This window comes from Basfia succiniciproducens, assembly GCF_011455875.1.
GTDB classification, from domain to species: domain Bacteria; phylum Pseudomonadota; class Gammaproteobacteria; order Enterobacterales; family Pasteurellaceae; genus Basfia; species Basfia succiniciproducens.
Window position 1 is genome coordinate 2,188,763 of record NZ_CP015031.1, and the last position, 57,671, is coordinate 2,246,433.

The window sequence follows — 57,671 nt, forward strand, 5'->3', positions numbered from 1 at the left end:
GACCGTGAAAGTCATTTAGAAAGTCATGCTTATTCGTTTATTCATCAATCAATTCAAGACATTATTCCAAATTGCCCTATGAAATTTGACGTTATTATCGGAAATCCACCTTATCAGTTAAGTGATGGTGGAGCACAGGCAAGTGCCAAACCTATTTATGATTTATTTGTGGAACAGGCAAAAAAACTTAGCCCAAAATATCTCGTAATGATTATTCCTTCACGTTGGTTTACGGGCGGAAAAGGCTTAGATAATTTCCGTGATTCAATGCTTTCGGACAATCGCATTTCAACTATTCACGATTTTCCAAATTCACAAGATTGCTTTACTGGCGTGGAAATTAAGGGTGGTGTCTGTTATTTCCTTTGGGAGGAACATTACAAGGGAAATTGTAAGGTTGTTACACATGAAAAAAACGAAATTTCATCTGAAATGGTGCGTCCATTAAAAGAAGAAGGGTTAGACATTTTCGTTCGTTATAACAGTGCGGTCAAAATTCTCCGTAAAGTCCAAAAGAAAAAAGAAGGTAGTTTTGCTGATTTAGTCAGTACACGAAAACCATTTGGTTTAACAACAACGGATAAAGGCAATCCAACTCCTTATAAATCAAGCGATCACAATGTAAAACTTTTCCAAAATCGTGGCGTTGGTTATATGAAACAAGAAGAAATTCCTGTTAATAAACAATGGATCCATACGCATAAAGTGATTGCCCCTTATGCGGTTGGCTCGGGCGATAGTAAAACTGACAGGGTAAAACCGATTTACGCAGGTTTAGGTACGGCTTGTACCGAAACTTATTTGGTAATAGGACCTTTTGACAGCCAAGACATTTGTGAAAATGTGATGAGCTATATTAATACACGCTTTTTCCATTTTATGCTGACTTTAAAGAAAAATACCCAACACACCACGAAAAAAGTATATGAATTAGTGCCATTACAAGATTTCTCAAAGCCGTGGACAGATAAAGAACTTTACGAAAAATATCAATTAACTCAGGCGGAAATTGATTATATTGAAACAATGGTTAGACCGATGGGAACTAAAGAATGAGTGAATTTATTACCGAATTGCGCACACCAAAAATTTACGCCTACAATGATAGTCGTTTTCCAAATTGCTTAAAAATTGGTTATACAACACGTAATGTCGAAGAGCGCGTGGCAGAACAATATCCTGTGAAATTACCGAATCAAAGCTATCAAATCCTGTTAAGTGAGGTGGCAATTCGTGACGATGGCTCTAGTTTTCGGGATAGCGATATTCACACCATTTTGCAAAAACGTGGCGTAGAACGCTTAGATGGTGAATGGTTTAAATGCGATTTAAACGAAGTAAAATCTGCTTATTTAGAAGTTAAGACCGGGCAAGCGGTCGAAAAAGAGCGAATTTTTGCATTTGGTATGCGACCTGAACAGCTGGCAGCCGTCGCCAAAACCGCCCAATACTTCCGCTCATTTGCGGAAGATGAAAATAATCAAGGTAAAACACCACATTTCTTGTGGAATGCCAAAATGCGTTTTGGTAAAACCTTTGCGGCGTATCAGCTTGCCAAAGAAGTGGGCTGGAAAAAAATTTTGGTGCTGACATTCAAGCCTGCGGTGCAAAATGCATGGCAGGAAGATTTGCAAAACCACGTGGATTTTCAAGGCTGGCGATTTGTGCTGGAAGAAAGCGAATGGCAGAACGCGGTCGAATTGCCACAAATTTGTTTTGGTTCATTTCAAGATTATTTAGGCAAAAACAAAGCCGGTGGCACTAAGCTCAAAAATGAGTGGGTTCATACCATTAACTGGGACTGCATTATTTTTGATGAATATCACTATGGTGCGTGGCGTGAAAAATCCAAAGGATTATTTGGAGCGGACGAACAGCTTTATCAAACGATGCAATCGGAAGCGGCTGAAATGGAAATGGATATGCCGGATTATTTTGATGAAGATAGCTTGCCGATTACCAGCCATCATTTTTTATATTTATCGGGTACGCCGTTCCGGGCTTTAAATTCGGGTGAATTTATTGAAGAACAAGTATATAACTGGACCTATTCTGATGAGCAAAAAGCTAAAAAAGAGTGGCAGGGTGAAGATAACCCATATTTGAGCTTGCCGAGAATGGTGATGCTGACGTATCAGTTGCCCGATGATATTCGTGAAGTGGCGTTAAAGGGTGAATTTAACGAATTTGATCTAGGGCAGTTTTTTGAAGCTAAAGGTACAGGCGATAAGGCTAAATTTACATACGAAAACGAAGTACAAAAATGGTTGGATCTTATTCGGGGCTCGTTACGTTCGACTACGATTGATAACTTAAAATTAGGTTCAGAAAAGCCACCAATGCCTTTTGGTGACAGTCGTTTATTAGGTAGCCTTCTGCATACACTTTGGTTTTTACCAACAGTTGCCTCTTGTTACGCAATGCGAAATTTATTGGCACAAAAGCAGAATCAGTTTTACCACGAATATAACGTGATTGTTGCCGCTGGCAATGAAGCTGGAATGGGAGCAGAAGCGATTTTGCCTGTGAAGAAAGTGATGACGAGCGAACCTCTTAAAACTAAATCCATTACACTTTCTTGCGGTAAATTAACCACTGGTGTTTCGGTTGCCCCATGGACGGGAATTTTTATGCTACGTAATCTCAATAGCCCTGAAACCTATTTTCAAGCGGCTTTTCGTGTGCAAACTCCGTGGGTATTACGCGGACATAATCCGAATGATCCGAATAATGAATGTATCGTTAAAGAAGATTGCTATGTGTTCGATTTTGCCCCTGACCGTGCGTTAAAACAGCTTGCCGATTATTGCGTTCGTTTAAATACGGATAATAAAAACCCCGAACAAAAAGTGGCGGAATTTATTCAATTCTTACCTGTTCTTGCTTATGATGGTAGTTCTATGCACTCTATTGATGCCGCTGGTATTTTGGATATGGCGATGAGCGGTACAACTGCAACACTGTTGGCACGCAGATGGGAAAGTGCGGTGTTGGTGAATGTGGATAACGAAACATTGAGCAAATTACGCCGTAATGAAGCAGCAATGGCTGCATTGATGAGAATTGAAGGTTTTCGGGCGTTAAATCAAGATATTGAAACTATCATCAATAAATCTGGAAGTGTGAAGAAAACCAAGCAAAAAGCCAATGAACGAGATTTGTCAAAAGAGGAAAAAAAGCAACTTTCTGATGATGAGAAAAAGGAAAAAAGCCTTCGTAGGCAGATTCAGGAAAAATTGATTAAATTTGCCACACGGATTCCAATTTTTATGTATCTGACTGATAACCGTGAATATAGTTTGCAAGATGTCATTACTCAACTTGAACCTGAGCTTTTTTTTAAAGTAACGGGTTTAACTCAAAAGGATTTTAGCTTGTTAGTCAGCCTTAATTTATTCAATAGTGGAATGATGAACGATGCCGTGTATAAATTTAAACGTTATGAAGATTCAAGTTTAAGCTATTCTGGGATAAGTAAACATGAAGAACACCAGATAGGGTTGTATGATACAACTATTAGCTTTCTAGAATATCAATTAGGTTCAGATGTTACATAATTTTAAAAAATAGGATGAGTTCACTTTTAATCACTGTGTAACTATTCTGTCTATTACGCTACCTTTTATTTCAGCCCGAATAAAAACCGCGTTAATTTGTTGCTGTTAATAATCAGATAGCTCAGGAAAGATAACAGATATCCGCAAGTGACCAATATCATAAAATAAACAAAAGGCGTCATGCCGGGAACATCGAAATAATATCCCAGTACAATCAATACCGGATGATGGAACAAGTACACGATGATAGCGGAACGAACTAAAAACGCCACGGAACGGGAAGGCGGGAAAGAGGCGCTGAAGAAGAAATTAAATAATAACAAACTGACAGAAATCGCAGACGCGTGCTGAATAAAAACATTTATCGCGCGCATGGTGAAAGGTAAACTTTCTTTCGCCTCGCCAATCGTAAGGGTTTGATAGGTTAAGCCCGTCACTGTTATTCCCCACAGCAAAGTTTTGATGGTTTTTTTATTAAAAAATATACGTACCGCTTCACTTCGATAAATAATATAGCCGATAAAAAAGTAAATGCTGTAATACAAGGTTTTTTCTATCAGATAGCCATAAAATGAATAGAACAACGGATGATCCGCCATAGGAACGAACATATTCAGAACGAACTTAATGCCGAAAGGCAGATACATATAAAAAATAAATAATCCCAGTTTTATAAATCGATTAAACCCGCTTAAATAATCTAAAAATTTATCTACCGGTAATAAACAAACCAATGAAATTATCATTAGGGTTAATAAGAACCAGGCGTGTACGATAAAATTTCCGATACCGATATTTTCCCAGGGGGTGATATCATGGCGAACCACAAACCAGACTTCAAACGTATTGATTAGCAGAATAGAAGAAATTAACGGCATAAAAACGCGTAAGTATCGCCCTTTTAAGAAATAATGTTTTCCTTTTTTAAGCAACACCATAGCGGAAAAGAAACCGGCAATCAGAAAGAAGGCTTCCACTCGGAAAAAATGCGCAACATGGACGATATTATGAATTAGCGCATCCTGATATCTATCGCTATGGTAATCCCATCGGTAAAAAGGGCTGATGACCGACGCCGCATGCGTCAATACACCGATTAACATCAACAAAGCTCTGAGCTGGTCTAATCCATAGTAATATTCTTTTTTTGCAATCATTAACACCGGTTTCCTAACTTAACAGCTTATTATCCGAACGGATAAAAACTGGGTGACTGAACAGTCTGTTTATCTTTTATAATGGCTTTTACCATCATAGACAGACAATAAACCAGTCCCAGTGTAATGATTTGCAGTAGTTTTTCGAGTAAATTTACCTAGTATTACTTAATCTTTAACTTATATTTGTTAAATTTACAGATAATAATTAAATTTTACAAAAATGCGGCTGGCTATTTTTTCACCACCGCATGATAATGCAGTTTATCAATGGCGTTGATCATCATTTCGTCGGTCACTTTTTCATCAGCGACCACTTTCACCAAGCGGGTGTTGAAGTTGGCTTTGGTGGAGATCACACCGTCAATATTGCGCAGTTCTTTGTTTACCAAATAAACACAAAGCTGGCAGTTCATTTCTTCAATATGTAATGTTACATTGCGTTCGGCGGCAAAACCGCTACCTGAGAATAAAAGTGCGGTCAAAAAAAGCAAAGTTTTTTTCATTCTAAAAGTTCCAGAATATAAGGTAAAACATAGGGATAACTTAAGAAAAAGAGAATAACCGGCGCCATAATCCAATATAAAATTTGCAATGTCCGACGGGATAAATATTTGGTGCAGATGATTTTATCGGAAAAATTCAGCAACCAGAATCCGTAACTAAAGGCGCCCAGGGAAATAATCAGCATGGGAATTTGCAGATAACTGTATTCGCTTAAATCCATCAGCCAGGCGGAAGACAGGCCGAAAGCCAAATAAATCAGCGGCCCGATACAGCACAGGGTTGAAGCCACGGCGGCAGTCAGCGCCGTGGTACAAATCGCCCAGAATTTGGCGTTAGAGCTCTTTTGAGGTGAATTCATAACCGAACTCTTTGGCATCGTAAGAATTTAACGGATCGCCGCCTACTTCCGCATAAGGATAACCAAAGTTATTAAGCGGCGCTAATTCCGGCATTGGGTAGAGATTAAAATCCCGTGCATAATTAAAGCCCATCCAGTTAGCTTCCCAGTTACCGAACAAATATTGCGAAACCGCTTGAGTATCTTTATCTTCCACGGATTTATTCTCGGTTAAGCGATATTTCGCCACGTCCGCAGAGTCCACCGGCACCCAGCCGAAACCAGCCAAATAGAATTCCGCCCGACAATGTTGACCTCCGTTTTCGTTGGCAACTTTATCTTTTGCGCTGCCAAAAGCGCCTTTGGAATACTCGCCCATTTTAACCGCCTGACCTAAACGAATACCGAAAATCTCACGGGCCGGAATACCGGAAGCGCGGGCTAAGGCCACAAAAACGGAGTTAATATCCGTACATTTGCCTTTTAACACGCCGGTCGTTAGGATTTTTTCCACATCGCCGTCACCGCAGCCTAAGACGGAATTATCCCGTTCCATATTATTGACAATCCATTGGTGAATCATCTCCGCTTTTTTCAACGGATTGCTTTCTTTACCCACTATTTTATCGGCGAACTGTTTCACAATACCGTCGGTTTTGATGTGTTGGGTCGGTTTTAAATATTGCTGTACGTCTACGGAATATTCGATATTTTCCGGCGCCTGATAATTTTCCAGTAAACCTTGTTTCATCGGCTCGCGATCTTTAGTGGTGACTACTAATTTCACCTTTAAATCGCGTTTTTGCGCATCTTTATCCCAAAGGGCGAATAGGGTTTTCGCGCCGTATTGGTTGTTTTCCGTGATATAGGCTTGTTGATAGTTACCGTCAAATTCAATGGATTTGACATCCTGATAATCATTGCTGAAAGGCAACGGTACCCATAATTTGGTTTCGCCGCTCGAACCTTTCGGTACTTGCAAATCATAGCTTTGGGTGAATTCATAAGTGTGCGTCGCACTGTTTGAGTTTGGCACGATCTGCGCTTGTGTAAACGCCGCAACAGAGGAAAGCACGGCGGCTAAAATCAGTTTTTTCATGGAAAGTCCTTAGAGAGGTAAACAAACAACACTTGTTATATTTAAGTTCAGTGCTGCAGGCAGAATGAACTTATAAAGAATAGCGTAAAATTTAAGAAAAGAAAATGCTCAGAAAGGGCTAAGTGCGGTCATTTTTCGTGAAGTTTTATTGATGGCATTTTTCATATAACGGCAATAATTCCCGAATGGTCCGGCTGATAAAATCCACGGCGTCAATATCCGCCAAATCGGCTTTTTCCACATTCTTACCGATACACCAAAAATCCTCATCGCTGCGCAAACTCAAATCCTGAGAGGTAAGTTGTTTTACCCGACGAAAATCCGCGTATTCGCTTTCATCGCCGCGCCAGATATCAAAATCGGCAAATTGCCGGAAATCAAAATCTTCCGTCCATTGATTATATTGCGAAAGATTGATTTGCGAACGATCCGCGCGATAACAATGCCAATCCAGGCTCACCTGCAAACGACGGCGATTCAGCAAAACGGACAAAATCGCGGCGGAATTTTTGTTAAATTCATATTTGAAATAAGCAAAGAAATGGGCGCGTACCTGCCAACCGTTACACCATTTCTCAATATGAGGCTCGGCAAAAGGCGAACCGAGCCCCTCTGAGACCTGCAGTATACAGGTTTTCCATTCATTCCACTCTCGTTTATAATCAGCTTTGATTTGCGGAATTAATTCCGGGCAGTATTTTTTCAGTTGAGCGAACTGGAAATAAGGAATTGCGAAAAGATCGCAGGAAGCCGGGTTCAGCATAATTTTACCGATAAGAAAGAAACTAAGCCTTAGCGGTAAAGCTTAGTTTCTTTTGATGTTAAGAATTACAGGGTTTTAGCGAACGCTTTTAAGTAGTTTTTAAATTCGTTGCCTAATTTTTCGTGCTGAATACCGTATTCGACAAAAGCTTTCATGTAGCCGATTTTATCGCCGCAGTCAAAGGATTCGCCGGTCATATGAAAGGCTTCAACGGTTTCCTTGGCTATTAACATATCAATAGCATCGGTTAATTGAATTTCATCGCCCACGCCAACCGGTGTTCTTTCCAATAAATCCCAAATGGTGGCGGAGAACACGTAACGACCGACAACAGCTAAGTTTGACGGTGCTTTTTCCGGACTCGGTTTTTCGACCATGCGGGAAATCACCGCACTTTCACCACCACTGAATTCGGCGCCGTTGCAGTCGGCGATACCGTAGCTGCTCACATCTTTAGGATCTACAGGTGCAACCATGATTTGGCTTGAACCGGTTTCATTAAAGCGTTTGATCATCGCCGATAGATTTTCCGTTTTTTGGTTTGCAGTGAATTCGGCTAATAATACGTCCGGTAATACTACGGCAAAAGGCTCGTTACCCACGGCAGGGCGGCCGCATAAAACGGCATGGCCTAAACCTTTTGCATTACCTTGACGTACGTGCATAATGGTGACGTCTTTCGGGCAAATAGAACGCACTTCTTCAAGCAACTGACGTTTAACGCGTTTTTCCAGCATGGTTTCCAGTTCAAATGAAGTGTCAAAATGGTTTTCGATAGCATTTTTCGACGAATGGGTAACTAACACGATTTCTTTAACGCCCGCCGCAATGCATTCGTTAACCACATATTGGATTAAAGGTTTATCGACTAAAGTCAACATTTCTTTAGGAATGGCTTTTGTCGCAGGTAACATACGCGTACCCAGACCGGCTACCGGGATAATAACTTTCATGGTTTTTCCTTTCAAATCAAAGATAAAAAGAACCGCACTTTAATACTTTATTTCAAAGTGCGGTATATTTTTTACAAATTTTTACCAATTATTGACGAAGCAAAGCCAGAATTTCTTCGGTTTTTTCCGTCATTAATTTTTTATCGCCACGGGTTTCAAGATTTAAACGTACAACAGGTTCGGTATTCGAACTGCGTAAATTAAAACGCCATGTCGGGTATTCAATGCTGATACCGTCAGTTTCGTCTATGCTTACCGCGTCTTTTTCATAAGCGGCGCGAACTCGGGCAATTGCAGTTTTGGCATCCGCTAATTTACTGTTGATTTCGCCCGGTGACGGATAGGTATCAATGCTGTCGTTTACTAACTGACCGAGTGTTTTGCCCGTTGTACAAACCAATTCCATTACCAATAACCATGGGATCATACCGCTGTCGCAGTAGTTAAAGTCACGGAAATAATGGTGCGCGCTCATTTCACCGCCGTAGATTGCGTCTATGGCACGCATTTTTTCTTTAATGAACGAGTGACCGGATTTGGACATTACCGCTTCGCCGCCGTTTTCTTCCACTAATTTAATAGTGTTCCAGATTAAACGCGGGTCATAAATGATCTTGGCACCTTTATGTTTTTGTAAGAATGCCTGACCTAACAGACCGACGATATAGTAACCTTCAATAAATTGAGCGGTTTCATCAAATAAGAAGCAACGGTCAAAGTCGCCGTCAAATGCAATACCCATATCGGCTTTATTCGCTAACACGGCATCAATTGTGTCTTGACGGTTTTCATGAAGTAACGGATTAGGAATACCGTGCGGGAAGGTACCGTCCGGATTATTATGCACTTTGATAAATTCAACAGGTACGCGACGGGCTTTAAATTGCGCTTCGATGGCGTCAATAACATGACCGGCCGCGCCATTACCCGAGTTGATTACCAATTTCATCGGTTTTAAGTTATCCAAGTTAATGTAAGACAATAAATGTTCTACATATTCGCCAAGTACCGATTGTTGTTTGTAAACACCGCGTTGGGTCACGGCAGGGAAGTTGTTTTCTTCCGCCAAACGTTGAATATCGGCAAGACCGGTATCCGCACTGATTGGGCGGGAACCTTCGCGAACAAGTTTTAATCCGTTGTAGTCCATCGGATTATGACTTGCGGTTACTTCAATACCACCGTCCGCTTTTAAGAAAGAAGTGGCAAAGTAAATTTCTTCCGTACCCACTTCACCTAAGTCGATGACGTTTACGCCGGAGTCTAACAGGCCGTTTGTCACCGCACTTTTTAATTCTTTACTGGTTAATCGAACATCACCGCCTACAACAATGGTTGTTGGTTTCAAAAACTGGCCGAAAGCGCGACCAATACGATAAACGATATCTGCGTTAAGTTCATCGCCTAAGCGACCTCGAATATCATAGGCTTTAAAACAAGTTAATTTAGTCATAACATCTCCTGTATATTAGCGTTAAGAGGTTGACTCTTTCTCTTCCGCTTGTTTGATACGTTGATAAATTTCCTCACGATGAACAGATACATCTTTAGGTGCGTTTACACCAATTTTCACCTGATTACCACGTACGTTTAAAATTGTGATAGATATGTCATCACCGATGAGCAGGCTCTCGCCAACTTTACGGGTTAATATCAGCATACAGACCTCCTCACCTATTGATAATCCGTTTTTGTCTGCAATATCCTTATTGTTTTACTAAACCCAAATATCGCTACTCAGATAATAAGCAGTGAATTTTCTTATTGAGTATTAGGGTTCATGATTTATTGTAAAAATTCATAAACCCTACTCAAAAATCAGTTAAAGATTACTTTCCAACCAATCGGAACAAGCGGATAATGCGGCACCGACGTTTTCCGGTTGAGAACCGCCGGCCATTGCCATGTCGGGACGACCGCCGCCTTTACCGCCTACTTGTTGAGCCATTAGATTAACAAGTTCGCCGGCTTTAACTTTGCCGGTTAAATCTGCTGTAACTCCGACGATCAGATTTACTTTATCTTCAACTACCGATGCAAATACAATAACGCCGGATCCAAGCTGATTTTTAAGGTCATCAACCATAACGCGTAACGATTTTGTTTCAATACCGTCAAGTTGTTGAACAATGACAGAAATATCGTTAATTTTGACCGCACTTTTAGCTAAATCGGAGCCCGCCTGCATTGCCGCTTTTTCTTTTAATTGCTGCAATTCTTTTTCAGCTTTTTTAGCTTTATCTTGTAATTGCTGGATTTTTTCGACCAAAGACGCCGTATCGGATTTTAATAAATCGGCACTTTGATTAAGAATATTTTGTTGGTTATTCAACCAATTGATCGCATTTTCTGCCGTCACCGCTTCAATACGGCGAATACCGGCGGCAATTGCGCTTTCAGATACGACTTTGAATAAACCTATATCGCCGGTACGTTTAACATGGGTACCGCCGCAAAGCTCGATAGAAAAGCCGGTCATACCGACAACTCGAACCAAATCGCCGTATTTTTCACCGAATAATGCCATCGCACCTTTTTGTTTGGCCGCCTCAATATCCATCACTTCCGTAGTGACGCTGATATTTTCGCGGATTTGACGGTTGACAATGGCTTCAATTTCGATAATTTGTTCTTTACTGATGGCCTCCGGTTGGATGAAGTCGAAACGCAAGGCGGATTCTGAAACTAATGACCCTTTTTGCGCTACATGATCACCCAATACTTCGCGTAATGCTGCGTGCAATAAGTGGGTCGCACTGTGGTTTGCTGCAACCGCGAGACGTCGTTCGGTATCCACTTGCGCACTAACGGTGTCGCCCACAGATAATGAACCTGATTCCAGTTGTCCGATATGACCGGTTACCTGACCGTATTTCTGTGTGTCATTAATACGGAAAGCCGCTAAGTCCGTCGCAATATAACCGGTATCACCGATTTGACCGCCTGATTCTCCGTAAAATGGTGTTCGGTCTAAAATAACTACGGCATTTTCACCGGATTGAACGCGTTCAACGGATTTTCCGTCGGTAAATAGAGCGACAACTTTGGCACTACTTAAAGAAGTGGTTTCATAGCCTTTGAATTCTGTTTGTCCGTCAACTTTAATGACATTGTTGTAGTCAACGCCGAAATTACTGCTTGCCTGAGCTCGGGCTCGTTGAGCCTGCATTTCACGCTCAAAACCTTTTTCATCAATAGTAATATTGCGTTCGCGACAAACATCGGCGGTTAAATCCAACGGGAAACCGTAGGTATCGTATAATTTAAAGGCTACGTCACCGGAAAGTACGTTATCCTTTACTTGTGATAAAGCGTCGTCTAATAGCAATAAACCGCGTTCAAGAGTGCGAGCGAACTGTTCTTCTTCCGCTTTTAAGGTTTTTTCGATTAACGCGCGTTTTTGGTTAACGATTTCGCCGGCATGTTCCATCACGTCCGCTAAGGTCGGCACTAATTTGTAGAAGAATGTTTCTTTAGCACCCAGTAAATGACCATGGCGAACTGCGCGACGGATAATGCGCCGCAATACATAACCTCTGCCTTCATTGGAAGGCATTACGCCGTCGGCAATTAAGTAGGCGCAAGAGCGAATATGGTCGGCGATTACGCGTAATGATTTGTTGGTTAAATCTTTTTTACCGGTTAATTGTGCCACTTTTTTGATTAGTGTTTGGAAAATATCAATATCATAGTTTGAATTAACGTGTTGGAGTACCGCCGCAATACGTTCTAACCCCATACCCGTATCTACGGACGGTTTTGGTAATTTTTCCATTGTGCCGTCGGCATGGCGGTTAAATTGCATAAATACGATGTTCCAGATTTCGATATAACGGTCGCCGTCTTCTTCGGGCGTGCCCGGTAAACCGCCCCAAATGTGTTCACCGTGATCATAGAAAATTTCGGTACAAGGACCGCAAGGACCCGTGTCACCCATTGCCCAGAAATTATCCGACGCATAAGGCGCGCCTTTGTTGTCACCAATACGAATAATGTGATCGGCAGGCACGCCTACTTCTTTGTTCCAGATATCATAAGCTTCGTCATCGGTTTCATAGACGGTAACATATAATTTTTCTTTCGGCAGACCAAGCCATTGCGGAGAAGTCAAAAACTCCCAACCGTAGGCAATCGCATCATGTTTAAAATAATCACCGAAACTAAAGTTACCTAACATTTCAAAGAATGTGTGATGACGGGCCGTATAACCGACATTCTCCAGGTCGTTATGTTTACCGCCTGCGCGTACGCAACGTTGCGCTGTGGTGGCTCGGGTATAAGGGCGTTTATCCATTCCTAGGAAAACGTCTTTGAATTGGTTCATTCCGGCATTGGTAAATAATAGGGTAGGGTCATTATGAGGAACAAGAGAACTACTCTCAACGACTTGGTGACCTTTACTATGGAAAAAATCTAAATAGGATTGTCTAATTTGAGCTGTTGTTTTCATTTATATAAACCTTGCTGGTTCTATTTTGTTTAATAATATGCTTTATTGTTACACATTTTTGCGATTTATAGAACGCCTTTTTGTGTTATTTCAGGCAACGGTTACATCTATAAAATGAAAAAATAAACCGCACTTCCATTTGGGAGTGAAAGTGCGGTCGGAATTTAAAAAGTTTTATTTTGATTAATCTTCATCACGTAACGGCACGACCAACATATCAATTTTAATATTGTTCATTAATTGACGGGTTGAGGACATTAATTTACTCCAGAAGTCTTGGTGGTGGCCGGTAACCAACAAGTCAACATCATATTGATCGATAGCATCGGATAATACCTGTCCTAAGTCGCCGCTGCCGCTTAATTTTTCGGTAATCGGGTAACCTGCCTGTTCGGATAATTCCAATAAAGCCTGTTGAGTTTCGGTTGATATACGATCCTGCATCGAAGACATATTGACATCAATTAACCCTGTATAAAGATCAGAGAAATTTACATCAACATGAATAATTGAAAGTTTAGCTTCATGTCGTTTTGCAATATCAGCCGCTTTTTTCAAAATTACGGAGCTTTCATCGGAAAGATCAACAGCTACTAATATATGTTTATACATAATTTACTCCTTTTTTGATCTAGGGTTAAACCTCTTTGGTTGGTAATAATACTATCATTAGTCATGCAGAAAAAATTTGCACTAGATCACGTTTTACAACATTTTTTATGGGTGGGGGAATTATACGGATTATGTTATGATCGGCAAAAATTGATGAAGAAATTGCTAAAAAAGAAGGATGATATGTCACGTAATATTCAGGAGTTAAAAAATATCGTTGCTAAATTGCGGGATCCGGACGGCGGTTGCCCTTGGGATCTGAAACAAAACTATGAATCTATGATTCCCTGCCTAATTGAAGAAAGTTATGAAGTTGTGGAGGCAATCCAACAGAAGAATACGGCGGATTTAAGGGAAGAACTGGGTGATTTACTGATGCAAGTGGTCTTTTTAAGCCAACTGGCGGCGGAAGAAAATAAATTCACCTTTGACGATGTGGTTAATGATATTGCGGAAAAATTAATTTACCGTCATCCTCATGTGTTTGGTGATAAAGAAGCTGCTGATGAACATGCCGCTTTAAGAAACTGGAATGAAATGAAAGCGCGGGAAGCGAAAAATCAAGCCCATACGTCTATTTTAGATAATGTGCCGTTTTCTTTCCCCGCATTATTGAGAGCGGAAAAATTACAGAAAAAATGTGCCAAAGCGGGATTTGATTGGCAGCAGGTTGCGCCGGTTATTGCTAAAGTTGAGGAAGAACTTGAGGAAGTAACACAGGAAATTAATTGTCCGGCACCTCAACAAGCAAAATTAGAAGAAGAAATAGGTGATTTACTTTTTGCAGTGGTTAATTTAAGCCGCCATTTAAAATGTCAGGCTGAAGAAAGTTTGCGCAAGGCAAATCATAAATTTGAGCGGCGTTTCCGCGCAGTTGAAGATAAATTACGGCAACAGAATAAGACCGCTACCGAAAGTTCGTTAATGGAAATGGATATGCTTTGGGACGAAGTAAAACACGAAGAAAAACTATCGTCTGATTAAAATTACCATAAAAATGAAGGCGGTATGCTACCGCCTTCTTCAAATTAAATTTTAACAATTACAATTATTATTCAAAAGAATCTTTTAAACGTTCGCTTGCTCTGCGAGATTCATCTTTATGCTGCAATTTATTCAATTGTTTTTCTAATTTTTCTTCAACTTCATTAATTGCTTTATACATATCATCCGATTGAGCGGTAGCCTGCAGATTGCCTATTGGAGTGCCGATTGAGGCGTCGACTTGGAAACCGTTTGGAATCTTGCTCAAAATGAAATGGGGATTAATTAACTGAGTGTGCCATTTTTCTAATTTTGCAAGTCTCTCTTCTACGTGGGTACGAATTGCGGGAGTAATGTCCATTTGTTTACTTGTGATATTTAGTGTCATAGCATTTACCTCGTTCTATGAGTAATGAGTTTTACAACTCTGGTTTGAATCCTTGATTACAAAATAGCTACCTCCGTGAGACTTTTCAAGTACTTTATTCGTAATCATTTAAGAAAGTTTTCAAAATATGATCTATGTAGAAGTTTTACAAAAAAGTTATTTTTTTATTTAAAAAAGTTGCTATGATTTGGAAGTTATTGGGCTCGATATAAGCGAATTATCGAGCCCTTTTTTATTTTATTTCCGGATTAGCTGTTCACTATTTGTTCTTCATTATCGTCTAAACTGTAATTATTTGTTTTTAAACGCATAAAGTAATCTTTTGTTTCGCTGACGATAACCTTACGTAAGCCAATTAAGGCGATTAAGTTAGGGAATGCCATTAAACCGTTTACGATATCCGCCAGAATCCAGATTAAATCAAGTTTAATAAATGCACCGCAAGCAACTAAGATAATGAAAGCCGTGCGGTAAAGCTTGATACCTTTGATTCCGACCAAATAAACGAAACAACGTTCGCCGTAATAACACCAGCCTAAAATAGTGGTAAATGCGAAAAATAATAACCCGACGGTGACAATAGTAGCACCGATATTCGTACCCAAACCTTGGCTGAAAGCGTAGTTGGTTACCGCCGCGCCCGCCATATCCGAAGATTGCCACGCACCGGTAATGACTAAAACCAAGCCTGTCATTGAACATACGATAATGGTATCAAGGAAGGTTCCCGTCATTGAAATCAAACCTTGGCGCACCGGTTCTTTGGTATGTGCAGCCGCAGCTGCGATAGGCGCGCTACCTAAACCTGATTCGTTAGAGAAAATACCGCGGGCCACACCGGACTGAATAGCTTTCATAACTGTGAAACCCAAAGCACCGCCTAGCGCAGCTTCCGGGTTAAAGGCGCTTTCAATGATCAAGGCAAGTGCTGAAGGCACTTTATCCGCATTAATTAATAAAATAATCAATGAGGTAGTAACATATAACACCGCCATAAACGGTACAATGTAAGAGGAAACCGCGGCAATGCGTTTTACACCGCCTAAAATAATCGCCGCTACAAGAATGGTGATAATTGCCGCACTGATAGTTACGGGAACGCTGAATGTATCGTTCATAGCATGAGTAATGGCATTTATTTGCGGAAAGGTACCGATGCCAAAGAATGCTACCAGCACGCCAAAAACGGCAAATAATTTAGCTAACCATTTAATACCAAGCCCACGTTCAATATAATACATCGGGCCGCCCGCCATGAAACCGTTTTTATCGCGAACACGGTATTTTACCGCCAGTAAACATTCCGCATATTTGGTGGACATACCAAGTAACGCCACTAACCACATCCAGAACATAGCGCCCGGGCCGCCCGCCTGAATCGCTGTGGCTACACCGACAATATTTCCCGTTCCGATTGTTGCGGAAAGTGCGGTACATAAAGCCTGAAATGCGGAAACGTCACCTCTTTGGTGATTGCCTTCCTCTTTTTTGAACATATAAGCGAATGCTCTCGGCAAATGGCGAATTTGCAAAAAGCCGAGACGTAAAGTCAAATATAAACCTGTACCGGAAAGTAAAATTAAAAGCGGCGGACCCCAAATAAAGGAGTCGATTGATGATAAAATCGTTTCTAACGACATTATGTTGATTCCTCGTAAACTTCAAAATATACAAGGAGGCGAAAAGAAATGGTGATAAAAAAGCAATACGCTCAAGTGTGAGTGATCAGATTCAACCGAATTATCTCTTGCCCCTGTCCTTTTGCCTGAGCGTTTCAAGAAAATCGGTCAAAATTGACCGCACTTTTGCGCCTTCGGCGTCCATTTTGTGCTAAGCACATTGGATCTCTCCAAGGGTTCGTCCAGTAACAGTCCTTGCAAATTACTTTGCGCCTGAAAGATTTTTCATCGTCGGCGTAGGGTTAATTCCCCACTCTCCAGCTACCTTCATCCGAACTTGACTTTTATGGTGAAAATAAAAGTGCGGTAGATTTTAGCATAATTTTTTAAAATCTCAACCGCACTTTTGCTATGCAAAATATAGGTAAATTCAGGATTTTTGGTGGTCCCGCCGCCATTTTCTAGCAATGTAACTACAACTCGGTATTAATTCAAGCCGTTTTTCTTTAATCAGCTGAATTAACGCCTGATAAAGTTTATCCGCTATACCTTGCCCGCGTAAGCTGTCGGATACGTAAGTATGGTTGGCGTTAATTACCCGAGGCGATTGATAGAAATAGGTGAGTTTAGCAACTTTTTCACCGGTTTCCGAAAGAATAAAAAATTCGCCTTGTTGTTGATCTTCCGTATGCTGAATTTTCATTGAGTTTATTCCTAATTTAATGTTTTGCCCAATCTTCGTTATTTTCCGGATCCATTGCAAAGTCTGCGTTTTCACAAGGAATGGCTTTTTCTTCCGCCGCCCATTCGCCTAAATCGATTAATTGGCAGCGTTTGCTACAAAAAGGACGATAAGGGCTTTGCGGGGACCAAATTACCGCCTTTTTGCAAATAGGGCAGTCAACGGTAAAGGTTTCATCTGTCGTTTTTGTTGTCATATGTTGAACTCTTTTGTTGAGCAAGTTGTAAGTATCGCTGATGTAATTCTAACACTTTTTGTTTGATGCGGTCGCCGTTTTGCGCAAAATCCTCGTCATTATTGATAATATCATCGGCGAAGGTTAAACGTTTTTCACGGCTCACTTGAGAATTCATAATTTGTTGAATGAGTTCCCGCTGATTTTTATCCCGCTTGGTCGCGCGTTCAAGCTGGGTTTGCGGCGACACATCAATAATAAGAATGCGATCGCAAAGCGACATGAGGTTATTTTCAATGAGCAAAGGTACAACGAATAAAACATAAGGCGCTTGTTGCGCCTGTAATTGGCGTTGCATTTCCTCATTAATCGCCGGATGTAAAAGGGCATTCAGCCAATTTTTTTGTTCGGGTCGGTTGAAGATAATTTCCCGTAATTTGCTGCGGTTGAGTTCGCCGCAGTTTGTGAGAATATCCGCACCGAAATGCGTCGCTATTTTGCTCAGTAAAGGCGAACCTTTTTCGACAAGCCGGCGGGATACCTCGTCGGCATCAACAACGGGTACGCCTAATTCCATAAAAAGATCGGCGATGGTACTTTTGCCACTGCCAATGCCACCGGTTAAACCTACGATATAAGCCATATTTTGTCCTTTTTATTGATTGTTCTTCATATTAACATCTTTATAAAAAGAGTCACAAGGTTAGCGGTACAGAGAAAAGGCGCGAAGGGAACAAGGCTGATTTTTGTGTGGGCTAGGAGGCGGTTATAAATTAAAGCATAAAATAAGGCTAAAAGGCAGGCAAGGCTTATCATCAGCGGAATATCCCGCCAGGATAAACCTGCGGATAATGCGCTGATTAGCCAATAATCGCCCTGCCCGAATACTTCTTTTTTGTAGCAAAGTTTACTTATGTGGTATACAAGATAAAAAATAACAAAAGAAATTACCGCACTTTCAACAACATCTTCCAAAGAATTGGAAATTAGGCGGAAATAACTTGCGCCTGACAGAATTAACAGCAACAACTGGCATAAAGCAGGTTCAATGAGCTGATAATGCCAATCGAGTTTGCCGATAATAAACAATAAAACAAGATAGCTCATGTAAAAACAAGTGAGCGTTAAGTCTTTTGTCAAGGTTTGTATGATAGAACAAAGTACAATTGAGATCCCGATATAAATCCATTGATTGGCAAGGGAAAGCGGACTTAATTGACCTGCTTGGTCGGCTTGTTCAATGGTAAAGTGCGGTTGTTTTTGCGGAAATATTTGGTAAAAGGCGTAATAAATATCCTTATGCAGTTTTGTTCGAAAATTGCTTAAATAGTAATAAGTTAAGTAACCAATCAAACAAGCGAAAAACACAAGATATAAATTACTCACATTATATTCCCCATATTAAAAATAGGAAGATACATTCCGAGCATAATTACACCAATGATAATGCCGATGAGCAGCATTAGAAAAGGTTCGAGCAATTGGGAAAGCAAATCGATTTTGTGATCAAGTTGTTGCTGATAATCGTCGGCAATTTTTTGCAGAATGTTGCTTAGTTGACCGGAACTTTCACCCACCTGCAAAATTTGTTGTGCCTGTTGAGGAAACAGACGGCTTCCTACGCTGTTAGAAAAGCCGTAACCTTGCTTTATCCAATGTAAAATAGCTTGAACTTCTTCAACTAAGATAAGATCACTGGGCAAAGCGCCGGTGTTTTGCCATGTTTTGATCTGCGGCAGAAAAGCCTGTAATCCTTGTTGTAGCGGAATACCTGCGTTTAACATTAATTGCAGGCTGCGACAGAAATTAATCAGCCTTGCCTGCTGTTTAATGGTACTTATGAGCGGCATTAATGCCATGAGTTGTTGGGTGCATTTATATAACCATATTGAATGACGCCACTGTTTTTTGATAAATATAAAAGTTAATGTGGTGACACCGGTTATATACCAAATATAATGAGTTAAACTGTGCGATAAAACTAACAAAAATTTAGTGATGAACGGGAGATCTTGGTTGTTATCCTGATACATTTCGGCAAATTGAGGTACGATAAATATTAATAGCAATAATGTTAGCGTCGCAGATATAACAAGCACCACCAAAGGGTAAAGCAGAATTTTTTGTATTTTTCGTTGTAATGCCAATTGCTGTTGGCGAAAATGAGCAATTTGGCTGCAAACATAACTTAGTTTTCCGCTCATTTCACCTACTTTAATCAACTGTAACTCTTGGGCTGAGAGATATAATCCTTGCAGTTCAATGGACTTGGAAAAAGCAAAGCCGCGTTCCAATTGCGATAATAAATTGCGTAACCACTGATTCAACGGAATCGAACTGCAATTTTGGATAAGAATATGCAGGCTTTCTTTTAAGGGGATTTGAGCATCCAATAATGTCGCCAGTTGGTTCAGCACATCACAAATTTCTGCATTGCTTACTTTGTACCTAAGTTGCCAATCTTGTTGCAGCTTGATTTCATATAAATTTCGCGCCAGCAGGTTTTGTTTTGCCTGAATGTCCGATTCCGCCAGAATAAAGCCTGATTGGGTTTGTTTTAGCCGATTGAGCGCTTTCCAGCGATAGCGTTTTAATGTCATTTTTCACTTCCTAATACGCGCAATAATTCCTGCTTATCGGTAATTTGTTGTTGTACTTTGTTTTTTGCCGCCTGATAAAGGGAAGGAAAATCCGTAACATATTGCCATTTCTGAGCTTGCCACCAGGGATGAAGAAACTGATAAATGCCGATACGTCCTCGGTAACCTTGATGACAGTCGCAGTTGATAAAACTTTTGGAAAATTGACCGCACTTTTGGCAACGCTTTCGCACTAAGCGTTGGGCGATAATAAGGAGCAGGCTATTATCGATTTCATGCTGTTTAATTCCCAGTTGCAATAAGCGTGAAATTGCGGAGTAAGCATCGTTAGTATGCAAGGTGGATAGAACCAAATGCCCGGTTTGCGCTGCACGTAATGCCATTTGAGCACTTTCATCATCACGGATTTCACCTAGCATAATGACATCCGGATCCTGACGTAGAAATGTGCGCAGCAGTCGGCTGAAACTCAAGCCTATTTGAGGCTGTATTTGGGTTTGAATAATCCCTTCAAGTTCAATTTCAATGGGATCTTCCGCCGTCATTATATGTTTTGAGGCGCTATTAAGCCATTGCAGCGCCGTATAAAGGGTGATACTTTTCCCGCTACCGGTCGGGCCGGTCACTAAAATTAACCCTTGCGGCTGATTAAGTGCTTGTTCGAGTTTTTGTTGTTGCGCAGGCTCCATACCAAGTTGTTCAAAGCTGAAATCCACCGGTTTATTTTGCTGTAAACGCAGCACGATTTTTTCACCGTTTCTGGTGGCAAGGGTCGATATACGAAAATCCAGGGTTTCGGCGAAGGTGGTTTTGAAATCAAAACGTCCGTCTTGCGGTAAGCGGGTTTCGCTGATATCTAATTTTGCCAACAGTTTTAATCTTGAAATAATGCGCCCTGCTAAAGAAAGATTAACGGGTGTTTGTTGTTGCAACACACCGTCGATTCTGAAACGAATTCGAAGCTGGTTTTTTTGCGGCTCGAAATGAATATCGGAGGCATTTTTACTTAGGGCGCTCTCAAAAATATTATTTAATAAACGGATAATAGGTTCGTCGGTATTTTTATTTTCCTTATTTTGAGAGAGGCTTTCCGTATAAATCAATGATGTTTCTTCAATACTTAATGATTGCGGTTCATCCGGTTGCAATAATGATTTTAAGGTTTCGTTACTGACTAATACGGGTTCAACAATTTTGCCGGTTAAAAAGGAAAAGGTTTCGCAAGCGGCGATATTTTCTACATTATCAATGGCAAGCCATAGTTTTTGCTCTTCCTCTTTGATGGGTACGGCAAGATAGCGTAACAATACATGTTGCTGCTGTTGATTGCGTTGCCACAATTCGTGATCAATCATGTATTGTTCGCCATTGCCGGCAATGATTTTAATTGATTGCATTAGTCGGACACCGCTATTCTTTATTATCACAAAAACCTGCCGGGAAAATATCTTTAGGCGTGCAGGTTGTCGTCCAACTGATACCTTCCGAAGCATTACCGGTAGCTTTGGTCGAATAACTGACACCGGATAAACTGCCTTTACCGGTAACGGAAATCGTACCACTGCTCACGGTGACGGCATCAACGTATTTCCCTTTTGTTTTCGCCGGTTCGGCAATACCGTTGGCACCGCTTGAGCAGTCTTTTTCACCGCCTTTTTCATAAATACATAATTCCACATCGGCTTTATAGGGTGCGCCCGCCTGCAATAATTCGGAAATTGCCGCCCGTTTGGTGTAATTTTGATAAGAGGGAATTGCAATAGTAGCGAGAATGGCAATAATAGCGATAACAATCATTAATTCAATCAGTGTAAAACCTTTGCGAATGGCAGGGTACTGAGATAAAGTGCGGTAATTTTTCATGAATTTTCCTTATGTTAGAGAGAATAGTATTAACATCTAATAAAAGAAAAATGTGAGCAAATTTTTTCATTTTAATTCTCGAGCAGGATCGCAAAAATAAAAAATGATGACAGTAAAACATCCAATAAAAATTAAAAACGGTTGGCTAAGCGGAGTAAGAAAAATTATTTCGCCCCATTTCGACTCACGTCCGTCGCAAGCGGATATTTCCCTCTTAGTTATTCATTATATTAGTCTACCGCCCGAACAGTTTGGCGGCGGTTATATTGAGGATTTTTTCCAAGGAAAATTAAATCCGGAAACTCATCCTTATTTCCAGACTATTTACCAAATCAGGGTTTCGGCTCATTGTTTAATTGGACGGGACGGGCGGGTCACTCAGTTTGTCAGCTTTAATGATCGGGCTTGGCACGCGGGCGAATCCTGCTTTCAAGGGAGGGAAAAATGCAATGATTATGCTATCGGTATTGAACTGGAAGGGAGTAATGAACAGCCTTTTACCGAAGTACAGTATCAACGTTTAGCGGAGTTAACGAACATCATTCGACATTATTACCCGAAAATAACCGAAGATCGTATTGTGGGACATTGTGATGTTGCGCCGGGGCGAAAGATTGACCCCGGTCAGTATTTTGAATGGACAAAATATTTCGATTTACTGAAAGAAAGCCAATAAATATTTTTTCTGCTCGCATCATTTTAAATAGAAGCTACTGATTTAAAACATCTATAAGCGCTAGCGGTTTGCAGAAAAGTGTGCCACAATAAACTAACCTTATCGCACCGCTTGCATTATGGTTTAAGGAGCTCAAGATGAAAAAATCAGTTTTGTTATTTATTGCTGCATCAATGCTTGTTGCTTGTTCAACAGGCAGTATTAGCCAGCGAACATTACCAGCGGATCCGTTGCTGCCGCCATCTTTAGTACAACCAGGTTTTGTAAGAATGCCGCATAATTTGCATTATTATGCAGATATCAATTCGGTGTGGGTGGATTCGGACAGTAAAAATATGATTCATTTTGATGCGGTGATTAATTTGCGAAAAGGTCCTCATGTTTATAGCGACCGCGATAAAATCGCAAAATCTATGCGTCAGGCGAAAGTGGTCAATTGCGATACCATGAAACTAACTCATTTAAAAACCGATTATTATTCCGAATTCTGGGGAACCGGCGATCCCGTTACGCCGGAACATCAAAAAATGAGAACGGTGGATTTACGTAAAGGCTCGTCACTTTATACCTTAGCCCAAGTGCTTTGTATCAATTTATACAGAAAATAATTGAATTATAAGTAAAAAACTGCGGTCGAAATTTTTAAAATTTCGACCGCAGTTTTTCAGAAAAGAGTAACGGATTAATATTCTTCCATATAACCCAGGCTGCGTAAGGCTCGTTCGTCATCCGCCCAGCCGGATTTCACTTTAACCCATAATTCAAGATGTACTTTATTATCAAACAAACGTTCCATATCTGCGCGGGCTTCAATGCCGACGGTTTTAATTTTCTGACCGCCTTGTCCGATAACCATTTTCTTTTGGCCTTCCCGTTCGACGAGGATTAATCCGTTAATTTCGTAAGTACCGCGCTCGTTCATTTTAAATTGTTCGATTTCGACGGTAACCGAATAAGGCAGTTCTTCGCCCATAAAGCGCATAAGTTTTTCACGGATAATTTCCGACGCCATAAAACGTTGCGAGCGATCGGTAACATAATCTTCCGGGAAATGGTGAACGCCTTTACGCAAAGACTGACGAACCACTTTTTGTAGATTATGTACGTTATTGCCGCGTTGTGCGGAAATAGGGATAATTTCTTTAAAATTGAATTTACCGCTTAATTCGGTGATGAACGGCAAGAGTTCATCTTTATTTTTGATATTATCTATTTTGTTGATTGCCAATACTACAGGCGCTTTTGAGGCCCGTAATTTATTGAGCACCATTTCGTCGTCCGCATTCCAGTGAGTACCGTCCACAACGAAGATAATTAAATCTACATCGCTGATTGCGCTGCTTGCCGCACGGTTCATTAAGCGGTTAATGGCGCGTTTTTCTTCAATGTGCAACCCCGGCGTATCCACATAAATGGCTTGATAAGGGCCTTCGGTATGAATTCCGACGATGCGGTGTCTGGTGGTTTGCGCTTTACGCGAAGTAATTGAAATTTTTTGTCCTAAAATTTTGTTCAGTAGGGTCGATTTGCCTACATTCGGACGACCGACGATAGCAACGAAGCCACAATAGGTTTCTTGCTCGGCGGCAGTTGTTTCATTGTGTTGTACAATGTTTTCCGGTTTTGTTTCTGTCATTTGATTTCCAATGCTGTCAAAATTTGTTCTGCGGCGGCTTGTTCCGCTTTACGGCGGCTACTGCCGACGCCGATAAACGTGTGGTCAAGGTTCGGCACATGGCATTCTATAGTAAAGGTTTGGCAGTGTGCTTCCCCTTTTATGTCTTTTACATCGTAAGTCGGTAGTGCTAAACGGTGACCTTGTAAATATTCCTGTAATCTTGTTTTCGGGTCTTTTTGGTTTTCGCCGGGTTTGATTTCCCGTAATAATTTTTCATACCAATGTAAGGTAATTTGTGTAGCGCTGACTAAACTGCTGTCTAGCGATATCGCGCCGATAATAGCTTCGACACAGTCCGCCAGAATTGATTCGCGACGGAAACCGCCGCTTTTCAGTTCGCCATGTCCAAGCGCCATATATTCACCGAGTTTAAACTGGCGGGCCAGAATTGCCAATGTAGGCTCTCTGACAAGGGTTGCGCGCATACGGCTCAATTCCCCTTCATTACATTTAGGAAATTGATGATATAAGGCGTCGGCAATCGTGTAATTCAAAATCGCATCGCCTAAAAATTCAAGGCGTTCGTTATGTTTGGTGGCGGCACTACGGTGCGTTAACGCTTGTTTTAGCAACGTAATATCTTTAAATTCATAACTTATCTGACGTTGTAATCTATCTAAATGGTTCATATTATTGAATAGTTTTAAAAAAACGAGTTTCTTGTTTCGGGTTAAAAATAACGCTAACCGCTTTTCCCGTTAAGTTATCATGAGGGATAAAACCGAAAAAGCGGCTGTCAATGCTGTTTTCTCGAAAATCCCCCATCACGAAATAATGTCCTGCCGGCACAATCCATTCGCCTAACGGCAAATTATCCTGTTTAAAATAATGGGCGGACTGATCGTATCGCACTTTTGTCAACAAAATAGCGTGGTTAGTTTCATCAGTGAATTCCTGACGCTCAATCAAGGCAAGTTTCTCGCCTTGCTGGGAAAAGAGTACCGTTTCCGGATTCAAATAATTCCGTTCGTTTTGCTGTTTATAAAGCAGTGTTTCACAATGATTAATCTGACAATTATTTTGCCTGTAATTCGGCGTAACCGAAATTATTCCGCTTTTTTGATCATAACGAACATGATCATGTTCAACGGCAATTATACGTTTAATGTATTCATCAGTTCCGCCATCTTGTCTGAAGATAACGATATCGCCTCTTTTTGCCGTATTTAAAGGAGTTATCGTATCGCCAAGTACGGGAATTTTTAAATTATAGGCAACGCGATTAACCAAAATAAAATCCTGCGGCATAAATGTCGGCGCCATACTGGCGGTTGGGACGATATTGATTAAATAAGCAATAATACCCCGTAAAACAGACAGTAAAACAACGAGTTTTGCCAGTCTTTTAAGCATGAGCAAAACAAAAAATTATTGAATCTTTTGAAAAATCCGTTCGCTACGGATGCCCGTCGGCCATTCGTTTTGTTTTTTATCCAGACTCAGCCAAATATAAGTGGCTTTACCGACAATATTTTTTTCCGGCACAAAACCCCAAAAGCGGCTGTCTTCGCTGTTGTTGCGGTTATCACCCATGACGAAATATTGGTTTTCCGGTACTGTCCATTCGGTGATGTAATTATCCTGAGTACTATAATCTTTATAGCGGTATCCTTCGGAAATCGGTTCCGGATACCAATGGATTTTATGTTCTACATCGCCGCTTTCCGTTGTTTCCAGCGGGCTCGGACCATACATTAAACTTCCGTCAGGGTTTTGACCGATAATGAACTGAAATTCTTTATTTTCCACAGGCTCGCTATATGCGAATTCTTTAACTTCGCAGTTTTCGCTGCAAGGTTTGCCGTTTTCACCGTAAACAAGCGTAATTTTGCGATCTAATTCGTTATAACGGATTCGGTCGCCGCCAATAGCGACGATACGCTTAATGTAATCCACATTCGGTTGCGGCGGCGCTTTGAATACAATTACGTCGCCGCGTTGCGGTTTACCCGTTTCAATTAAGGTATTTTGAAAAACGGGATCTTTAATACCGTAAGCGTATTTTTCCACCACCAAAAAATCACCGATACGTAATGTCGGCTCCATTGAACCCGAAGGAATTTGAAAAGGTTCGAATACAAAAGAACGCAGAATCAGCACAAAAGCCAATACCGGGAAAATTGAAGCGACAAATTCGGAACCTTCGGAAACCGGTTCCACTTTTTGTTTTTCTTCGGCGCTGAGGGTTTTGCCCGTACGTTGTTCAATACGGGTAATCTGGCGGCTGCGTTTCGGGTTAACGACAAAACGGTGATAGCACCACAAAATGCCGGAAAGTGCGGTCAAAATTATCAATAAAATGGAAAAAGTATTAGGCAACGTAAAATGATCCAATACTTTCCAGATAGCAAAACCGACAACTAATAGAATCGGGAGAAAAAAATTCGCCATTAATCTTTCCTTATTTACTGTCTTTACCAACGTGTAAGATAGCTAAAAACGCCTCTTGAGGAACTTCAACGTTACCTAATTGTTTCATGCGTTTTTTACCTTCTTTTTGTTTTTGTAAGAGTTTTTTCTTACGGCTCACGTCTCCGCCGTAACATTTTGCCAATACGTTTTTACGCAATTGTTTTACCGTTGAACGGGCGATAATGTGGTTGCCGATAGCCGCCTGAATCGCAATATCAAATTGTTGGCGCGGAATCAGCTCTTTCATTTTTTCCACTAATTCGCGGCCGCGATAAGGCGCATTATCTTTATGAACGATAAGGGCAAGGGCGTCAACCCGTTCGCCGTTAATCATAATATCCACACGAACCATATCGGCGGTCTGGAAGCGTTTGAAGCTGTAATCCAGCGAAGCATAACCGCGCGAGGTGGATTTTAGACGATCAAAAAAGTCCAATACCACTTCGCCCATAGGGATTTCATAGGTCAGAGCGATTTGGTTACCGTGATAAACCATATTAGTCTGCACACCGCGTTTTTCCACGCAAAGGGTGATAACGTTACCTAAATATTCTTGCGGCACCAACATGTTACATTCTGCAATCGGCTCGCGAATTTCAGAGATATTATTTAGCGGCGGTAATTTAGACGGGCTGTCCACATAAACCACATCGCCGTTGGTTAATTCCACTTCATACACTACCGTAGGTGCGGTGGTAATTAGGTCAAGATCGTATTCACGCTCTAAACGTTCCTGAATGATCTCCATGTGTAACAAACCTAAGAAACCGCAACGGAAACCAAAGCCCAGAGCGGTAGAGGTTTCAGGCTCGTAGAATAAAGACGCGTCGTTTAAACTTAATTTGCCCAGCGCATCGCGGAAAGCTTCGTAATCGTCGGAGCTTACCGGGAATAAACCTGCGTAAACCTGAGGTTTCACTTTTTTAAAGCCCGGTAATACGGAACTTGCCGGGTTATGTTGTGAGGTCAGGGTATCGCCCACCGGCGCGCCTAAAATATCTTTAATGGCGCAAACAACCCAACCTACCTCGCCGCATTCAAGCTCATTTTTATCCACTTGTTTAGGCGTGAAGATCCCTAAACGATCCACATTGTAGGTTTGCCCGGTTGACATCACTTTAATTTTATCGCCTTTGCGCAATACGCCGTTTTTAACGCGAACCAGCGAAACCACACCGAGGTAATTATCGAACCAGGAGTCGATAATTAGCGCCTGTAAAGGCGCATTCGGATCACCTTCGGGCGCAGGGATCTTGGCGACGATTTCTTCAAGCACATCTTCAATACCTACGCCGGTTTTAGCGGAACAACGCACCGCTTCCATTGCGTCAATACCGACAATATCTTCGATTTCTTCGGCAACGCGTTCGGGATCCGCCGCCGGTAAGTCAATTTTATTTAAAATCGGAACAACTTCGAGATTCATTTCAATTGCCGTGTAGCAGTTGGCAAGGGTTTGCGCTTCTACACCCTGTCCGGCATCAACCACCAATAACGCACCTTCGCAAGCCGCAAGTGAACGGGAAACCTCGTATGAAAAGTCAACATGTCCCGGCGTATCAATAAAGTTTAATTGATAGGTTTCACCGTTTTTTGCTTTGTAGTTCAAGGTTACGCTTTGCGCTTTAATCGTAATACCGCGCTCACGTTCAAGATCCATGGAGTCGAGGACCTGCGCTTCCATTTCGCGATCGGATAAGCCGCCGCAGGTTTGAATCAAACGATCTGAAAGCGTGGATTTACCGTGGTCAATATGGGCAATAATCGAAAAGTTACGAATGTTTTTCATTTTAATAGTTATATGCTCAAAATAGTTGTTTTTTATAAAAAGTTTAATCGGCTGATTGTACCCGAAAGTCCTTGAGAGCGCTATAAAATTCGCGAAATTTTTACCGCACTTTTTTGTAAGAGAAAAGAAAATATCAGAGGATATAAAAAGAAGAACCGAGGCTAAAAAAACATAAAAAAACACCTCAAAAGCTAAACTTTCGAGGTGTTTTCCGGATTATAAGCTAAACTTTAAAATTATAAACTTTCTGTGAAAGTACGAGTGATAACATCGCGTTGTTGTTCAGGCGTTAATGAATTGAAACGAACCGCATAACCTGAAACGCGGATTGTTAATTGCGGGTATTTATCCGGGTTATTTACCGCATCTTCTAATGTTTCGCGACGTAATACGTTTACGTTTAAGTGCTGACCGCCTTCAACTTTAATTGTAGGCGCAACATCTACCGCTAATTCGCGATATTCGATTTGACCTAATTCGTTGATTGCAACGATTTGGTCTTCAGCGAATTCCGCTTTAGCCGCTAGACAACGGGCTTCGCCTTTGTCGCTGTCCAATAACCAGAATGAGTTTAATAAATTGTCATTTGCTGCTTTAGTAATTTGAATACCTTTAATCATAAAGTTGCCTCCTAAATTTTGGCGTTTGTTAAGCTAAATTGTTTAAGTGATGAGCATTTTATCAAAAAATTTTAAATTTTCAACTATTTTTGAAACTAAATGTAAAATATTTTTATGTTTTTGATTTATATCATGGCTTTAGCGTATGAAATTATACGGAATTAAATTTTGTTAACTTTTATATAGACTCTGTTTATAAAAGATAAGAAGGTCTTGAATATTTTTTTATAAACAAACCGCTCATTGCAATGAATTCAAGCAACATATTAAACGCCGGATGCCGTTTTATTTAATAAGCTCAAAAGTCCTAGGAATATTTTCTATTTTCAGTGCCGGTAAACTTATTTATAATTTCGTTTCATGATTAGCCGGAGGATGATTAAATGCAAACTTGGAAAGACGTTATCGGAACGGAAAAAACGCAGCCTTATTTTCAGCATATTTTGCAGCAAGTTCATGCCGCTCGTGATGCGGGTAAAACAATTTATCCTCCTCAGCATGATGTGTTTAATGCTTTTAAATTAACGGAATTTGATCAGGTAAAAGTAGTGATTCTCGGGCAAGATCCTTACCACGGTCCGAATCAGGCGCACGGATTAGCGTTTTCTGTATTACCGGGAATTGTGCCGCCGCCTTCACTATTGAATATTTATAAAGAATTGGAAAATGATATTGCGGGATTCCAAATTCCTCGTCACGGTTATTTAGTCAAGTGGGCGGAACAGGGCGTGCTATTACTCAATACGGTGTTGACGGTTGAGCGCGGCTTGGCCCATTCCCATGCCAATTTTGGTTGGGAAACTTTTACCGACCGCGTGATTGCCGCTTTAAACCGACACCGGGAAAATTTAGTATTTTTATTGTGGGGCAGTCATGCGCAGAAAAAAGGTCAGTTTATTGATCGCGACCGCCATTGCGTACTGACTGCGCCTCACCCGTCGCCGCTTTCCGCTCATCGAGGCTTTTTAGGATGTCATCATTTTTCTAAAGCAAATAATTACTTACAAGAACATAAAATCACGGAAATTGATTGGCAATTGGACACCCAATTATCCTAGATTTAGTGTATAATGCCGAGTTTCTTTAAACGGAGGAATTGCCATGTTAGCCATTATTTCACCCGCAAAGACACTTGATTATCAAAGTGCGGTGCCAAAATTCGAAATTTCTCAACCGCAGTTAACTCAATATAGTCAACAACTTATTGATATTTGTAAGCAATTAAGTCCGGCACAAATCGCTTCTCTGATGTCTATCAGCGATAAACTGGCGGGGCTTAATGCGGCACGTTTTGCCGATTGGCCGGCAGACCATAACGAACAAAATGCGCGTCCGGCAATTTATGCTTTTAAAGGCGACGTTTATACCGGCTTGGACGTGGAAAGCTTAACTTCTGATGATGTGTTGTTTGCGCAGCAGCATTTGCGTATGTTGTCAGGCTTATACGGTTTGCTGAAACCTTTGGATTTAATGCAGCCTTACCGTTTGGAAATGGGGACTAAACTTGCCAATAAGAAAGGGAAAGATTTATACGCTTTTTGGGGAAATGTGATTACCCAAACTTTACAACAGGCATTGGATGAACAGGGTGATAATATCTTAGTCAACCTTGCTTCGGATGAATATTATAAAGCGGTGCAAGCAAGTCAATTGAAGGCGCGTATTATTAAGCCCGTATTTCTTGATAATAAAGGCGGTAAATATAAAGTAATCAGTTTTTATGCCAAGAAAGCCCGCGGTTTAATGTGCCGTTATATTATCCAAAACCGTTTAACCGAGGCAGAGCAGTTAAAAGAATTCAATTTGGCCGGTTATTGGTTTGATGAAACCGCTTCCACAAAAGACGAATTTGTCTTTAAGCGTGATTTAGGTGAGTAAAAGATGAAAAAAATACTTATTTTAGCCGCCGTCAGTTTTTTAGCGGGTTGTGTCGGTTCTTCGACGCTTCCGCAAAAAAACGCTGAAAAATTACCGCACATTGAAGTGCCGAAAGAAATTGTTCATAACGGAAAAACTTATTATTTAAGGGCTCAGCAGGATTTAGGTTCGGTGGCTCGTTATGTTTATCTTGAAAATAAAGAAAATCTGAAAAACTGGAAGAGCGAAATCGAAATTTTAAATGATCGCAATACCGAACAACGCAGTATCGCCGATCGTATTGCATTGCGCGAAAAGGTTTATAAAAATACCGGTGTCGAGCATTTTCAATTAATGGAAAAAGACGATTCTTTATATGCGTTTGTGATTTATGCGCCTTCCGCACAGCATGACGATTGGCAGGTTGATGTGGCTAAGGGTGAAAATGTGATGGGTTGCGGTTTCGCTCAATATCAATATTCATTGAAGATTCCCAAAACGAAGAAATTAATGAATATGGGCAAAGTGAAACTTATCGGTTATTTAAAAAAATACGCCGTAGATAAAGAAATGGAGCGTTTGTCTACTACTAAATGGAATTGGGTCTGCCGAAATAATGAGTAAACAATATTCAACCTTGGTTAAAAGAGCCTCTCTTTTGGCGGTGTTCACCGCGGTGACCTTGATTGTGGTTAAGGCGTTTGCCTGGTGGCAAACGGGTTCCGTGAGTATGTTGGCTTCGATTACCGATTCCACATTGGATTTGCTTGCTTCCTTCATGAGTTTATTAATTCTCCGCTTTGCTTTAATGCCGGCGGATCATAATCATTCATTCGGGCATGGTAAAGCCGAGTCTTTGGCATCTCTTGCGCAGGGCGCTTTTATTATTGGTTCCGCTCTGTTGCTGTTATTGCACGCGTTTCAACGTTTGGGCGAACCTAAAGTTATTCAACAAACGGGGCTGGGCATTACGGTAACCATGTTTTCGATTTTGCTGACATTTATCTTAGTGGCATATCAAAACAAAGTGATTAAATTAACGGATAGTCCGGCGATTAAAGCGGATCAACTGCATTACCAAACGGACTTGCTTATGAATGCCGCCATTATGCTTTCCTTATTATTAGGATCTTTGGATTTCATATGGGCGGATGCGGTATTTGCTATTTTGATTGCCGTTTATATTTTGGTTAACGGCGGTAAAATGTGTTTTGATGCGGTGCAATTATTATTGGATCTTGCTTTGCCGGAACAGGAAATTGAACAGATTGAACGTTTGATCAGAGAAGATCCGAATATAATCGGTTTTCATGATTTACGTACGAGACGAGCGGGCGAAGTGCGATTCATTCAAATGCACTTAGAACTTAGCGATGATTTCTCTTTTGTGCAGGCGCATGCGATTACAGACAGTTTAGAAACGCGTTTAAAACAGGCGTTCCCAAGGGTAGAAATTGTAATTCATCATGAGCCTACAAGCGTGGTATTGGCTGAACAAAAAGCAAAGTGAAATAAAAGCTGATACTAATCAAACTTTGCTGGAAATCAGAAAATTTTTCTAGAGCGGATATACCTTATGGTGTATCTTATACCCCAAATTTATTATTAGACTTTAACTTAAGGTAATTGACCTATGATTAAAAAAATTGCTGTATTGACAAGTGGTGGCGATGCACCCGGCATGAATGCCGCGATTCGCGGCGTTGTGCGTTCTGCATTGTTTGAAGGATTGGAAGTATTTGGCGTCTATGACGGTTATTATGGGCTATACCATAATAAAATCAAACAATTGAACCGTTATAGCGTATCCGATGTTATTACCAGAGGGGGCACTTTCTTGGGTTCTGCACGTTTCCCGGAATTTAAAAATCCTGAAGTGCGGGCAAAATGTGCAGAAATTTTACGTTCTCATGGTATTGATGCATTAGTCGTAATCGGCGGTGACGGTTCATATACCGGGGCTAAATTATTAACCGAAGAACATGGCATCCAATGTATCGGTTTGCCGGGTACTATTGATAATGACGCGCCGGGTACGGACTATACGATTGGTTATCAAACCGCATTAGAAACGGCGGTTGATGCGATTGACCGTTTACGTGATACTTCAAGTTCGCACCAACGTATTTCTATTGTGGAAATTATGGGGCGCCATTGCAGCGATTTGACGATTAATGCTGCGCTTGCCGGTGGATGTGAATATATTGTGGCTTCGGAAGTCGAATTTGATCAAGAGGAATTAATTCAACAAATTGAGCGCAGCATTGCTAATGGTAAACGCCACGCAATTATTGCAATAACGGAATTAATTACTGATGTTCATGAGTTAGCTAAAAGAATTGAAGAACGCGTTCACCATGAAACCCGTGCCACAGTATTAGGTCATGTTCAACGCGGCGGTTCTCCTTGCGCTTTTGACCGTATTCTTGCATCCCGTATGGGGGTTTATGCGGTTGATTTGTTATTGCAAGGTAAAGGCGGATATTGTGTCGGTATTCAAAACGAGCAATTAGTCCATCATGATATCATTGACGCAATCAATAACATGAGACGTTCATTTAAGGCTGAATTGTTAGACATGAACGAGAGATTATTCTGATTTTTCTCTTTTTTTAAATTTGTTGATAGCTGTTTATTAAGGTAAGCGGCTTGGTAAAGTGCGGTCGAAATTCTCGAAATTTTGACCGCACTTTTTAAAGTGGTTCCGCTTATTTATTAACGATACGTTCAATAATTTTGAAGAAGTTTTCTGCATCCCAAGCACTACGACCTATAAATAGCCCGTCAATATATTGTTGTCCGAATAGTTCATTCGAGTTTTCCGCATTAACGCTACCGCCGTAGAAAACGGGAATATCTTTTCCCGCGTCACCAAATAACTCAATTAAACATTGTTTAATAACTGCATGTTTTTCATTCGCATAATCTGCGGTGGCAGGAATGCCGCTTTCACCAATTGCCCATACGGGTTCATAAGCTATTCTTAGTTTGGCTAATTGATTTGTATTAATTCCCGATAGACCTATTTTCAATTGAGTTCTTAATACTTCGTCGGAAATATTATAATTTTTTTGTTCAAGTGTTTCGCCAACGCAAAGTAGTGTCGTTAGATCATGTTTTAAAGCCGATAGTACTTTTTCATTTTCCTGCCGATCTGTTTCGCCAAATTTGTGGCGTCTTTCGGAATGCCCGATCATTACCAATTGAGTTCCTATTTCTTTCAGCATTAATGGTGAAATATCTCCTGTATATTGTCCGTTATCGTTAGGATTCATATTTTGAGCGCCAATAATAATCGGATTATCATGAGAAGTGGCTAGTGTGGTTTGAATAGCGGATTGGATAGCGGTATAAGACGGAATGACAAATAATTCTATATCGTTATTAGCCCTAATATCATGAGTTAATTCGGAGAGTCGGGCTAAAAACCGAGTTGTATCGGCTATTCCTTTGTACATTTTGAGATTGGTACCAAAATAATACTTTTTCATAAGTAACCTCTTAATATTTATACAAGATCTATATCTACGCTGCTTTTGATAACATTTAAGATATTTTTATCGATATTCTTATCCGTAATAATTTTATGAACCTGAGAGAGCGGGGCTGAAACCAGTAAATAACCCGTGCCGAATTTTTCACTACAAGTTAAAACATAAACATATTGTGCAATTTTAAAAATCTGTTTTTTGATCATCATTTGTTCATTGCCAATAGAGGTAATACCAAATTCGGGATCGATACCATGTACGCCGATAAAAGCCTTTGTAGCTTTAAAATTCTTTAACATTTCAATAGCAAAATCACCGACAAAGGCATTTTTATTTCCCCTCAATACTCCGCCGATAGAAATGATTTCTACGGCGGAACAGGTAGATAGTTCAGCGATTACCGGCAATGAATTGGTTATAATAATCAAATATTTATCCGAATATTTTTTTATAACTTGCGCTAAATAATAGCTATTAGAGGAATCATCTAAAATAATAGTGTCTCTTTCCGCTATGTATTGATAGGCTTTCTCGGCAATACGTAATTTAGCTTCTCTTTCCTTAAAAATATTTCCGGCCGGTATATGAATATCAAGGTAATCATTGCAGAGTTTGGCCCCTCCGTGCGTGCGAATAATTAGCCCTTTTTTTTCTAAAGATCGAATCAGACTTCTAATTGTAACGGTTGAGCATTGTAATATTTCGCTTAGTTCTATGTTTGTAATGACGTCTTTCCGTTTAAGCGAATCTATGATTAGTTGTTCTTTCTCGTTCAGCTTCATATTTACTCCTTATTTTCATTTTTTTTCTTTTGTTTAGCAACGAAAAAAATAAAAAATTAAATTTTTTGTGATCTAGATCGATTTTTGAACAAAAAATATTTGTTTTTTAGTTTCTGTCTCAATATAGTTATTTTACGATAAATTTAAAACGAAAGAAAGCGAAAGTTTAAATTATTTTAAGGAGCTTTAAATGAAAAAACCAGTAATTGCATTAACAATGGGTGATCCCGCAGGTATTGGTCCGGAAATTACCGTCGATACAATGCTAAGTGAAGAGATTCATAATGTATGTAAACCTTTTGTTATCGGTAGCATTCCTATTTTAGAAAGGGCTGCCAAGGTTCGTGGCGTTTCAATTAAATTTAATAAAATTCAGGATCCAAGTGAAGCTAAATACGAATTAGGAACTTTCGATGTACTTGAAACCGGTAATTATGACACTGATGCCATTAAGTGGGGCGAGGTTCAGAAACTCGCTGGCCAAATGTCTTATGACTGGGTATTAAAATCCATTGAGTTAGGTATGGCTAAAAAAATTGATGCGGTTTCTACCGCACCCATTCATAAAATTGCAATTAAATTAGCAGGTGTGAAAGAGCCCGGCCATACGGAAATTTATCAAAATGAAACTCATTCCGAATATGGCTTGACAATGTTTAGTTGCCATAAATTACGTGTTTTCTTCGTAAGTCGTCATATGTCGGTTATTGATGCTTGTAAGTACGCAACGAAAGAACGCGTATTACAAGATGTAAGAAATATTGATAAGGAATTACGTAATATCGGTATTGAAAATCCGTTCATTGCAGTTGCGGCGTTAAATCCTCATGGCGGTGATAACGGTTTGTTTGGTCGAGAAGAAATTGATGAATTGATTCCTGCCGTTGAAGCCGCAAAAGCGGAAGGGATTAATGCAACAGGCCCGGTTCCGGCGGATTCCGTATTCCATATCGGTAAATCCGGTAAATATGATGCGATTTTGTCTCTATATCATGATCAGGGGCACATTGCATGTAAAACATTAGATTTTGAAAAATCGGTAACTATTACATTCGGTTTACCGTTTATGCGTAGTTCTGTTGATCATGGTACTGCTTTTGATATCGCAGGGAAAAATATTGCAAATGGCGTAAGCATGATTGAGTCAACTAAAGTATTAGCTGAATATACAGCTAAGTATATGAATAAAAAAGCTTAATTTAGGAGGTGGAATATGCCTGTTATTGGTGTAGTCGCTGATGATTTAACCGGTGCGACAACAACCGGAGTATTATTAGCCCGCTCAGGTTCGAAAACAACCGTATGTTTTAATACGGAAGCTGCCATTAAATCGAATGCTGAAGTGCCATCCGATTCACTACTGATTAGTACAAGTAGTCGTCCGTTACTTAAACATGAAGCTTATAAACATGTGAAAGAAGCAACTCAAGTATTGAAAAATATGGGGGTGCAATATTTTACTAAACGCATTGATACCACAATGCGAGGTGGTGTCGGCGTTGAAATTGATGCGATGCTTGATACTTTGCCTGAGAATACCATAGCGGTTGTGGTGCCGGCGATGCCCCAATCCCGGCGTATTCTTGTTGGCGGTTATTCAGTGATTGACGGCGTTGCATTAACCAATACGCCAGTAGCGCGTGATGTGCGTACACCAGTACGGGAGGGGTATATTCCGGCATTACTTGCAAGCCAGACTCGTCGTAAAGTGGGGTTAGTCAGTTTAACCGACGTTATGCATGGCGTATATGAAATTCGTATTGCTTTGATGGATCAGATTACTCAAGGCAAACAAGTAATCGTTGTTGATGCAATCACTCTTGAAGATGTGTCTAATATCGCCCAGGCTTGTTTAATGCTTGATAATCCGATTCTAGCCGTTGATCCGGGTCCGTTTACCGCCGCACTCGGCTATCAACGGGGCTTAATCCACCGAGAAGAACCGAATATTCCACAAACTGATGCTACATGCGCTGAAGATAAAACCGTATTAGTAGTCGCCGGTAGTGCAACACCTGTTACTAAATTACAAATGGATACGCTTTGTCAGGATCCTCGTAATATATCAATTTCTGTCGATCCCGTATTGCTTATTGAAGGCGGCGATATTGCCGATACGGAAGCAAAACGAGTGGTGGGTCTTGTAAAAGATTATATGGCTAATGATGTGCGGCCAAGAGCAATTTTACTTGAAACGGCATTGCATGGTCCGTTACTTAATCTTGATGCGGAAGATGCTAAACGTAAGTTTGTTCGCGGTGAAAGCGCCGAGCGAATTAATGCGGGACTAGGCATGATTGTTTCGGATATTTTTAAACAAATTGGTCACCAACGTTTTGCCGGTATTTTTGCAACAGGCGGGGACACTATGGTGAATGTGTGCAACCAGTTAAATGTTTCGGCTATTGAAATGATTGACTATGTAATCCCACAATCCGATATCGGGCGTCTAGTGGGGATTTTTGATAATAAAATGCCGATTGTCGGTAAAGGCGGCTTAACAGGTGATGAATATACGGCTTGTAAGATTGTTGATCGCCTATTCTTAGAAGCCTGTCGAGATAAGTAATATATTGAGGAGTGAATAATTATGAAAATTGCTATTGGATGTGATGAAGCGGCATATCGCTTAAAAGTTGAAATTATGAAGCATTTAGATGAGCTGGGCATTGAATATGATGATTTTGGCGCCGGAGAAGGAGATGTCGTTTTATATCCTGATGTAGCGGAAGCCGTTGCAGTTGCGGTTGCCGAGGGAAAATACCAACGGGCAATTCTAACTTGCGGTACCGGTATTGGTATGTGTATTACGGCAAATAAAGTTCCGGGAATACGCGCGGCAGTATGTCATGATGTGTTTTCAACCGAGCGCTCAAGAAAAAGTAATGACGCTCAGATTATGTGCTTGGGAGAACGTGTTATAGGTGTTGAGTTAGCAAAATCATTAATTGATGTGTGGTTCAAATGTGAGTTTGCCGGTGGCGGTTCCGCACCTAAAGTGAAACGTATTAATGAAATTGATGCGAAATATAACAAAAGATAATTTCTGACGAACAATCCGCCTTATATTCATATTGTATCAAAAGATAAGGCGGTTTTTATCTACTTGCTATCTTAGGAGAACCATTATGGCATTACGCAATGAAGAAGGTCATATTGATCTTAAACTCATGGAAAGAATGATGAAAATCCCGGGCGGATTAGTCATTATTCCATTATTGCTCGCTGTTGCAATTAAAACATTCTTTCCGCAATTTTTTGAAATAGGTGGTTTTACAACCGGCTTGTTCCAAAAAGGTCAGCCCGCAATGATGGGGATATTCCTTATTTTATGCGGTGCGTCAATTAATATTCGTCAAGTAGGTATGCCTCTTTATAAAGGCGTAGTATTAACCAGTTCAAAATTCTTTTTGGGTGTGGCGCTTGGTTTATTAGTCGGTCATCTTTTCGGACCAGAGGGTATTTGGGGATTATCACCAATCGTCTTAATTGCAGCAATCACTAACTCAAATAGTTCCCTTTATATTTCACTTTCATCACAGTTTGGTAATTCAACAGATACGGGTGCAATTTCAATTCTGTCTTTAAATGACGGACCGTTTTTCACTCTAATCGCATTAGGAGCGAGCGGTTTAGCAAATATTCCGTTTATGGCGGTAGTAGCAACCCTGATTCCATTATTAATTGGTTTTGTTTGGGGTAATATTGATACTAAATTCCGTGAGTTATGCGGTAAAGCTCAGCCTATTATTATTTTCTTCATGACTATTGCAATCGGTTCTGGTACTGACGTCAGTACGATTTTGAAAGCCGGTGCATCCGGTATTATTTTAGGTATCCTTTCAACATTAACTGCAGCGGTATTTTTTTATGTATTTAATATTTTCTTACCAAAAAGAGAACGTAATGCAATGGGAGCGGCAATTGGTACAACCGCATTAAACTCAGCAATGACTCCGGCTGCCGTAGCTGATGCGGACCCTACCTTTACACCTCATGTGCCGCTTGCAACCGCACAATGCGCAACGGCTTCTATTATTACCTTATTCTTATGCCCGTTTGTAGTTGCGTTCTTCGATAGACAAATGCGTAAAAATAAATTAGGTATTTATTCTGCCGAAGGTTGGGCTGGTAAAGCTTTAGCGGAACGGGAAGCATTAGCTAAATCAGCGAGTTAGAGATAAAAAAGAGAGTGAAAACTCTCTTTTTTATTGTGATTTAAAATGATAGTGAAGATTCTTATAAAAGAAAAAAGTGATTACGGCTATAACGAATATTAAAAGACCCTCGGATAGCTAAATTAGGATAATTATTTATTTTGTGTAAAAATACAGAATATCTTTTCAGCCGACATTTTATTCACATGCATATTATTTTATTTATCCTCCTCATAATTCTCATCAAATTCTTACCGCACTTTGGTGTGTTGTTTGCTTTCCCGTTGACGGCGGTATTTGTGGCTATATTAGCAATGATTGTAGCGGCTTTAGGTCCATGGGAATTTTATAAATTCAAAACAACAGTGGATCCCCGTCATTTGAATAAAACCAGTATGTTGGTGACTTCGGGGATTTATCGTTATAGCCGTAATCCGATGTATTTAAGTTTGGTGCTGTTTTTATTCAGTGAAATCCTTTGGCTGGGAAATTGGTTGGGTATTGTAGGGATTGTGATCTTTGTAACCTACCTTAATTTAGGGCAGATTAAACGCGAAGAAGCGGCGTTAGCGGAAAAATTCGGCAAGACTTATTTGGCTTATAAACAATGGGTCAGACGCTGGATTTAGTCGTATAACAGATAAAAAGATACAAAGAAAAAGTGCGGTAAAATTTTGTGAAATTTTACCGCACTTTTCGTTATAAACTTAATTTTTGAATTAAACGTAATACATTTCAAATTCCGCCGGATGCGGCGTCCCAGCCGCAAGTTATCTATAAAGAAAGAAGAAAACGGTCACAAACAGGAATTCTTCGAACAAGTTACCCCGCAATCCGTCCGTATCCGTAAAAAACTGTTAACGGGAATGGATCGCAAACGTGCTAACCGAATCACCACCAGTACCAGCACGCATTAATTCAAAATTTTAATAGAGGCTGTTTATCTTTTAAGTATAAATTTGGGGCCAGATCAAAGTGCGGTTATTTTTTTAGGAATTTCGGATAACAAGATAGTTGTATCTTCTCAAAAGTTCCTCGGGAAAAATATTTTTTTCCAGTCAGAACTTACATTGCGCTTACCCGTCTAACCAGCAATAATATCCCTCCAACTTTACTATTTTATTAGTATTAGGAATTTTCTATGCTCCGTTTCCCTCGTTTTAACTTAAGAAGTTCAACGTTAATTGCCATTGTGGCGCTTTATTTCACATTAGTATTAAATTTTGCGTTTTACGGCAAAGTATTAACCCAACATCCTTTTACCGGCAAGCCGGAAGATTATTTTTTATTAACGGTTCCGTTTTTTGTATTTTTTACGCTGAACGCCGTTTTTCAGATCTTAGCCGTGCCGCTATTGCATAAAATTATTATGCCGTTACTGTTGATTATCAGTGCTGCGATTGCGTATAGCCAAGTGTTTCTGGACGTTTATTTTACAACGGATATGCTGGAAAACGTATTGCAGACCACACCTGCTGAAAGTACGCGGATGATAACCTGGCAATATGTGTTATGGATTATCGGATTCGGTATTATTCCGGCTTTTTTGTATCTTTTCGTAAAAATAAATTACCATACCTGGTTTAAAGAATTAGGAATTCGTCTGGGTGCAATTTTAGTTTCCGCAGTTGTGATTTTCAGTATTTCGAAATTTTTCTATCAGGATTATGCGGCGTTTGTACGCAACAACAAACCGACGGTCAATTTAATTTTGCCTTCGAATTTTATTACCGCGGGTGTGAATGAAATCAAACGTATCCATGATGCTAATCGCCCTTATGAAAAAATCGGATTGGACGCTCAACAGGAGAAACCGGATCCTTATCGTCATTTTACGGTTATTGTCGTCGGTGAAACTACCCGTGCACAAAACTGGGGACTGAACGGTTATCAACGGCAAACTACGCCGAAACTGGCGGCGCGTGGTGATGACGTTATTAATTTCAATCACGTGACCAGCTGCGGTACGGCGACTGCGGTGTCTGTGCCTTGTATGTTCTCGTATTTGACGAAAGATCAGTATAACGGTTCGAAAGCGGAAAAAATGGATAATCTGTTGGACGTGTTGCAGCGCGCGGGGGTGAATATTTTTTGGCTGGATAATAACAGCGACTGCAAAGGTGTTTGTTTGCGCGTGCCGAATGAAACCGTCAATATGACGCTGAAAGATTATTGTACGGAAGGAGAATGTCTGGACGAAGTTTTATTGCGCGATTTTGATAAAATCCTGAATGAAACCACTAAAGATACCGTGCTGATTTTGCACACTATCGGCAATCACGGCCCGACTTATTATGAGCGTTATACGCCGGAGTATAAAAAGTTTGTACCGACTTGCGATACTAATCAGATTCAGACGTGCAGCAATGAGCAATTAGTTAATACTTACGATAACAGTATTTTGTATATTGATAATTTTATTGATTCCGTGATCTCAAAATTGGAAAACAGAGATGATTTGGAAAGTGCGGTTTATTATGTATCGGATCACGGCGAATCTCTGGGGGAAAACGGTATGTATCTGCACGGTGCCCCTTATGCCATCGCCCCGGAACAGCAAACCCGCGTGCCAATGGTCTTTTGGTTTTCAAAAACTTGGAAAAAGAATGAGGGGGTAGATTTAAATTGCGTCAGAGAGAAAGCGAAAACACGGGAATTTTCTCATGATAATCTTTTCAGCACCGTAATCGGTATGATGGATATGAATTTAAAAACCTCTGTTTATCAACCCGAATTTGATATTCTGGCAAGTTGTAAGCGACATTAATTCAAAATTTTAACAAAAGCGACCGCACTTTTGGGGGCAGATCAAAGTGCGGTCATTTTATGCAGAGATTTTTTCAGGCAATAAAAAAGCACGAAACTTTATGAATCGTGCTTTTTTAGCAAATCGGATTAAATTATTTAGCGCAACCGCATTCCGCTAATTTCTTTTCGAAGCGCTCTGCCGCAAAGTCCCAGTTTACTACGTTCCAGAATTCTTTAATGTAGTCCGGACGACGGTTTTGGAATTTCAAGTAATAAGCGTGTTCCCAAACATCTAAGCAAAATAGCGGGAAGCCTTCGCAACCGGCAATTTCTTTTCCCATAATCGGAGAATCCTGGTTTGCTGTTGAAACGACTGCTAATTTGCCGCCTTCCTGTACAACTAACCAAGCCCAACCGGAACCAAAACGCGTTGCGGCTGCTTTTTCAAATTCAGCCTGGAATGCTTCAACGGAACCGAAATCGCGAATGATTGCATCTTTTAACGCACCTTGTAATGTTGTGCCGGTTTTTAATGCTTTCCAGAATAAACTGTGATTTGCATGACCGCCCACGTTGTTACGTACGGCAGTACGGTTTTCCGCAGCAACTTTATCTAAGTTTTTCAGAATCTTACCCGGGCAGGCGTCAAGATATTCCGCTAATGCCGGCACGTTTTTAACCGCCGCTTCAACCGCCGCATTGGCATTGTTTACATAAGTTTGATGATGTTTGCTATGGTGAATTTCCATTGTTAACGCATCAAAATGTGGTTCTAACGCATCATATGCGTAACCTAATTCAGGTAGAGTGTAAGCCATAAAAGTTCCTTGTAATTTTGTTGAGTGTTGTTGAAGTTTGCCGGCATTTTAAATAGCACTACTTATTATTTAAAAGTCCCGCAACCCTGATTCTTGGAATATTTTAACAGTAAATTTGATTAAGATCATTAAATTTACTCTTTTTTCATAAAAAATGGGCTACTTTTTATTAAGCAGCCCATTTTGTAATATTTAGGGTTTGTTTATAAAAGATAAACAGACCTTAAATCAAATCAATTTAGTTTTGTTGCGCTTTAACCGCCGCAATAGCAACCATATTGATAATACGGCGTACGGAAGACACGGAAGTTAAAATATGCGCCGGTTTTTTCATACCCATCAGGATTGGTCCGATAGTAATCGGTGTCGCGGTGCCCTGTAATAAATTCAAACTGATACGGGCGGATTCCATATCCGGCATAATGAGCAGATTTGCCGCGCCTTTGAGCGGACTGTCAGGCATAACTTCGCGGCGTAAATTCTCATTTAACGCTACATTAGCGTGCATTTCGCCGTCAATGATCAAATCAGGCGCCTGCGTTTTCACTAATTGTAAAACTTCGCGCATTTTAACCGCACTTTGATCTTCCGAAGTACCGAAATTAGAATGAGAAATTAACGCCACTTGCGGTTCAATACCGAAACGGCGCACTTCTTCCGCCGCCATTAAGGTAATTTCCGCTAATTCTTCCGCCGTCGGCGCTAAATTAACGAAAGTATCCGCGATAAATAAGTTGCCGCTTGGCAGTACCAATCCGTTTACCGTTGCCGGGATGTCTACATTTTCTTTAATGCCGATAACTTCTTTCAATAAAGAAAGGCTGGAAGAATAGGTACCGACTAATCCGCAAAGCATTGCGTCCGCATAACCGAGTTCCAGTAAAGCGGAACCGATAGCCGTCGAGTTGGTTAACATACGGCGTTTTGCCATGGCTTCGGTAACGCCGTGACGTTTTAGTTTATTGTGATAGAGCGACCAGCATTGTTGGTAGATTTCTTCATTATCCGTATTTAGCACTTCAAAATCGACACCCGCTTGGATTTTTAAACCGAGGCGTTTAATTTGCGCTTCGATCACATCCAAACGTCCGACCAAGACGGGATAAGCGATTCCTAAGGTCGAAATTTCTTGCACCGCATGCAAAATGCGGGTTTCTTCGCCGTCTGTGAGCAATACGCGTTTTTTATCCGCTTTCGCCTGATTAAAGACAGGTTTCATGAACAGATTGGTTTTGTAAACGAATTGGGTGAGTTTTTCGATATAAGCGTCGAAATTTTGAATCGGGCGGGTTGCCACGCCGCTGTCCATTGCCGCTTTGGCTACCGCCGGTGCAATACGGATAATTAAGCGAGGATCAAAAGGTTTAGGAATAACGTATTCCGGTCCGAAAGTGACTTCGCTTTCGTCCGTGTAGGCTGAAGAAACCACATCGCTTTGTTCGGCAAGCGCAAGATCGGCAATAGCGCGCACCGCCGCCATTTTCATTTCTTCATTAATTGTAGTTGCACCCACATCTAAGGCGCCGCGGAAAATAAACGGGAAGCAAAGTACGTTATTTACCTGATTAGGGAAGTCCGAACGGCCGGTACAGACGATGGCGTCGGGGCGAACCGCTTTTGCTTCCGGCGGTGTAATTTCCGGATTCGGGTTAGCCAACGCAAGAATCAACGGATTCGGCCCCATTGTTTTTACCATTTCCTGAGTCAACGCGCCGGCGGCGGAGCAACCTAAGAAAATATCCGCATTCGGAATTGCATCGGCTAATGAACGGGTACCGTTATCATCAATGGCATACAGTTTTTTGGTTGCATCCATATTTTCGTCGCGGCCTTTATAAATAACGCCTTTAGAGTCGCAGACCGTGATGTTTTCACGTTTCATCCCTAACGACACTAACAGATTTAAACAGGCAATAGAAGCCGCACCCGCACCGGATGCCACTAAACGCACATCTTCGATTTTTTTATTGATAATGCGTAAACCGTTTAAAACCGCGGCGGAGCTGATAATCGCCGTACCGTGTTGGTCATCGTGAAATACCGGAATATTCATGCGCTCGCGTAATTTTTGTTCAATGTAAAAACATTCGGGCGCTTTGATATCTTCAAGATTAATACCGCCGAATGTCGGCTCGAGGGCGGCGATAATTTCCACTAATTTTTCCGGATCTTTTTCATTTATTTCAATATCAAAAACATCTACGCCGGCGAATTTTTTGAATAAAACGCCTTTACCTTCCATTACCGGTTTGCCTGCGAGGGCGCCGATATTACCTAATCCCAACACGGCGGTACCGTTTGAAATTACGGCAACTAAATTGCCTTTTGCGGTGTAATTATAAGCTTTTGCCGGATCTTCTTGAATTTCTAAACAGGGCATTGCAACGCCCGGCGAATAAGCCAGTGCAAGGTCACGTTGAGTGGCAAGTGATTTAGTCGGGGTAACTTCGATCTTTCCGGGAACCGGAAATTCATGAAAATCTAATGCGGCTTGACGTAATTGTTCGTCCATATAAACCTCTTTTTAATATGCACAAATGGATAGGATAGAAAAATACTTTAACCGATAAAGTACTGCTTAATGATTATACATAGAATGGCATAATAAAAATGTGATATAAACCGATTTTTTACAAAATTTTTACAAAATAATTTTAGTAGCGAATTCCGGCTGCGTTTTTTGCTAAAAAATCACTATTTTTTAACCGCACTTTTTATTTCATGCTAAGATAGCAGACTTTTCTTTTGTATTGCGCAAGATTGCCGCTTTGGCTGCGTTTTATTATTTTAGGATATTTATGCGATTAGATAAATTTTTAGCGGAGAATACGGGATTAACCCGTTCTCAAGCGGCGAAAATACTGCGTCAGGGGAATGTGCAGGTTAACGGTCAGGTTGTAAAAAGCGGGTCGCTTAAAATAACGCCGCAAGATGAAGTTTTATTTGAAGGTGAGTCTTTAGAATGGCTGGAGGACGGCGTTTATATTATGCTTAACAAGCCGCAGGGTTACGTGTGCTCTCATGACGACGGCGAATATCCGACTGTCTATCAGTTTTTTGATTATCCGTTAGCCGGCAAGCTGCATACCGCCGGGCGTTTGGATGCGGATACCAGCGGGCTGGTGTTATTGACTGACGACGGGAAATGGTCTCATCGGGTGACATCGCCGAAATATCATTGCCAGAAAACCTATTTGGTGACCTTGGCGGACCCCGTTGAAAGCAATTACCGACAGGCTTGTGAACAAGGCATTCTACTGCGCGGTGAAAAAGAGCCCACAAAGCCCGCCATATTAGAAATTATTGATGATTACAACGTAAATTTAACTATCAGCGAAGGACGTTACCATCAGGTAAAACGCATGTTTGCCGCGTTAGGTAATAAAGTTGTGGGGCTGCATCGGTGGAAAATCGGTAATATTGAATTGGATGAGGATTTGCCCGAAGGGGAATTTCGTGTGTTAACCGCAGAGGAAATTCAATATTTTTAACGGAGGATAAAAAATTTGAGTACCGCTAAAAAAAGAAACTTTATATTTATTGCCACGCTGGGTATTTTGTCTATGTTGCCACCCTTAGGGGTGGATATGTATCTGCCTTCTTTCCTGAATATTGCCCGTGATCTGCAGGTGGATCCCGAGCGGGTCCAATATACTTTAACTTTTTTTACCTTCGGTATGGCGGCTGGGCAATTATTCTGGGGACCGGTGGGCGATAGCTACGGGCGCAAACCCATTATTTTGCTTGGTGTGATTATCGGTGCCGTCGCCGCATTTTTTCTGACCGGCGTAAATTCTATCGAAAATTTTACCGCACTTCGTTTTATTCAAGGTTTTTTCGGCTCTGCGCCGGTAGTGCTGGTAGGGGCGTTATTGCGCGATCTTTTTGATAAAAACGAATTATCGAAAACCATGTCGATGATAACGCTGGTGTTTATGATTGCGCCTCTGGTGGCGCCGATAATCGGCGGTTATCTGGTGTTATTTTTCCATTGGCACAGTATTTTTTATGTTATTTGCGCCATGGGAATTTTGAGTGCGATTTTAGTGTTTTTTATCATTCCGGAAACCCATCATCAGGACAATCGCATTCCTCTGCGGCTAAATGTGGTGGTACGTAATTTTGTAACTTTATGGCGCCGTAAAGAAGTGCTGGGTTATATGTTTTCTTCAGGATTAGGCTTCGGCGGATTATTCGCCTTTTTAACGGCGGGTTCTATCGTCTATATCGGTTTGTATGGCGTACCCGTGGATCAATTCGGTTATTTTTTTATGCTGAATATCGGCGTGATGACTTTAGGCTCCGTTATCAACGGGCGGGTGGTTCATCGAGTGGGCGCCGAACGAATGTTACAAATCGGTTTGACCGTTCAGCTTATCGCAGGAATTTGGTTGCTTATCGTGGCTTGCTTTGATTTAGGTTTTTGGCCGATGGCGCTGGGTATTGCGGTATTTGTGGGTCAAAACTCATTAATTTCCTCTAATGCAATGGCATCGATCCTCGAAAAATTTCCGACAATGGCGGGAACGGCAAATTCTGTCGCCGGTAGCGTGCGTTTCGGATTGGGCGCAACAGTGGGATCTTTGGTCGCCTTAATGAAAATGGACAGCGCCGCCCCGATGTTGTTTACCATGGGAATCTGCGTGATTGTCGCGGTTTGCTGTTATTATTTTTTAACTTATCGTTCGTTATAAACAGGAAAATTATGGCTTTACACAAATGCCCGGAATGTCGTCATAAAATCAGTCAAAATGCGATGATTTGCCCTCATTGCGGTTTTTCTTTTGAAACGGCAAGTTTAGAAAAATATAAGCAAACGCTGGAACAACGCCGTTTACATAATCAGCAAATTAATAAGAAAAGTGCAAAATTACAGTTTATCTGGCTGATTATTTTCGCGCTTTTTATCGCTTTAGCCGGTTATTTCACTTCATAGTGTAAGGCTTATGAGCATTTGAATAAAAATAACGGCAAGCCGGATTCGCTAAAAAGTGCGGTCAGATTTTCCATAGTTTATTTATGGAGCGGAAAATACGGCGTATAATAGCCGGCTCTGATTTTGAGGTAGGATAATGTTAAATAAAATTTTTTCGTGGTTTGAACGCAGGGTAGAGGCGTACCCCGATCAAACGCCAAATACCCCGGAAAACGGGTTATTTAAATTTATTTGGTCAAGTCTGGACGGAATGAAAAAATGGATCCTGTTGCTGGCGGTGTTAACTGTGGGTACCGGGGTGATGGAAGCGCTGTTATTTCAATTTATGGGCGTGCTGGTGGACTGGCTTGGCAACTATACGCCGGTAACCTTATGGCAGGAAAAAGGCACCTTGTTGTGGGGCATGGGCTTTTTATTGGTGTTCAGCATTTTATGGTCGTTTTTAGCTTCCGCCGTTCGTCTGCAAACCCTGCAAGGTGTTTTCCCAATGCGCTTGCGTTGGAACTTCCATCGCTTAATGCTGGGACAAAGTTTAAGTTTCTATCAGGATGAATTTGCAGGCAGAGTTTCGGCAAAAGTCATGCAGACCGCTCTTGCGGTACGTGATACCGTACTTACCATTGCGGATATGATGGTTTATGTGGTGGTGTATTTTATCAGCTCGGGCGTGGTGTTAGTGGCTTTAGACGGCTGGTTCTTAGTGCCGTTTGTGGTATGGGTCGTGCTATTCGTGATGATTTTGCGGGTGTTGATTCCTAAATTGGCAAAAACCGCCGAACGTCAGGCTGATGCGCGATCTTTAATGACCGGGCGGGTAACGGACGCTTATTCGAATATCACAACGGTAAAATTATTCTCTCACGGTGCCCGCGAAGCCAGTTATGCGAAAAAATCCATGGAAGAATTTATGGTCACGGTTCACGCGCAAATGCGTTTAGCGACTTCTCTGGATACGCTGACTTACGCCGCCAACGTCTTTTTAACTTTAAGCACGGCAATTTTAGGTATTCTTTTATGGCAAAAAGGTGCTGTCGGCGTGGGCGCTATTGCGACCGCAGTTGCCATGGCATTGCGTGTGAACGGTTTATCCCGCTGGATTATGTGGGAATCCGCCCGCTTATTTGAAAATATCGGTACGGTAAACGACGGCATGACAACATTGTCAAAGCCTCATACGATTATTGATAAGCCGAATGCACCTCAGCTTGAAGTGAAAAAAGGCGAAATCCGCTTTGATAATGTTGATTTCTGTTATGATCCGGCTAAACCGCTGTTAAACCATTTTAATTTAACCATTAGACCGGGTGAAAAAGTGGGTTTAATCGGGCGTTCCGGCGCAGGTAAATCGACTATTGTGAACCTGTTGTTACGTTTCTATGAAGCGCAAAACGGTACTATTAGCATTGACGGGCAGAATATTCTGGACGTACAACAAGAAAGTTTGCGCCGTCAAATCGGTTTGGTGACACAGGATACTTCATTGCTGCACCGTTCCGTGCGGGATAATATTATTTATGGTCGCCCGGAAGCGACGGATGAAGATATGATTAATGCGGCGAAACGTGCGGAAGCCGCCGATTTTATTCCGTTTTTAAGTGATGCGAAAGGTCGTCGCGGTTACGATGCGCATGTAGGAGAACGAGGGGTAAAACTTTCCGGCGGTCAACGTCAACGTATCGCCATTGCCCGAGTGATGTTAAAAGACGCCCCTATTTTATTATTGGACGAAGCGACCAGTGCGCTGGACAGTGAAGTGGAAGCGGCAATTCAGGAAAGTCTGGATAAAATGATGGAAAACAAAACCGTTATCGCCATTGCACACCGTCTTTCAACCATTGCGGCAATGGATCGCTTGATCGTTTTAGATAAAGGTCAAATCGTAGAACAAGGCACTCACGCCGAATTGCTTGCCCAAAACGGCTTATATGCCAAACTGTGGCGACACCAAAGCGGCGGTTTTCTGAGCGAACATGCGGATTAATTTCTGATAAAAAAAGTGCGGTAAAAATATCGAGAATTTTTGACCGCACTAAAAGTTTTAAATAGGCTATGCCTGATTGGCATAGTCTATCTTTTTATCAACAGAGTTAACACCTCATAATGCGAGGTGTGAGGAAACATATCAAATAATTGGATTTTTTGCAATTGATAATGAGTAAGTTCAAGTAAATCTTTCGTCATGCTTATCGCATTACAACTCGAATAAAGAATAAACTGCGGTTGCATTTGATTGAGAAATTGAGCCAGCGGTTTGCCGATACCTCGGCGGGGCGGGTTGACGATAACCAGATCCGGCTTGTTTTCGTCCTGATTTAAAGCAAAATTTGCCGCATCCAAAGACTGAAAATTCACCTTTTTCAGACCGCACTTTTGCGCGGAGAGGCCGGCGCAATAAATTGCCGAAGGGGCGATTTCAATTCCGGTTAATTCAATGTCGGGATTTTTTTCCTGCAATGCTTTTGCACAGTGCAAGCCGAATCCGCCGACACCGCAAAACAGATCCCAAAGTTTATTGACGGGTAAATCTTTCACCCATTGTTGCGCAGTGCCGTACAAGCCTTCCGCTACCTGCGGATTGGTTTGGAAAAAACCTTGCGGACGGATAAACAACGGAATCCGATTAAAGCGTTCTTCCAGCACCTGCCGTTCAGTAAAAAAGATTTCTTTTTCACCTTCTAAAATTGCTGCATGTCGCGGCTAGATATTGGCGCTAATTACTTTCAACTGCGGTAGTTTTTCCCGAAGTTTTGCCAGTTCCCGCCGAATTAACGGAATTTTATTCTCCGAACGCAACACGAAACGCAGCATAATATCTCCTTGATAACTGCTTTCCGTCAGCAGAATATATTTCAGTTCGCCTTTTTGTTTGGCAACATTATAAGGTACTAACCCCGCTCTCCCGATAAAATCTTTCAACACGGGGAAAATCGGTTTGAAACCGGCTGAATAGAGCAGACAATCCGTTAAATCCACCGCACTTTGCGGGGCATTTTGGTCTTTCAAAATACCTAAAACCGGGCGTTCCACCGCACCGCTTACCACCATTTTGGCTTTATTGCGAAAACCGCTTTGACGTGATTGAAAAGGCGCCGACCAACGGAGTTGCGATTGGTCTAAAGGAGCGATTTGTTGTTTTAAATGGATTTGTTTTTCATTTAATTGCTCGTCATAAGGGCGGTTAATCCATTGACAGGATTGGCATTGTTGGGTTTGGAAGTGGGGGCATTTTGTAGTCATAATTATGAAAGCTTATCCGGTCGCTTAATCGTTAAATTACAAAGGGCGTATGCGATACGCCCTACGGTATTTAGGATTGCTTATTTGCTGTCTAACCAAGATTGTTGAAGTGCGGTCAATTTTTTCGAATTTTCCAACCAGCGCCGGGTTTTTGTTAATTCGTTCCAGCTGAAGGCTTTTTTCTTAAATAATGACTGCAAACGACGTTGGCGGGCGACAAAGTGCGGCGGATTTTCTTCAAGTTTTAGATTATCCAGCACTTGAACCGTACCTTCCGGTTCGTTGCAAAGCAAAAGCAAATCACAACCTGCGGAAAGGGCTTTTTCGCTGCGGGCAACGAAATCCCCCATGAAACCGGCGCCTTTCATACCGAGATCATCGGAAAAAACCGCTCCGTCGAAGCTTAATTTTTGGCGCAAAATATTCTGCAACCAATATTTTGAGCCGCTGGCCGGCTGGCTGTCACAATGGCGATAAATTACATGTGCGGGCATGACCGCATCAAGCTTATTTTGTGCGATAAGTTGTTGGAAAGGTTGAATATCCCGCTCAAAAATTACGGCGCTCGGGCGTTCGTCATAAGGGGTTTCCAAATGACTGTCCGCCAGTACGTGACCATGCCCCGGGAAATGTTTGCCGGTGGTCGCCATACCCGCTTGATGCATGCCGTCAATAAATGCGGAAGCCAGACGGACGGCAGGTTCTACTTCTTCACAGAAACTGCGATCGCCGATGGCTTTACATTCGTGCCCTAAATCCAGTACCGGAGCAAAACTTAAATCAATGTCTAAAGCGGTCATTTCCGCCGCCATTAGCCAGCCGGCTTCTTTTGCCGTTGTCAGTTGAAGTGCCGGGTCGCTAATCATCGCGGCAAAAGATTGCATGGCGGGTAATTGGGTAAAACCTTCACGGAAACGCTGAACTCTGCCGCCTTCCTGATCCACGGTGATTAATAACGGTTTTTTCACTCGTTGGCGAATATCTTTAATTAACGCTTGAATTTGTGCTCTGTCGTAGAAGTTGCGGGTAAATAAAATAAGCCCGGCTACCAGAGGATGCGCGAGTAATTCCGCCTCTTCCGCTAAAAGTTCTTGACCTTTCAGGTCGATAAGTAAGGTTGACATATAAATAATTAGTTATTACCGGAAAAAAGATATAAACGGTAGTTTACACTTTCTGCGGTCGGCTTTGTCAGGTTAATTTCGGCTTTTTGCTGAGGCTGCAACAACAATGCGCCCTGATATTTTTCTTGTTGGGTTGAAAATAGTTGGGTTATGCCGTTTTCATCGTACCAATACAGGTTGTAGTTAAAGGCGATAGGTTGCTGGCTTTTATTTTTTACCCAGGCGGAATGTGCTCCCGCATTTGCTTCAATAGATTGTGCGAGATTTGCCGCGATATTAAGAATCGGCTTCTGCGTACTCACTAAGTTGGGCTTTTGTGCCGAACATGAGGCAAGCAAAAGTGCGGTTGCAAAAAGGAAAAATTTTTTCATTATCAAATAAGTGCTGTTAGGGGCGTATTTGCTACGCCCTTTGGAATTATTTTGCGTTTAACGGACCGAGTTTTTCGCCGCCGAGTAAGTGCATATGAATATGAAATACTTCTTGCCCGCCGTGTTTGTTACAATTGACAATTAAACGGTAGCCGTCTTCCGCAATACCTTCCAGTTTGGCAATTTTAGCGGCAGTAATAAATAAGCGTCCTAATACGGCTTCATCTTCTGCGGTTACGTCGTTTACTGTCGGAATCAATTTATTCGGAATAATTAAAATATGAGTTTTTGCCTGCGGCGCAATATCGCGAAATGCGGTGACAAGATCGTCTTGATATACAATGTCGGCGGGAATTTCTTTACGAATAATTTTACTGAAAATTGTTTCTTCTGCCATTTTGTGTTTCCTTATTTTTGGGAAAAATCTATCGCACTTTTTATCAGAAATCAGCTTAAATAGCAATTTATCTCGTAAACCAAAGGAATAAATCCACACCCTTTATAATGGTATTATTACTCTATTTGGGTAATTTTGATTTAGGTCAAAAAATCTGTAAAAGGTGATATGGATCACTCAAATTAGCTATTATCTAATTTATGAATCTTTTATAATCCCCCCGTTAAATAATATTCAACAATTTTGGATTTTTTAATCTATCATTTATGCTTTAAGGCAGTTCTACTCATTTCCGAGTAGTTTTATTACTAAGGAAAGCTCAATGAAATCGGAAGATTTTAAATTGGCTTGGATGGCTTCGCCAACCGAGATGGCTCAAACCGGGTTAGATGTCGGCGTTTATAAAGCTACGAAAAAACAAGCCTATTCATTTTTATCGGCGATCTCTGCCGGTATGTTTATTGCTCTTGCATTCGTTTTTTATACAACAACTCAAACAGCCTCTGCGGGAGCGCCTTGGGGATTAACTAAACTGGTCGGCGGTTTGGTGTTCTCTCTCGGGGTAATTATGGTGGTGGTTTGCGGCTGTGAACTATTTACTTCATCAACTTTATCGACTATTGCCCGCTTTGAGAGTAAAATTACAACAATTCAGATGTTACGTAACTGGATTGTGGTTTATTTCGGTAATTTTGTCGGCGGTTTATTTATTGTTGCATTAATTTGGTTTTCCGGTCAGATCATGGCGGCAAACGGTCAGTGGGGATTAACCATTTTAAATACGGCACAACATAAAATAGAACATACCTGGATTGAAGCCTTCTGTTTAGGTATTCTTTGCAACATTATGGTATGTATTGCCGTTTGGATGGCCTATGCCGGCAAAACTCTAACGGATAAAGCTTTTATTATGATCCTGCCGATCGGGTTGTTTGTCGCTTCAGGCTTTGAACACTGCGTAGCAAATATGTTTATGATCCCTATGGGCATGGTAATTGCAAATTTCGCATCGCCGGAATTCTGGCAGGCAACGGGTTTAAATGCCGAGCAGTTTGCAAATTTAGATATGTACCATTTAGTAATTAAAAATTTAATTCCTGTTACTTTAGGTAACATCGTCGGTGGTGGTGTTTGCATTGGTTTAATGCAATGGTTTACCAGTCGTCCACATTAGTTGGGTGAGAGTGACGGCAAATCCGCCGTCATCCTTGCAAGGTTTCAATCTTATCAATACTAGAAAAGAAGGAAGTATTAAAAATGGCTGAATTAACTGAAGCTCAAAAAAAAGCATGGGAAGGATTCGTTCCCGGTGAATGGCAAAACGGCGTAAATTTACGTGACTTTATCCAAAAAAACTATACTCCGTATGAAGGTGACGAATCATTCTTAGCTGATGCGACTCCTGCAACCAGCGAGTTGTGGAACAGCGTGATGGAAGGCATCAAAATTGAAAACAAAACTCACGCACCTTTAGATTTCGACGAACATACTCCGTCAACTATCACTTCTCACAAGCCTGGTTATATCAATAAAGATTTAGAAAAAATCGTTGGTCTTCAAACAGATGCTCCGTTAAAACGTGCAATTATGCCGTACGGCGGTATCAAAATGATCAAAGGTTCTTGCGAAGTTTACGGTCGTAAATTAGATCCGCAAGTAGAATTTATTTTCACCGAATACCGTAAAACCCATAACCAAGGCGTATTCGACGTTTATACGCCGGATATTTTACGTTGCCGTAAATCAGGCGTGTTAACCGGTTTACCGGATGCTTACGGTCGTGGTCGTATTATCGGTGACTACCGTCGTTTAGCGGTATACGGTATCGATTACCTGATGAAAGATAAAAAAGCCCAATTCGATTCATTACAACCGCGTTTGGAAGCGGGCGAAGACATTCAGGCAACTATCCAATTACGTGAAGAAATTGCCGAACAACACCGCGCTTTAGGCAAAATCAAAGAAATGGCGGCATCTTACGGTTACGATATTTCCGGCCCTGCGACAAACGCACAGGAAGCAATCCAATGGACATATTTTGCTTATCTGGCAGCGGTTAAATCACAAAACGGTGCGGCAATGTCATTCGGTCGTACGTCTACATTCTTAGATATCTATATCGAACGTGACTTAAAACGCGGTTTAATCACTGAACAACAGGCGCAGGAATTAATGGACCACTTAGTAATGAAATTACGTATGGTTCGTTTCTTACGTACGCCGGAATACGATCAATTATTCTCAGGCGACCCGATGTGGGCAACCGAAACTATCGCCGGTATGGGCTTAGACGGTCGTCCGTTGGTAACTAAAAACAGCTTCCGCGTATTACATACTTTATACAATATGGGTACTTCTCCGGAACCAAACTTAACTATTCTTTGGTCCGAACAATTACCTGAAGCGTTCAAACGTTTCTGTGCGAAAGTATCTATTGATACTTCCTCCGTACAATACGAAAACGATGACTTAATGCGTCCTGACTTCAACAACGATGACTATGCAATCGCATGTTGCGTATCACCGATGGTCGTAGGTAAACAAATGCAATTCTTCGGTGCGCGCGCAAACTTAGCGAAAACTATGTTATACGCAATTAACGGCGGTATCGATGAGAAAAACGGTATGCAAGTCGGTCCTAAAACTGCGCCGATTACAGACGAAGTATTGAATTTCGATACCGTAATCGAACGTATGGACAGTTTCATGGACTGGTTGGCGACACAATATGTAACCGCATTGAACATTATTCACTTCATGCACGATAAATATGCGTATGAAGCGGCATTGATGGCGTTCCACGATCGTGATGTATTCCGTACAATGGCTTGCGGTATCGCGGGTCTTTCCGTGGCTGCGGACTCATTATCCGCAATCAAATATGCGAAAGTTAAACCGATTCGCGGCGACATCAAAGATAAAGACGGTAATGTCGTGGCCTCAAATGTTGCTATCGACTTCGAAATTGAAGGCGAATATCCGCAATTCGGTAACAATGATCCGCGTGTTGATGATTTAGCGGTAGACTTAGTTGAACGTTTCATGAAAAAAGTTCAAAAACACAAAACTTACCGCAACGCAACTCCGACACAATCTATCCTGACTATCACTTCTAACGTGGTATACGGTAAGAAAACCGGTAATACTCCGGACGGTCGTCGAGCAGGCGCGCCATTCGGACCGGGTGCAAACCCAATGCACGGTCGTGACCAAAAAGGTGCGGTTGCTTCACTTACTTCTGTGGCTAAACTTCCGTTCGCTTACGCGAAAGACGGTATTTCATATACCTTCTCTATCGTACCGAACGCATTAGGTAAAGATGACGAAGCGCAAAAACGCAACCTTGCCGGTTTAATGGACGGTTATTTCCATCATGAAGCGACAGTGGAAGGCGGTCAACACTTGAACGTTAACGTTCTTAACCGTGAAATGTTGTTAGACGCGATGGAAAATCCGGAAAAATACCCGCAATTAACCATTCGTGTTTCAGGTTACGCGGTTCGTTTCAACTCATTGACTAAAGAACAACAACAAGACGTCATCACTCGTACGTTTACACAATCAATGTAATTAAGAGTTTGTCTTATTGCTTAATAAATTCCGCCTCAATAGGCGGAATTTTTTTGTTTTAATTCCCCTGATTAAAGCGGATAAAAGTGCGGTAGTTTTTTGCGAAGATTTGACTATTCTCTGAAAAAAACGAAATTCTTTGCTATAATCTTCTTGCTATATTTTGTTGATTATTTAAGGGCATATTATGTCGGTTTTAGGACGAATTCATTCATTTGAAACCTGCGGGACAGTTGACGGGCCGGGAATCCGCTTTATTTTATTTTTACAAGGCTGCTTAATGCGTTGTAAATATTGCCATAACAGAGACACCTGGGATTTGCACGGCGGTAAAGAAATTTCCGTTGAAGAATTAATGAAAGAAGTGGTGACCTATCGCCATTTTATGAACGCCTCGGGCGGCGGAGTTACCGCTTCCGGCGGTGAAGCTATTTTACAGGCGGAATTTGTACGGGACTGGTTCAGAGCCTGCCATAAAGAAGGAATTAATACTTGCTTGGATACCAACGGTTTCGTCCGTCATCATGATCATATTATTGATGAATTGATTGATGACACGGATCTTGTGTTGCTTGACCTGAAAGAAATGAATGAACGGGTTCACGAAAGCCTGATTGGCGTGCCGAATAAAAGAGTGCTCGAATTCGCAAAATATTTAGCGGATCGAAATCAGCGTACCTGGATCCGCCATGTTGTAGTGCCGGGTTATACAGATAGTGACGAAGATTTGCACATGCTGGGGAATTTCATTAAAGATATGAAGAATATCGAAAAAGTGGAATTATTACCTTATCACCGTCTAGGCGCCCATAAATGGGAAGTACTCGGCGATAAATACGAGCTTGAAGATGTAAAACCGCCGACAAAAGAATTAATGGAGCATGTTAAGGGGTTGCTTGCAGGCTACGGGCTTAATGTGACATATTAGAAGAAATAAAAAAACCGTCGTAAACATTATGACGGTTTTTTTGTCACTATTTTTCAGGGGAGTTAAGCCGGGGGTGTTGTAAAAGTGCGGTAGCTTTTTGTTGTTTTTTCTGTTCCCTGCGCTTTTGGAAAAAGCGGCTTAACTTCTGACTGCATTGATCCTGTAAGACACCGCTTGTGATCTCAACCCCGTGATTCATTTTATAATCCTCAAAAAAATGAAATCTGGAACCCACCGCACCGGTTTTGTAATCGGACGCCCCGAATACCAAGCG

The 57,671-nt window shown here is 41.2% G+C and carries 57 protein-coding genes, 1 pseudogene and 1 riboswitch (2 of these 59 running past the window's edge); of the genes and pseudogenes, 24 read left to right on the plus strand and 34 right to left on the minus strand.

Annotated elements, in window-relative coordinates; genetic code table 11:
* Positions 1 to 1,056 carry the 3' portion of an Eco57I restriction-modification methylase domain-containing protein gene (locus A4G13_RS10180; protein WP_090654062.1) on the plus strand. 465 nt of this gene lie to the left of the window's left edge, so the window shows 1,056 of its 1,521 coding nt (coding positions 466–1,521); its start codon lies beyond the left edge, outside the window; it ends in the stop codon at positions 1,054 to 1,056.
* Complete coding sequence (locus A4G13_RS10185; RefSeq protein WP_090654060.1) at positions 1,053 to 3,557, plus strand: DEAD/DEAH box helicase; 2,505 nt, start codon at positions 1,053 to 1,055, stop codon at positions 3,555 to 3,557. Before A4G13_RS10180 ends, A4G13_RS10185 begins: the two co-directional genes overlap by 4 nt.
* 65 nt (positions 3,558 to 3,622) lie before the next feature.
* Here A4G13_RS10185 and A4G13_RS10190 read toward each other — a convergent pair whose 3' ends face one another.
* The 10 genes from A4G13_RS10190 to uspA form a co-directional block, all read right to left on the minus strand.
* Positions 3,623 to 4,714, minus strand: a complete 1,092-nt coding sequence (locus A4G13_RS10190) for an acyltransferase family protein (protein WP_165898035.1) — start codon at positions 4,712 to 4,714, stop codon at positions 3,623 to 3,625.
* A 233-nt stretch (positions 4,715 to 4,947) separates the two neighbouring features.
* The gene (locus A4G13_RS10195) at positions 4,948 to 5,220 is read right to left on the minus strand and encodes a heavy-metal-associated domain-containing protein (protein ID WP_011199523.1); all 273 of its coding nucleotides are present in this window, start codon (positions 5,218 to 5,220) and stop codon (positions 4,948 to 4,950) included.
* Positions 5,217 to 5,579: a mercuric transporter MerT family protein gene (locus tag A4G13_RS10200; RefSeq protein ID WP_090654056.1), complete on the minus strand. Its 363-nt coding sequence runs from the start codon at positions 5,577 to 5,579 to the stop codon at positions 5,217 to 5,219. The genes A4G13_RS10195 and A4G13_RS10200 overlap by 4 nt, the downstream gene beginning before the upstream one ends.
* Positions 5,554 to 6,657, minus strand: coding sequence for a transglutaminase-like domain-containing protein (locus A4G13_RS10205; RefSeq protein ID WP_090654054.1), 1,104 nt, complete (start codon positions 6,655 to 6,657; stop codon positions 5,554 to 5,556). Before A4G13_RS10205 ends, A4G13_RS10200 begins: the two co-directional genes overlap by 26 nt.
* 145 nt (positions 6,658 to 6,802) lie before the next feature.
* A complete protein-coding gene (locus tag A4G13_RS10210; RefSeq protein WP_011199526.1) occupies positions 6,803 to 7,420 on the minus strand; it encodes a glucose-6-phosphate 1-dehydrogenase family protein in 618 nt (205 codons plus the stop codon).
* Positions 7,421 to 7,485: 65 nt separating this feature from the next.
* Entirely contained in the window at positions 7,486 to 8,373 is an 888-nt protein-coding gene (gene galU / locus A4G13_RS10215; RefSeq protein WP_041639503.1) for a UTP--glucose-1-phosphate uridylyltransferase GalU, read from the minus strand.
* Positions 8,374 to 8,461: 88 nt separating this feature from the next.
* Positions 8,462 to 9,826: a phosphohexomutase domain-containing protein gene (locus A4G13_RS10220; RefSeq protein ID WP_090654052.1), complete on the minus strand. Its 1,365-nt coding sequence runs from the start codon at positions 9,824 to 9,826 to the stop codon at positions 8,462 to 8,464.
* Positions 9,827 to 9,847: 21 nt separating this feature from the next.
* Complete coding sequence (csrA, locus tag A4G13_RS10225; protein WP_011199529.1) at positions 9,848 to 10,033, minus strand: carbon storage regulator CsrA; 186 nt, start codon at positions 10,031 to 10,033, stop codon at positions 9,848 to 9,850.
* A 162-nt stretch (positions 10,034 to 10,195) separates the two neighbouring features.
* A complete protein-coding gene (gene alaS / locus A4G13_RS10230; protein ID WP_090654050.1) occupies positions 10,196 to 12,823 on the minus strand; it encodes an alanine--tRNA ligase in 2,628 nt (875 codons plus the stop codon).
* Positions 12,824 to 13,006: 183 nt separating this feature from the next.
* The gene (gene uspA / locus A4G13_RS10235) at positions 13,007 to 13,435 is read right to left on the minus strand and encodes a universal stress protein UspA (RefSeq protein WP_011199531.1); all 429 of its coding nucleotides are present in this window, start codon (positions 13,433 to 13,435) and stop codon (positions 13,007 to 13,009) included.
* Between the two features lie 183 nt (positions 13,436 to 13,618).
* Between uspA and mazG the strand changes: the two genes are divergently transcribed.
* Complete coding sequence (gene mazG / locus A4G13_RS10240; RefSeq protein WP_090654236.1) at positions 13,619 to 14,419, plus strand: nucleoside triphosphate pyrophosphohydrolase; 801 nt, start codon at positions 13,619 to 13,621, stop codon at positions 14,417 to 14,419.
* 67 nt (positions 14,420 to 14,486) lie between these two features.
* Here mazG and raiA read toward each other — a convergent pair whose 3' ends face one another.
* From raiA to ppdD, 9 genes are all read right to left on the minus strand, one after another.
* Complete coding sequence (gene raiA / locus A4G13_RS10245) at positions 14,487 to 14,807, minus strand: ribosome-associated translation inhibitor RaiA (protein ID WP_011199534.1); 321 nt, start codon at positions 14,805 to 14,807, stop codon at positions 14,487 to 14,489.
* Positions 14,808 to 15,055: 248 nt separating this feature from the next.
* Positions 15,056 to 16,447: an alanine/glycine:cation symporter family protein gene (locus A4G13_RS10250; protein ID WP_011199535.1), complete on the minus strand. Its 1,392-nt coding sequence runs from the start codon at positions 16,445 to 16,447 to the stop codon at positions 15,056 to 15,058.
* 103 nt (positions 16,448 to 16,550) lie between these two features.
* Positions 16,551 to 16,670, minus strand: a riboswitch (glycine riboswitch).
* 186 nt (positions 16,671 to 16,856) lie between these two features.
* On the minus strand, positions 16,857 to 17,129 hold the full coding sequence (locus tag A4G13_RS10255) for a GNAT family N-acetyltransferase (RefSeq protein WP_090654049.1): 273 nt from the start codon (positions 17,127 to 17,129) through the stop codon (positions 16,857 to 16,859).
* Positions 17,130 to 17,145: 16 nt separating this feature from the next.
* A complete protein-coding gene (yacG, locus tag A4G13_RS10260; RefSeq protein WP_011199540.1) occupies positions 17,146 to 17,364 on the minus strand; it encodes a DNA gyrase inhibitor YacG in 219 nt (72 codons plus the stop codon).
* Entirely contained in the window at positions 17,342 to 17,986 is a 645-nt protein-coding gene (gene coaE, locus A4G13_RS10265; RefSeq protein WP_090654048.1) for a dephospho-CoA kinase, read from the minus strand. The genes yacG and coaE overlap by 23 nt, the downstream gene beginning before the upstream one ends.
* Before the next feature lie 26 nt (positions 17,987 to 18,012).
* Entirely contained in the window at positions 18,013 to 18,729 is a 717-nt protein-coding gene (locus tag A4G13_RS10270; protein ID WP_090654046.1) for a prepilin peptidase, read from the minus strand.
* Complete coding sequence (locus A4G13_RS10275; protein ID WP_165898036.1) at positions 18,726 to 19,943, minus strand: type II secretion system F family protein; 1,218 nt, start codon at positions 19,941 to 19,943, stop codon at positions 18,726 to 18,728. The genes A4G13_RS10270 and A4G13_RS10275 overlap by 4 nt, the downstream gene beginning before the upstream one ends.
* Positions 19,940 to 21,340, minus strand: coding sequence for a GspE/PulE family protein (locus A4G13_RS10280; protein ID WP_090654044.1), 1,401 nt, complete (start codon positions 21,338 to 21,340; stop codon positions 19,940 to 19,942). Before A4G13_RS10280 ends, A4G13_RS10275 begins: the two co-directional genes overlap by 4 nt.
* Before the next feature lie 13 nt (positions 21,341 to 21,353).
* Positions 21,354 to 21,806 (minus strand): prepilin peptidase-dependent pilin, encoded by a 453-nt coding sequence (ppdD, locus tag A4G13_RS10285; protein WP_011199546.1) that lies wholly within the window; start codon positions 21,804 to 21,806, stop codon positions 21,354 to 21,356.
* A 103-nt stretch (positions 21,807 to 21,909) separates the two neighbouring features.
* On the opposite strand from ppdD, the gene ampD reads away from it, so the two are divergent.
* Entirely contained in the window at positions 21,910 to 22,482 is a 573-nt protein-coding gene (ampD, locus tag A4G13_RS10290; RefSeq protein WP_011199547.1) for a 1,6-anhydro-N-acetylmuramyl-L-alanine amidase AmpD, read from the plus strand.
* Between the two features lie 137 nt (positions 22,483 to 22,619).
* Positions 22,620 to 23,090 (plus strand): surface-adhesin E family protein, encoded by a 471-nt coding sequence (locus A4G13_RS10295; protein WP_011199548.1) that lies wholly within the window; start codon positions 22,620 to 22,622, stop codon positions 23,088 to 23,090.
* Positions 23,091 to 23,164: 74 nt separating this feature from the next.
* Here A4G13_RS10295 and era read toward each other — a convergent pair whose 3' ends face one another.
* The 6 genes from era to grcA form a co-directional block, all read right to left on the minus strand.
* Entirely contained in the window at positions 23,165 to 24,118 is a 954-nt protein-coding gene (era, locus tag A4G13_RS10300; protein ID WP_090654043.1) for a GTPase Era, read from the minus strand.
* Entirely contained in the window at positions 24,115 to 24,789 is a 675-nt protein-coding gene (gene rnc / locus A4G13_RS10305) for a ribonuclease III (protein WP_090654041.1), read from the minus strand. Before rnc ends, era begins: the two co-directional genes overlap by 4 nt.
* Before the next feature lies 1 nt (position 24,790).
* Positions 24,791 to 25,513: a signal peptidase I gene (gene lepB / locus A4G13_RS10310; protein ID WP_041639506.1), complete on the minus strand. Its 723-nt coding sequence runs from the start codon at positions 25,511 to 25,513 to the stop codon at positions 24,791 to 24,793.
* 15 nt (positions 25,514 to 25,528) lie between these two features.
* Positions 25,529 to 26,551 carry a signal peptidase I gene (gene lepB / locus A4G13_RS10315; RefSeq protein ID WP_090654039.1) on the minus strand — a complete coding sequence of 341 codons (1,023 nt, stop codon included), beginning with the start codon at positions 26,549 to 26,551 and terminating at the stop codon, positions 25,529 to 25,531.
* Between the two features lie 10 nt (positions 26,552 to 26,561).
* Positions 26,562 to 28,361 carry a translation elongation factor 4 gene (gene lepA, locus A4G13_RS10320; protein WP_090654037.1) on the minus strand — a complete coding sequence of 600 codons (1,800 nt, stop codon included), beginning with the start codon at positions 28,359 to 28,361 and terminating at the stop codon, positions 26,562 to 26,564.
* Between the two features lie 236 nt (positions 28,362 to 28,597).
* Positions 28,598 to 28,981, minus strand: coding sequence for an autonomous glycyl radical cofactor GrcA (grcA, locus tag A4G13_RS10325; RefSeq protein ID WP_011199554.1), 384 nt, complete (start codon positions 28,979 to 28,981; stop codon positions 28,598 to 28,600).
* A gap of 383 nt (positions 28,982 to 29,364) precedes the next feature.
* On the opposite strand from grcA, the gene ung reads away from it, so the two are divergent.
* The 5 genes from ung (at position 29,365) to pfkA (ending at position 33,437) form a co-directional block, all read left to right on the plus strand.
* A complete protein-coding gene (gene ung, locus A4G13_RS10330; RefSeq protein ID WP_011199555.1) occupies positions 29,365 to 30,039 on the plus strand; it encodes a uracil-DNA glycosylase in 675 nt (224 codons plus the stop codon).
* Between the two features lie 43 nt (positions 30,040 to 30,082).
* The gene (gene yaaA, locus A4G13_RS10335; protein ID WP_090654035.1) at positions 30,083 to 30,859 is read left to right on the plus strand and encodes a peroxide stress protein YaaA; all 777 of its coding nucleotides are present in this window, start codon (positions 30,083 to 30,085) and stop codon (positions 30,857 to 30,859) included.
* 3 nt (positions 30,860 to 30,862) lie between these two features.
* Complete coding sequence (locus A4G13_RS10340) at positions 30,863 to 31,462, plus strand: hypothetical protein (RefSeq protein ID WP_011199557.1); 600 nt, start codon at positions 30,863 to 30,865, stop codon at positions 31,460 to 31,462.
* Positions 31,455 to 32,348, plus strand: a complete 894-nt coding sequence (locus A4G13_RS10345; RefSeq protein ID WP_090654033.1) for a cation diffusion facilitator family transporter — start codon at positions 31,455 to 31,457, stop codon at positions 32,346 to 32,348. The genes A4G13_RS10340 and A4G13_RS10345 overlap by 8 nt, the downstream gene beginning before the upstream one ends.
* Before the next feature lie 123 nt (positions 32,349 to 32,471).
* The gene (gene pfkA / locus A4G13_RS10350; RefSeq protein WP_011199559.1) at positions 32,472 to 33,437 is read left to right on the plus strand and encodes a 6-phosphofructokinase; all 966 of its coding nucleotides are present in this window, start codon (positions 32,472 to 32,474) and stop codon (positions 33,435 to 33,437) included.
* A 109-nt stretch (positions 33,438 to 33,546) separates the two neighbouring features.
* Here the strand turns inward: pfkA and A4G13_RS10355 are convergent, their stop codons facing one another.
* On the minus strand, positions 33,547 to 34,329 hold the full coding sequence (locus tag A4G13_RS10355; RefSeq protein ID WP_090654031.1) for a triose-phosphate isomerase: 783 nt from the start codon (positions 34,327 to 34,329) through the stop codon (positions 33,547 to 33,549).
* 17 nt (positions 34,330 to 34,346) lie between these two features.
* Positions 34,347 to 35,111, minus strand: a complete 765-nt coding sequence (locus tag A4G13_RS10360; RefSeq protein WP_011199562.1) for a DeoR/GlpR family DNA-binding transcription regulator — start codon at positions 35,109 to 35,111, stop codon at positions 34,347 to 34,349.
* Between the two features lie 190 nt (positions 35,112 to 35,301).
* Between A4G13_RS10360 and pdxA the strand changes: the two genes are divergently transcribed.
* The 7 genes from pdxA to A4G13_RS10395 all read left to right on the plus strand — a co-directional run bounded on the left by pdxA (position 35,302) and on the right by A4G13_RS10395 (position 42,035).
* Complete coding sequence (pdxA, locus tag A4G13_RS10365) at positions 35,302 to 36,309, plus strand: 4-hydroxythreonine-4-phosphate dehydrogenase PdxA (protein ID WP_090654029.1); 1,008 nt, start codon at positions 35,302 to 35,304, stop codon at positions 36,307 to 36,309.
* A 15-nt stretch (positions 36,310 to 36,324) separates the two neighbouring features.
* Positions 36,325 to 37,680: a four-carbon acid sugar kinase family protein gene (locus tag A4G13_RS10370; protein WP_011199564.1), complete on the plus strand. Its 1,356-nt coding sequence runs from the start codon at positions 36,325 to 36,327 to the stop codon at positions 37,678 to 37,680.
* Between the two features lie 21 nt (positions 37,681 to 37,701).
* Positions 37,702 to 38,154, plus strand: a complete 453-nt coding sequence (gene rpiB / locus A4G13_RS10375; RefSeq protein WP_090654026.1) for a ribose 5-phosphate isomerase B — start codon at positions 37,702 to 37,704, stop codon at positions 38,152 to 38,154.
* 85 nt (positions 38,155 to 38,239) lie between these two features.
* Entirely contained in the window at positions 38,240 to 39,289 is a 1,050-nt protein-coding gene (locus tag A4G13_RS10380; RefSeq protein ID WP_050738249.1) for a 2-keto-3-deoxygluconate permease, read from the plus strand.
* Between the two features lie 185 nt (positions 39,290 to 39,474).
* Positions 39,475 to 39,897, plus strand: coding sequence for a methyltransferase family protein (locus A4G13_RS10385; RefSeq protein WP_243739762.1), 423 nt, complete (start codon positions 39,475 to 39,477; stop codon positions 39,895 to 39,897).
* 120 nt (positions 39,898 to 40,017) lie between these two features.
* On the plus strand, positions 40,018 to 40,185 hold the full coding sequence (locus A4G13_RS10390; RefSeq protein WP_165898008.1) for a hypothetical protein: 168 nt from the start codon (positions 40,018 to 40,020) through the stop codon (positions 40,183 to 40,185).
* A gap of 224 nt (positions 40,186 to 40,409) precedes the next feature.
* Positions 40,410 to 42,035, plus strand: a complete 1,626-nt coding sequence (locus tag A4G13_RS10395; protein ID WP_090654022.1) for a phosphoethanolamine transferase — start codon at positions 40,410 to 40,412, stop codon at positions 42,033 to 42,035.
* Positions 42,036 to 42,168: 133 nt separating this feature from the next.
* Here the strand turns inward: A4G13_RS10395 and A4G13_RS10400 are convergent, their stop codons facing one another.
* Both A4G13_RS10400 and A4G13_RS10405 read right to left on the minus strand, forming a co-directional pair.
* Entirely contained in the window at positions 42,169 to 42,834 is a 666-nt protein-coding gene (locus tag A4G13_RS10400) for a Fe-Mn family superoxide dismutase (RefSeq protein ID WP_011199571.1), read from the minus strand.
* Between the two features lie 238 nt (positions 42,835 to 43,072).
* Positions 43,073 to 45,346 (minus strand): NADP-dependent malic enzyme, encoded by a 2,274-nt coding sequence (locus tag A4G13_RS10405; protein WP_011199572.1) that lies wholly within the window; start codon positions 45,344 to 45,346, stop codon positions 43,073 to 43,075.
* A 286-nt stretch (positions 45,347 to 45,632) separates the two neighbouring features.
* Between A4G13_RS10405 and rsuA the strand changes: the two genes are divergently transcribed.
* The 4 genes from rsuA to A4G13_RS10425 all read left to right on the plus strand — a co-directional run bounded on the left by rsuA (position 45,633) and on the right by A4G13_RS10425 (position 49,751).
* Positions 45,633 to 46,325, plus strand: coding sequence for a 16S rRNA pseudouridine(516) synthase RsuA (rsuA, locus tag A4G13_RS10410; RefSeq protein WP_041639512.1), 693 nt, complete (start codon positions 45,633 to 45,635; stop codon positions 46,323 to 46,325).
* Between the two features lie 72 nt (positions 46,326 to 46,397).
* A complete protein-coding gene (locus A4G13_RS10415; RefSeq protein ID WP_243739763.1) occupies positions 46,398 to 47,528 on the plus strand; it encodes a Bcr/CflA family multidrug efflux MFS transporter in 1,131 nt (376 codons plus the stop codon).
* Positions 47,529 to 47,539: 11 nt separating this feature from the next.
* The gene (locus A4G13_RS10420) at positions 47,540 to 47,770 is read left to right on the plus strand and encodes a zinc ribbon domain-containing protein (protein ID WP_011199575.1); all 231 of its coding nucleotides are present in this window, start codon (positions 47,540 to 47,542) and stop codon (positions 47,768 to 47,770) included.
* Positions 47,771 to 47,906: 136 nt separating this feature from the next.
* Positions 47,907 to 49,751 (plus strand): ABC transporter ATP-binding protein, encoded by a 1,845-nt coding sequence (locus A4G13_RS10425; protein WP_011199576.1) that lies wholly within the window; start codon positions 47,907 to 47,909, stop codon positions 49,749 to 49,751.
* An 86-nt stretch (positions 49,752 to 49,837) separates the two neighbouring features.
* On the opposite strand, the pseudogene rlmC reads toward A4G13_RS10425, so the two are convergent.
* From rlmC to hinT, 4 genes and pseudogenes are all read right to left on the minus strand, one after another.
* Positions 49,838 to 51,007 (minus strand): annotated as a pseudogene (gene rlmC / locus A4G13_RS10430) (23S rRNA (uracil(747)-C(5))-methyltransferase RlmC).
* An 80-nt stretch (positions 51,008 to 51,087) separates the two neighbouring features.
* On the minus strand, positions 51,088 to 52,131 hold the full coding sequence (nagZ, locus tag A4G13_RS10435; protein ID WP_090654019.1) for a beta-N-acetylhexosaminidase: 1,044 nt from the start codon (positions 52,129 to 52,131) through the stop codon (positions 51,088 to 51,090).
* Positions 52,132 to 52,139: 8 nt separating this feature from the next.
* Positions 52,140 to 52,502 (minus strand): YcfL family putative periplasmic lipoprotein, encoded by a 363-nt coding sequence (locus A4G13_RS10440; protein ID WP_041639515.1) that lies wholly within the window; start codon positions 52,500 to 52,502, stop codon positions 52,140 to 52,142.
* 46 nt (positions 52,503 to 52,548) lie between these two features.
* Positions 52,549 to 52,899 carry a purine nucleoside phosphoramidase gene (hinT, locus tag A4G13_RS10445; RefSeq protein WP_090654017.1) on the minus strand — a complete coding sequence of 117 codons (351 nt, stop codon included), beginning with the start codon at positions 52,897 to 52,899 and terminating at the stop codon, positions 52,549 to 52,551.
* Between the two features lie 322 nt (positions 52,900 to 53,221).
* Here hinT and focA point away from each other — a divergent pair, with 322 nt between their 5' ends.
* From focA to pflA, 3 genes are all read left to right on the plus strand, one after another.
* Positions 53,222 to 54,073 (plus strand): formate transporter FocA, encoded by an 852-nt coding sequence (gene focA, locus A4G13_RS10450; RefSeq protein ID WP_090654015.1) that lies wholly within the window; start codon positions 53,222 to 53,224, stop codon positions 54,071 to 54,073.
* An 83-nt stretch (positions 54,074 to 54,156) separates the two neighbouring features.
* A complete protein-coding gene (pflB, locus tag A4G13_RS10455) occupies positions 54,157 to 56,469 on the plus strand; it encodes a formate C-acetyltransferase (protein WP_090654013.1) in 2,313 nt (770 codons plus the stop codon).
* Positions 56,470 to 56,656: 187 nt separating this feature from the next.
* Positions 56,657 to 57,397, plus strand: coding sequence for a pyruvate formate lyase 1-activating protein (gene pflA / locus A4G13_RS10460; protein ID WP_011199585.1), 741 nt, complete (start codon positions 56,657 to 56,659; stop codon positions 57,395 to 57,397).
* 46 nt (positions 57,398 to 57,443) lie between these two features.
* Here the strand turns inward: pflA and tadA are convergent, their stop codons facing one another.
* Positions 57,444 to 57,671, minus strand: partial view of a tRNA adenosine(34) deaminase TadA gene (gene tadA, locus A4G13_RS10465; protein ID WP_090654232.1) — the 3' end only. Its footprint extends 303 nt past the window's final position; the window shows 228 of its 531 coding nt (coding positions 304–531); its start codon lies off the right edge, out of view; the stop codon is at positions 57,444 to 57,446.

What these genes read in the sequence shown, in the direction of transcription:
- raiA (WP_011199534.1), bottom strand. Translation starts at nt 14,807, where the DNA reads ATGACACTAAATATCACAAGTAAACAAATGGACATTACTCCCGCAATT.
- ung (WP_011199555.1), top strand. Translation starts at nt 29,365, where the DNA reads ATGCAAACTTGGAAAGACGTTATCGGAACGGAAAAAACGCAGCCTTAT.
- rpiB (WP_090654026.1), top strand. Translation starts at nt 37,702, where the DNA reads ATGAAAATTGCTATTGGATGTGATGAAGCGGCATATCGCTTAAAAGTT.
- pfkA (WP_011199559.1), top strand. Translation starts at nt 32,472, where the DNA reads ATGATTAAAAAAATTGCTGTATTGACAAGTGGTGGCGATGCACCCGGC.
- yaaA (WP_090654035.1), top strand. Translation starts at nt 30,083, where the DNA reads ATGTTAGCCATTATTTCACCCGCAAAGACACTTGATTATCAAAGTGCG.
- A4G13_RS10380 (WP_050738249.1), top strand. Translation starts at nt 38,240, where the DNA reads ATGGCATTACGCAATGAAGAAGGTCATATTGATCTTAAACTCATGGAA.
- A4G13_RS10440 (WP_041639515.1), bottom strand. Translation starts at nt 52,502, where the DNA reads ATGAAAAAATTTTTCCTTTTTGCAACCGCACTTTTGCTTGCCTCATGT.
- A4G13_RS10395 (WP_090654022.1), top strand. Translation starts at nt 40,410, where the DNA reads ATGCTCCGTTTCCCTCGTTTTAACTTAAGAAGTTCAACGTTAATTGCC.
- A4G13_RS10345 (WP_090654033.1), top strand. Translation starts at nt 31,455, where the DNA reads ATGAGTAAACAATATTCAACCTTGGTTAAAAGAGCCTCTCTTTTGGCG.
- A4G13_RS10200 (WP_090654056.1), bottom strand. Translation starts at nt 5,579, where the DNA reads ATGAATTCACCTCAAAAGAGCTCTAACGCCAAATTCTGGGCGATTTGT.
- rnc (WP_090654041.1), bottom strand. Translation starts at nt 24,789, where the DNA reads ATGAACCATTTAGATAGATTACAACGTCAGATAAGTTATGAATTTAAA.
- uspA (WP_011199531.1), bottom strand. Translation starts at nt 13,435, where the DNA reads ATGTATAAACATATATTAGTAGCTGTTGATCTTTCCGATGAAAGCTCC.
- pflA (WP_011199585.1), top strand. Translation starts at nt 56,657, where the DNA reads ATGTCGGTTTTAGGACGAATTCATTCATTTGAAACCTGCGGGACAGTT.
- A4G13_RS10190 (WP_165898035.1), bottom strand. Translation starts at nt 4,714, where the DNA reads ATGATTGCAAAAAAAGAATATTACTATGGATTAGACCAGCTCAGAGCT.
- hinT (WP_090654017.1), bottom strand. Translation starts at nt 52,899, where the DNA reads ATGGCAGAAGAAACAATTTTCAGTAAAATTATTCGTAAAGAAATTCCC.
- A4G13_RS10275 (WP_165898036.1), bottom strand. Translation starts at nt 19,943, where the DNA reads ATGACATTAAAACGCTATCGCTGGAAAGCGCTCAATCGGCTAAAACAA.
- A4G13_RS10360 (WP_011199562.1), bottom strand. Translation starts at nt 35,111, where the DNA reads ATGAAGCTGAACGAGAAAGAACAACTAATCATAGATTCGCTTAAACGG.
- A4G13_RS10390 (WP_165898008.1), top strand. Translation starts at nt 40,018, where the DNA reads ATGCGGCGTCCCAGCCGCAAGTTATCTATAAAGAAAGAAGAAAACGGT.
- A4G13_RS10355 (WP_090654031.1), bottom strand. Translation starts at nt 34,329, where the DNA reads ATGAAAAAGTATTATTTTGGTACCAATCTCAAAATGTACAAAGGAATA.
- A4G13_RS10340 (WP_011199557.1), top strand. Translation starts at nt 30,863, where the DNA reads ATGAAAAAAATACTTATTTTAGCCGCCGTCAGTTTTTTAGCGGGTTGT.
- nagZ (WP_090654019.1), bottom strand. Translation starts at nt 52,131, where the DNA reads ATGTCAACCTTACTTATCGACCTGAAAGGTCAAGAACTTTTAGCGGAA.
- lepA (WP_090654037.1), bottom strand. Translation starts at nt 28,361, where the DNA reads ATGAAAAACATTCGTAACTTTTCGATTATTGCCCATATTGACCACGGT.
- mazG (WP_090654236.1), top strand. Translation starts at nt 13,619, where the DNA reads ATGTCACGTAATATTCAGGAGTTAAAAAATATCGTTGCTAAATTGCGG.
- A4G13_RS10255 (WP_090654049.1), bottom strand. Translation starts at nt 17,129, where the DNA reads ATGAAAATTCAGCATACGGAAGATCAACAACAAGGCGAATTTTTTATT.
- era (WP_090654043.1), bottom strand. Translation starts at nt 24,118, where the DNA reads ATGACAGAAACAAAACCGGAAAACATTGTACAACACAATGAAACAACT.
- ampD (WP_011199547.1), top strand. Translation starts at nt 21,910, where the DNA reads ATGATGACAGTAAAACATCCAATAAAAATTAAAAACGGTTGGCTAAGC.
- lepB (WP_090654039.1), bottom strand. Translation starts at nt 26,551, where the DNA reads ATGGCGAATTTTTTTCTCCCGATTCTATTAGTTGTCGGTTTTGCTATC.
- A4G13_RS10295 (WP_011199548.1), top strand. Translation starts at nt 22,620, where the DNA reads ATGAAAAAATCAGTTTTGTTATTTATTGCTGCATCAATGCTTGTTGCT.
- A4G13_RS10370 (WP_011199564.1), top strand. Translation starts at nt 36,325, where the DNA reads ATGCCTGTTATTGGTGTAGTCGCTGATGATTTAACCGGTGCGACAACA.
- A4G13_RS10210 (WP_011199526.1), bottom strand. Translation starts at nt 7,420, where the DNA reads ATGCTGAACCCGGCTTCCTGCGATCTTTTCGCAATTCCTTATTTCCAG.
- pdxA (WP_090654029.1), top strand. Translation starts at nt 35,302, where the DNA reads ATGAAAAAACCAGTAATTGCATTAACAATGGGTGATCCCGCAGGTATT.
- A4G13_RS10185 (WP_090654060.1), top strand. Translation starts at nt 1,053, where the DNA reads ATGAGTGAATTTATTACCGAATTGCGCACACCAAAAATTTACGCCTAC.
- A4G13_RS10405 (WP_011199572.1), bottom strand. Translation starts at nt 45,346, where the DNA reads ATGGACGAACAATTACGTCAAGCCGCATTAGATTTTCATGAATTTCCG.
- A4G13_RS10280 (WP_090654044.1), bottom strand. Translation starts at nt 21,340, where the DNA reads ATGCAATCAATTAAAATCATTGCCGGCAATGGCGAACAATACATGATT.
- A4G13_RS10400 (WP_011199571.1), bottom strand. Translation starts at nt 42,834, where the DNA reads ATGGCTTACACTCTACCTGAATTAGGTTACGCATATGATGCGTTAGAA.
- pflB (WP_090654013.1), top strand. Translation starts at nt 54,157, where the DNA reads ATGGCTGAATTAACTGAAGCTCAAAAAAAAGCATGGGAAGGATTCGTT.
- A4G13_RS10205 (WP_090654054.1), bottom strand. Translation starts at nt 6,657, where the DNA reads ATGAAAAAACTGATTTTAGCCGCCGTGCTTTCCTCTGTTGCGGCGTTT.
- rsuA (WP_041639512.1), top strand. Translation starts at nt 45,633, where the DNA reads ATGCGATTAGATAAATTTTTAGCGGAGAATACGGGATTAACCCGTTCT.
- A4G13_RS10250 (WP_011199535.1), bottom strand. Translation starts at nt 16,447, where the DNA reads ATGTCGTTAGAAACGATTTTATCATCAATCGACTCCTTTATTTGGGGT.
- A4G13_RS10220 (WP_090654052.1), bottom strand. Translation starts at nt 9,826, where the DNA reads ATGACTAAATTAACTTGTTTTAAAGCCTATGATATTCGAGGTCGCTTA.
- A4G13_RS10425 (WP_011199576.1), top strand. Translation starts at nt 47,907, where the DNA reads ATGTTAAATAAAATTTTTTCGTGGTTTGAACGCAGGGTAGAGGCGTAC.
- coaE (WP_090654048.1), bottom strand. Translation starts at nt 17,986, where the DNA reads ATGGCTTATATCGTAGGTTTAACCGGTGGCATTGGCAGTGGCAAAAGT.
- csrA (WP_011199529.1), bottom strand. Translation starts at nt 10,033, where the DNA reads ATGCTGATATTAACCCGTAAAGTTGGCGAGAGCCTGCTCATCGGTGAT.
- A4G13_RS10385 (WP_243739762.1), top strand. Translation starts at nt 39,475, where the DNA reads ATGCATATTATTTTATTTATCCTCCTCATAATTCTCATCAAATTCTTA.
- ppdD (WP_011199546.1), bottom strand. Translation starts at nt 21,806, where the DNA reads ATGAAAAATTACCGCACTTTATCTCAGTACCCTGCCATTCGCAAAGGT.
- A4G13_RS10415 (WP_243739763.1), top strand. Translation starts at nt 46,398, where the DNA reads ATGTTGCCACCCTTAGGGGTGGATATGTATCTGCCTTCTTTCCTGAAT.
- focA (WP_090654015.1), top strand. Translation starts at nt 53,222, where the DNA reads ATGAAATCGGAAGATTTTAAATTGGCTTGGATGGCTTCGCCAACCGAG.
- lepB (WP_041639506.1), bottom strand. Translation starts at nt 25,513, where the DNA reads ATGCTTAAAAGACTGGCAAAACTCGTTGTTTTACTGTCTGTTTTACGG.
- grcA (WP_011199554.1), bottom strand. Translation starts at nt 28,981, where the DNA reads ATGATTAAAGGTATTCAAATTACTAAAGCAGCAAATGACAATTTATTA.
- A4G13_RS10420 (WP_011199575.1), top strand. Translation starts at nt 47,540, where the DNA reads ATGGCTTTACACAAATGCCCGGAATGTCGTCATAAAATCAGTCAAAAT.
- yacG (WP_011199540.1), bottom strand. Translation starts at nt 17,364, where the DNA reads ATGACAACAAAAACGACAGATGAAACCTTTACCGTTGACTGCCCTATT.
- alaS (WP_090654050.1), bottom strand. Translation starts at nt 12,823, where the DNA reads ATGAAAACAACAGCTCAAATTAGACAATCCTATTTAGATTTTTTCCAT.
- galU (WP_041639503.1), bottom strand. Translation starts at nt 8,373, where the DNA reads ATGAAAGTTATTATCCCGGTAGCCGGTCTGGGTACGCGTATGTTACCT.
- A4G13_RS10195 (WP_011199523.1), bottom strand. Translation starts at nt 5,220, where the DNA reads ATGAAAAAAACTTTGCTTTTTTTGACCGCACTTTTATTCTCAGGTAGC.